Here is a 57005-nt window from a genome sequence, read left to right on the forward strand (position 1 = left end):
GGCGTCGAACACGAACCCGTCGAGCACCGCGGCCAGCCGCTCCTTGGTCGCCGTCTGGGCGAACGTGCGCCACGTCTCCGTCGGCAGCAGCGTCAGGTTGCGGGTGGTGCCGGCCGAGTCGGCCAGCCGCCCGGCCGCGCGGCGGGAGGCGTCGCTGTAGGCGTAGATCGCCGCCCGCAGGTCGGTGCAGACCCGGTCGAGCTCGGGCCAGCGGGTCAGGATCGTGCCGTGGACGCTCTGCGCGCGGCGGGCGATCTCCTCGGTGCCCCACAGCTTGGGCGCCTGCTCGCGCAGCTCCTCGATGGTGCCGGTGGTGAGCGTGATCAGCTCCAGCGCCCACAGCCGGAACGCCCGCGCCAGACCGGCCGCGCTCTGCCGGGCCTCCTCCATCGTGGTGCGCGGGTCGGCGACGTTGAGATCTTCGAGGGCGAGCAGGCGGTGCATCTCCGACTGGCCGCCGTCGTCCATCATCCGCCGGATGAACATCAGGCCGACCACGCTGGTGAACGACGCGCGGTAACGGAGCTGGTTGGGCTTGGGGAACACCTCGCGGATCGCGCCCAGCCCCTTGAGCACCCGCAGCCGGTTGTCGAACTGGTCGGCCGGATAGGCCCCGCAGGCCAGGCGCATCTGCTCGTGCGTCAGCCACTCCTCGCCCGCGTCGGCGAACGCGGCGAACAGCGTCTCGGCGATGTCGACCAGCACGGGGTCGTCGACCACCGCGCCGCTGTCGCGGGCCAGCGCCGCGAACATCCGGCGGTAGGTCGACAGCACCGCCTCATCGCTGAGCGCGGCGTCGAGGGTCAAGGGCTGCTCGGGCACGCGCACTAAGGTACGGCCTCCGGCCGACATTCTCCGCCGCGACCGGTCCGCCGCGCGCCGGGGGAGCGGGATGAGAGGGTGTGAGGTCGTGGGGGAACGGAAGAGCTGGGGCGTCGACCAGGTGCGGGCGCTGCTCGACATCGCCGAGGGCAAGGGATCCGACCGCGAGGAGGCCGAGAGCGCGGCCGCGCTGGCGGCCAAGATCCTCTACCGGATGGGGCTGGACGCGGACACGGTGCGCCGCGACGCCGCGAGCCCCGTCGGCACGTGGCGGCTGCCGATCGACACCAGCGGCGGTCACCACGTCGAGCGGGCCGAGGCCGTCTGGCTGGTGAGCAGCGCGCTCGGCTGCATGGGCTGCCACGAGGGCGGACGCCGGCGCGACCGGGTCTCACACGTGCGGCTCGTCGGCCCCGTGGAGGTGCTGAAGTCGCTGAAGATCCTGCTGCCCTCGGTGCTGATCCAGATGGAGCTGCGGTTCGGTCTCGCCTGGCGGGCCGAGCGGGCCAGGCATCCCGGCCTGCCCGCGCAGCTGCTGCGCCGCAAGCGGACGCTGTACCAGCGGGGCTTCTACCGCGGCTTCGGCACGGGCCTGGCCGACAAGATGCGGGCCCGGGTGCGGGAGGTCGCCGACGAGGTCTCCGGCGGCGCGGGTGAGCTGGTGCTGGCCGGGCGCGAGGCGGCGGTGCGCGCGGAGTTCGAGCGCTGGGACACCAAGCCAGGCGCGTCCTCCTTCTACGACGAGACCGGGTTCGAGCGCGGCCGGGAGGCGGCCATGACAGCCGACCTCGATGACAGGTCGATCAGCTGAGCAGGCCGCGCGGGATGGGCGGGTGCGCAGCGTCGGACCCGAGGGTGGCCCTGACAGGGCCAGTCCTGACGTGGTCTCCCTCCCCGTGAGCGCAGGGCCGAGACTCGGGGCATGAGCATGACGACCAACGAGATCGCCTACCTGAACGGCCAGCTGCTGGGCCGCCTCGCCACCGTGGGCCCCGGCGGGCGGCCGCACCTGGTCACCGTGGGCGTCTTCTACGACCCGGAGTCCGGCTGCGTCGTGATCGGGGGGCACGCCGGCACCGGCATGTCCGAGAGCAAGAAGTTCCGCGACGCGCGGCGGCATCCCGACGTGGCGTTCATCGTGGACGACCTGGCCTCTGTCGACCCGTGGACGCCGCGCGGCATCGAGATCCGGGGGCTGGCGGAGACGCACACCACCGGCGGCGCCGAGCTGGGGGAGCGCATCGGCGCGAACATGCCGTTCGACCCGGCCTGGATCCGTATCCGTGCGCGCCGCGTCCGCAGCTGGGGGATCGACACCGGGCCGTTCGAGCTGTCCACCCGGGACGTGGTCTGACCGGCTTACTTACGCGAGCGGGTTCATCAGGTAGGCGCCCCCGACCACGGACCCCCCCGCCACCAGCAGGAAGAAGAACACGTAGAACCCGCCGGGCAGGAGGGTCAGCCGGGCCAGCTGGTCGGCGTCGGAGTCGCGCGCCTGGCGCCTGCGCCGCTTGCGCTGCAGCTCCAGGATCGGCCGGACGCCGCCGAACAGCAGGAACCACACCACCAGGAAGGCCACGATCTGCTGCACCTCGCCGGGCGCGTACATCGACAGCGCGAACACCGCCCCGCCCGACGCCAGCAGGATGAGCGCGCCGTACAGGTTGCGGATCAGCAGGAGCATGCACACCAGGAAGAGCAGCATCCCCCAGATCAGCAGCGTGATGTGCCCCTGGTCGGTCAGCCAGGCGGCGGCCAGCCCGAGCAGCGACGGCGCCAGGTAGCCCGCCAGCGCGGTCAGCACCATGCCGGGCCCGGTGGGCCTGCCCCTGGTCAGCGTCACGCCCGAGGTGTCGGAGTGCAGCCGGATGCCCTCCAGCTTGCGCCGGGTGAGCAGCGCCATGACGGCGTGGCCGCCCTCGTGGGCGATCGTGATCAGCCCTCTGGTGAGCTGCCAGGGCACGGTGAAGGTGACGATCGCCAGCGCGACCAGCGCGGAGACGACCACGACCCAGGGGTCGGGGTCAGGTTGCGCCTCGATCAGCTGAGCCCAGAGCTTGTCCATCGATTAGGAACCCTATCCGGGTAAAGTCACGGTCGTGGCCACAGAACTTGATTCTGATGAAGGGGTGCGCGCCTGGTGGGCGGCGCTCGGACTGCCCGGCCTGGTGGACCTGCACGTGCATTTCCTGCCCGAGCGGATGGAACGCCGGGTCTGGCACCATTTCCACCACGGCGGACCCCTCATGGGCAGCGGCTGGAAGATCGAGTACGAGTGGCCGGTCGCCGAGCGCGTGACCCGGCTGCGGGAGCTGGGGGTGACGGCCTTCCCCGCGCTCGCGTACGCGCACAAGCCCGGCATGGCGGCCGACCTCAACGCCTGGACACTCGGCTTCGCCGGCCGCACGCCCGGCTGCCTGCCCTCGGCCACCTTCTATCCCGAGCCCGGCGCCCCCGCCTACGTCCGGCAGGCCCTCGACCAGGGGGCCAAGATCTTCAAGGTGCACCTCCAGGTGGGCGACTTCGACCCGCGCCTGCCCGAGCTGGACGGCATCTGGGGGCTGCTGGCCGAGGCCGGCGTCCCCGTGGTGGTGCACGCCAGCTCGGTGCCCGTGCCCGGCGGGTACGTCGGCGCCGAGCCGATCGGCGAGGTGCTGCGCGCGCATCCCCGGCTGCGCGTGATCATCGCCCATCTCGGCATGCCGGAGTACGATCCGTTCTTCGCGCTGGCCGAGCGCTACGAGCGGGTGGCACTGGACACCACGATGGCTTTCACCGACTTCGCCGAGCTCGGCATGCCCTTTCCCGCCCGGCTCCGCCCCGCCCTGCGTGAACTCGGGCTGGCGGGGAAGGTGGTCCTCGGCAGTGACTTCCCGACGATCCCCCATCCGTACGCACACCAGCTGCACGCCCTCGACCGGCTCGGCCTCGGCGACGACTGGCTCAGGGCCGTGTGCTGGGACAACGGCCTGACCATGATTCGATAGCAGAGTGAACGATCGGCACGTGGCGCTGATAAGCGCCTTCTACGAGGCACTCGGCCGTGCTGATGCGGCGGCCATGGAGAGCTGTTACCACCCCGAGGTCAGCTTCGGCGATCCCGTCTTCCAGGAGCTGGAGGGCCGCGACAGGGTGATGGCGATGTGGCGGCTCCAGCTCAGCCGGGGCGTCGGCATGAAGGCCGAGTTCCACGGGGCGACGGCCGACGACTTCTCCGGCACCGCCCGCTGGACGGCCCGCTACCGCATGCCCAGTACGGGGCGGCAGGTGGTCAACGAGATAGAGGCGATGTTCCGGTTCGAGGACGACCTGATCATCAGACATCACGAGGAGTTCGACTTCAAACGCTGGTCCAAGATGGCGCTGGGCCGCCCGCACGGGTTGCTGTTCGGGTGGACGCCGAGATGGCGGCAGATGATCCGCGAGCGCGCCATGGCACAGCTCGACGACTTCGCGACCTAGGGGCGACACAGGGAGCGACACGGGGAGCGACACACAGGAGGCGGCATGACCAGGGCGAGAGGGCGCCGGCGCGGCAGGCTGACACGCGAGCCGGCTCCCGAGAAGTCGATGGACCCCCGGCCCAGCGAGGAACAGCCCTACCGTCCGACGGTCATCAACAACACGATCTACCAGGACGGCCGCGCCATCGACAACCCCGGTTCGCTGGCCGACGCCTTCCAGTGCCTGAAGGACAAACCCGGCGCGCTCGCCTGGATCGGCCTGTACCGGCCGAAGGAGTGGGAGCTGGTCAAGCTCGCGGAGGAGTTCCAGCTGCACGAGCTGGCCGTCGAGGACGCCATCGTCGGCTCCCAGCGGCCCAAGGCCGACCGCTACGGCGAGACCCTGTTCGTGGTGCTGCGCGCGGCCACCTACCGGGACGAGGTGGAGGAGGTGGCCTTCGGCGAGCTGAACGTGTTCGTCGGCCCCGACTTCGTGCTGACCGTCCGCCACTCCGAGGCGCCCGACCTTCAGGTGGTGCGCAGGCGTATGGAGTCAGAGCCCGACCTGCTGCGCAAGGGCCCGCAGGCGGTGCTGTACGCGATCCTGGACGCGGTGGTCGACGACTACGCGCCGGTCGTGAAAGGGCTGCAGGAGGACATCGAGGAGATCGAGGTCCAGGTGTTCGGCGGCGACCCGGCCGTGTCCCGCCGCGTCTACGAGCTGTCGCGCGAGGTGATCGAGTTCCAGCGGGCCACCGCGCCGCTGGTGCGGCTGATCGACGGGTTCATCGCCGGCGCCGACAAGTACGGCGTCGACGAGGAGCTGCAGAGCTACCTGCGCGACGTGGCCGACCACGCCATCACGGTCAACGAGCGGGTGGCCTCCTTCCGCCAGCAGCTCCAGGACATCCTGGTGGTCAACTCCACCCTGGTCACCCAGGCGCAGAACGCCGAGATGGCCAGGATGACCGAGGTCAGCATCCAGCAGGGCGAGGAGGTCAAGAAGATCTCCGCCTGGGCGGCCATCCTCTTCGCGCCGACCGTGGTGGGCGGCATCTACGGGATGAACTTCGACCACATGCCCGAGTATCACTGGGCCCTGGGCTACCCGTTCGCGATCTCCCTCATGGCGGGGGTGTGCGTCATCCTGTACGTGATCTTCAAACGGCGCGGCTGGCTGTAGCGCCGGGCCAGGTCAGGAGAGCAGCTTGCGGGCGGCCTGCTCGATCTCCTCCTCCGACAGCAGCACGTGGTCGGCCGCCCCGCCCAGCGGGACGAAGCTGTCGGCCGAGGTCACCCGGGCCACCTGACCCTGGTAGCCGGCGTCGAGCAGCTCGGCCATGACGCCCTCGGACACGCCGCCCGAGTGGCGCGTCTCGTCCGCGATCAGCACCTTGCCCGTCAGCTCCGCCGCGCGCAGCAGGTCGGCCACCGGCAGCGGCGCCAGCCAGCGCAGGTCCAGCACCCGGCAGCTGAAGCCCTCCTGGGTGAGCCGCACCGCCGCCCGCAGGCTCATCCGCACCCCGTTGCCGAACGTCACGATCGTCAGGTCGCGCCCGTCGCCGTAGGAGCGGGCGCCGCCGATCGGCACGTGCGTCTCCGCCCAGCGCGACGGCGGGGCGTACGGGGACAGCCAGCCGCCGTCGCCCTCCTCGAACAGGTCTCTGGTGTGGTAGAGCGCGATCGGCTCCAGGAACACGCACACCGACCCCTGCGTGCGCGCGGCCGCCAGGCACGTGCGGAGCATGGCGGAGGCGTCGTCGGGCCGGGACGGCGAGGCGATGATCAGGCCGGGGATGTCGCGCAGCGCCGCGATCGCGTTGTCGTTGTGGAAGTGCCCGCCGAACCCCTTCTGGTAGGCGTAGCCCGCGATCCGCACCACCATCGGGTTCGGGTAGGCACCCTGCGAGAAGAACGACAGCGTGGCGGCCTCGCCCCTGATCTGGTCGATCGCGTTGTGCAGGTAGGCCAGATACTGGATCTCCGGCACCGGCAGCAGCCTGGACACCCCCGCGCCCAGGGCCAGCCCGAGGATGGCCTGCTCGTCCAGATGGGTGTCGAACACCCGGGCGGGGCCGAACCTCTTCTGCAACCCGCGGGTCACCCCGTAGACGCCGCCCTTCTTGGCGACGTCCTCGCCGAAGACCATCATCTCCGGGTAGACCGCGAGCGCGTCGGCGAGCGTGCGGTTGATCGACTGGGAGAGCGTCAGCGGCTTCTCCGACTCCGGCAGCGTCCCGGCGAACGTCCGCTCCCGCACCGCGCTCTCCGCCGCCACGGGGCTGATCTTGGCGACCAGGTCGGCGTCGTGCGGCGCGATCGGCTCCATGACCTCCTTCGCCGAGCGGAGCCGGGGCAGCCGGGTGGTCTCCAGCGCGATGCGCAGCACGTGCTCGCGGGCGAGCTCGTACCGTCTGAGCAGCTCCTCCGGCGTGGTCAGGCCCGCCTCGACGAGCAGCCGCGCGGTGCGCAGCAGCGGGTCGCGCGCCAGGTCGGCGCGGAGTTCGCGCTGGGTGCGGTACGCGGACTCGACGTCGGAGCCGGCGTGCCCCATCAGCCGCACCGTCGACAGGTGCAGGAACGCGGGGGTGCGGTGGGAGCGCACGTGCTCCACCGCCCGCACCGCCGTGTCGTACGCGGAAGCCAGGTCACAGCCGTCGGCCGCGAAGTACTCGATGCCGGGCCGCCTGGCGGACGCCTCCACCCAGCCTCTGGGGGTCCTGACGCTGATGCCGATGCCGTTGTCCTCGCACACGAACAGGATCGGCACCCGCTGCCCCTGATAGGTGGCGTAGGCGGCGGTGTTGAAGCCCGACAGGGCCGTGGCGTGGTTGACCGAGGCGTCGCCGAAACTGCACACGGCGATCGCGTCGTCGGGCCACAGGCCCGCTGTGTCGAGCGCGCGGGCCCGCTCGATGGCGAACGCCACGCCCACCGCCCTCGGCAGGTGGCTGGCGATCGTGGACGTCTGGGGGATGACGGCCAGCTCGGGATGGCCGAACACCTTGTGCCTGCCGCCCGCGATCGGCTCCTCGGCGGCCGCCGTCAGGCCCATCAGGACGTCCCTGATGCCCTGTTCGGGCAGCCGCCCGGCCTGCTCGGACCTGGTCAGGTAGAACGCGCCGGACCGGTAGTGGAGCAGCGCGGGATCGTCCGGGCGCAGCGCGGCGGCCACGGCCGCGTTGCCCTCGTGACCGGCCGAGCCGATCGTGTAGAAGCCCTCGTCCTGCTCGCGCAGCCAGCGGGCCGCGATGTCGAGCAGCCGGCTGTCGAGCTGGCGCTGGTAGAGCGTCCGGCACTGCTCTCCGGTGAGCGTGGCGCCCTCCCGCACCGGATCACCGGGACCGCGGGCCGGGCCCGTCTGGAGGGTCTCCACTGCCTGGACGAAATGAGTCTCAACCATGTCGCGCGCCACATGCCGATTATGGCCGCTGAGCACCGTGTTCGTCTGCCAGTCACGGGCGACATGTGTTGGACCGGTCCTTTTGACATAGATCTATAACAGCTTGTCAGAATGGTGAACTTCGCCATTCGCCACCACGTCTACTGGTTTGACACGTGGCGCCCTCAAAGCCGCGTTGAAACCAACTGGGTATCCAGGAAAGGAACCCGAATGTCGTTACAACGCATCCGTACGATCGCCGTCGCGATGGCGGTGGGGGCCGGTGCGCTGGTCCTTACGCCACCCGCGTCAGCGCAGGTCAGCACGGCAGCAGCGCCGGCCGTCACCAAGGTGACACTCAACCCGGCATCCCCGGTCGTGCTCTTCGAAAGCACCGCCAAGGTGACCTTCACGATCCAGGCGAAGGACGCCGAAAAAGCCACCATGGTCTTCACTCCGCCGGGTGTCAGCACCCAGCCGATCATCGAGGCCAAGAAAGTCGGGACGGACACCTTCCAGGTCGAGCACTCCGTCGGCACGGTGGGCACGTGGAACTACACCGCCACCGCCGTCAAGGGTGACGAGACGGGCCAGCTGAAGGGCACGTTCGACGTCAAGAAGGCGCTCGAGACCAAGATCGTCAGGTTCGACGCCAACCCCGACAGGGTCACGAAGGGCGACCGGGTCCGGCTCTCCGGCCAGCTCAGGGCCGGCGACCGGGGCTACGGCGGCCAGGAGGTCGCGATCAGCTTCCGCTCCCGCGGCTCCGACGACTTCCGCAAGGTCACCACGGACAAGACCAGCCGCAACGGCTGGTTCTCCGCGAGCGTGAAGCCGTGGCGCAGCGGCGAGTGGCGGGCCGAGTTCGCCGGCAACGCCGAGGCCAAGGCGTCGGTCAGCGACAGCGACGGCGTCCGCGTCCGCTCCCGGACCATCGACACCAGGATCGTCGGCTTCGACGCCTACTCGGAGCCCGTCGTCAAGGGCGACAAGCTGCGCTTCAAGGGCACCCTGCAGGCCGACGACCGGCGGGCGCTGCGCGGTGAGCGCGTGACCATCCAGTTCAGGGCCGTGACCTCCCGCCAGTGGACGGACGTCACCGGCGACCGCACCAGCCGGCACGGCCGCTTCCACGCCTCCACCACCGCCGAGCAGAGCGGCTGGTGGCGCGCGGTGTACGCGGGCGACCGCCGGGTCGACGGATCGGTCAGCGGCCCCGACTTCGTGCGGGTCACCGAGCCGGTCGAGAAGGCCGACACCCGGGTCCTCGGCTTCAACGCCTACCCCGAGCCGGTCAAGCGCGGCCGTGACCTGAAGATCTGGGCCCAGCTCCAGGTCGACGACGACGGCACCTGGAAGGGTTACAAGGGCAAGGTGGACCTGTACTTCAAGTCCAACCGGTCCGACGAGTACAGGCTCGTGAAGTCCGCCTGGTCGAGCGACAGCGGCAGGCTGTTCACCGAGGTCCGCGCCTGGACCTCCGGCCGCTGGCGGTTCGTCTACGAGGGTGACGACAGGACGAACGGCGACACCAGCCGCTCCGACTACGTCCGCGTGCGGCGCTGACATCGACGAGGCCCGGGGCGCCGCATCAGCGCCCCGGGCCTCACCATGTCCTCAGTTGACCCGTCGCTCCGGCGTGGTCGCCCCCAGGCTCGCGAGCATGGACATGATGTCGACCATGCCCAGCTTGAGCTCGCCGACGTCCTGCTTGAGCTGGCCGACGTCCTGCTTGAGCAGGTTGACGTCTTGCTGGAGGTCGTCGAGACGCCGTTCGAACCCGTCCATGCGCTGGTCGAACTTGTCCATGCGTCGCTCGAACCCGTCCATGCGCCGCTCGAACTTGTCCATGCGCTGGTCGAACTTGTCCATGCGCTTGTCCAGCTTGTCGATCTTGTCGAGAACGTTGCGCCCGACGTCGTCGACACGGTCGTGCAGGGCGGAGAAGCGCTGTTCGATGCTCAGGTTGGGCACACCGCTCACTGTAGACCGTTCGAGCGCCGAGACCCTGATTTCCAGGTGGTCGACTTTCGTCTGCAGATCCAACATGGAGAGATCCTCTCGAGGGGGGGAATGACGTCGCTCCTTGCAACGAGAAGAATACTCTCCGTGAAGCGTTCTTGTGTTCGAACCCCGGCTAGTCGGCCCGTTTGAACTGGGCGATGCCCACCGCCAGCAGCCCCAGCCCCAGCGCCGCCACCAGCCCGAGCTCCACCGGCACGGGCACCTGCCAGCCGAACCACTGCACCCCCGGGTTCAGGGTCGCGTTCACCTCCGGCGGCACGTCCAGGTGGGAGAAGACGGCCTGGCGCATCGGGTCGACCGCGTACGTCATGGGGTTGACCACCGTCAGGGCGTGCAGCCACGACGGCAGGTTGGCCAGCGGGAACATGGCGCCCGACAGGAACATCATCGGCATGATCGCCATCTGCATCAGCCCGAAGAACGACTGCATGTTCTTCATCCGCGCCGCCAGCATCACCCCGAAGGCGGTGATCGTGAAGGCCGCCAGGAACATCTCCGCCAGCAGCGTGAGCATCAGCGTGGGCGAGTACGGCACCCCGACCATCCCCGCCATGGCCAGGATGACGATGCCCTGGCCGGTGGCCACGATCGCGCCGCCGAGACACTTGCCCACCACGATGGCCGTGCGCGACACCGGCGCGACCAGCATCTCGCGCAGGAACCCGAACTCGCGGTCCCACACGATGGACCCCGCCGAGAACATGCCCGTCATGATCACCGTCATGGAGATCATGCCGGGATACATGAAGGTGCGGAAGTCCACGCCCGGGATCGACGCCTGGACCAGCGACCCCAGGCCGGTGCCCATGACGAACAGCCACAGCACCGGCTGCAGCAGCATCGAGAGCATGCGGGTGCGGTCGTTGAGGAAGCGCAGCATCTCACGGTGCAGGACCACCTTGATGGCCCGCAGGTCGTGCGCGGCGCTGCGGGCCGGCACCCGCACGCGGATCGCCTGTGTCGTCATCGTTCACCGCCTCGCCATCGCGCGCATGAAGGCCATCTGGTCGTCTCCGGACTCGGCGTCGCGGATCGTGGAGCCGGTGTAGTTCATGAACACGTCGTCCAGCGACGGCCGCGACACGCTCACCGACGTGATCGGCATGCCGAGCTCGGCGAACAGCCGCGGCACGAACTCCTCGCCCGAGGCCACGGCGAACGTCACCGCCCCCTCGTGCACCGCCGCCTCCAGCCCGAACCGCTCACGCAGCGCCTTGATCGCGGCTTCGTCGTCACGGGTGTGGATCTGCACCCGGTCCTTGCCGACGCTGGCCTTGAGCCGCTCGGGAGAGTCGATCACCACGATCTCGCCGTGGTCGATGATCGCGATCCGGTCGCAGTACTCGGCCTCGTCCATGTAGTGGGTGGTCATGAAGATCGTGATGTCCTCGCTGACCCGCAGCTCGTTGATGTAGCCCCAGATGGCCGACCGGGTCTGCGGGTCGAGCCCGACCGTCGGCTCGTCCAGGAACAGCACCCGCGGCGAGTGGAGCAGGCCGCGGGCGATCTCCAGCCGCCGCTTCATGCCGCCGGAGAACGTCATCACCTTGGCGTCCTTGCGGTCCCAGAGCGCCACCATCTCCATGACGCGCTTGATCCGCTCGTCGACCACGCTCTTGTGCACCCCGTACAGCTCGGCGTGGAAGCGCAGGTTCTGCTCGGCGGTCAGATAGCCGTCGAGGGTGGGGTCCTGGAAGACCAGGCCGATGTTCCTGCGCACCTCGTCGCGCTCCCTGACCACGTCATGGCCGGCGACGGAGGCGGTGCCGCCCGTCGGGTTCGCGAGCGTGCAGAGCATGCTGATCGTGGTGGTCTTGCCGGCGCCGTTCGGGCCGAGGAATCCGAAGACCTCGCCCGGCGACACCTCGAAGTCGACGCCCTTGACGGCCTCGACCTTCCCGTACGTCTTGGTCAGCCCTCGTACGACGACGGCCGCGTCCTCGCTCATCAATCCTCCGCCAGAATCTGGAACACGGACTTGCGCGTCTGCCTGAGCAGCTTCTTGGCCTCGGCGACCTGGCGGTCGTTGGCCGTCCTGGTCAGGTGGACGAACGCCTCGCCGAGCTGCCCCCACAGCAGGCGCAGCTCGTGCCGGTCCTCCGGCACGGTGCTCGCCACCTCGTCCCACGGCGCGGGGGCGGCGCTCAGGCGTCCCGCCTCGTCGCGGCCCTCCTCCGTCAGGCGGTAGGTGCGGCTGCCGCCGGCCTCGCCGCCGGTGACCAGGCACTCGTCCTCCAGCTGCTGGAGCGCGGGGTAGACCGAGCCGGGGCTGGGCCGCCACACGCCGCGGCTGCGCGCCTCGATGTCCTGGATCATCTGGTAGCCGTTCTTGGGCTCCTCGCCGAGCAGCAGGAGCAGCGCCGCCCGGACGTCGCCGCGCCGCACCCGCGGCCCCGCCTCCATGCCGGGGGTGCCCGGCGGGGGCGGCGGCATCGGCGGGTGCGGGAATCCGTGTCGTCCATGTGGATCAATCATTACATCTCCCAACTATCGAGATGTTCTGACGATATATCTAGATAGTTGAGGCGGCAATGCCCTTTCTGGCGACTCTCGTCTGTGTTAGCGCTCGTTAACAGCTGCCTGGAGCGCAGCCCCGGCCATGGCGTGCAGCAGCGGGCGCATCGCCCCGGGCGGGAGCTCGCCCGCGCTGTGCGGGGTCGAGTTCAGCAGGCCGAAGACGGCGTGCGTGGCGGCCCGCAGCCGGGACGCCGGGCACGACGGGTGGAGCTCGGCCAGCACCCCCACCCACTCCTCGACGTAGAGCCGCTGCAGCCGCCGGATCTGGCGCCGCTCCGGCTCCGGCACGTTGCCCAGCTCGCGGTCGTGCACGGTGATCAGCGCCGGCTGCTCGAGCGCGAACGTGATGTGCGCGTCGAGCAGCGCGTCCAGGATCTCGGCCGGGCCGGCGGAGGCCGTGACGACCGCGACCGCCGACTCGCGCAGCCGCGAGCTGATGTCGAGCAGCAGCTCCGCCAGCAGCGCCTCCTTGCCGCTGAAGTGGCGGTAGAGCGCCGGCCCCGAGACGCCCACCGCGCCGCCGATGTCCTCGATCGGCACGCCGTGGAAACCGCGCGCCGCGAACAGCCTCGCGGCGGCGTCGAGGATCTCGGCACGCCTGTTGCCGCGATTGCGGGTAGGTGTCGGGGCAGTCGTCACAGTCACATCATGCTAGACGGTTGAGTTAATGGCCACTAACATCACGACCATGACGAGAGGGCAGAGATGAGCGACTGGCCGATACTCAAGTCGGCCGCCGACCCCGGGAGCGAGGCGTACAGGAGCAACGCCGAGCTCAACGAGCGGCTCGCCGCCGAGCTCCGCGACCGCCTGGCCACCGCCGCGCTCGGCGGGCCAGAACGGTCGCGCAGCCGCCACGTCGAGCGCGGCAAGCTGCTGCCCCGCGAGCGCGTCGACGGCCTGCTCGACCCGGGCTCGCGGTTCCTGGAGCTGTCGCCGCTGGCCGCGAACGGCCTCTACGACGACCAGGCGCCCGCCGCCGGCATCATCACCGGCGTCGGCCGGGTCTCCGGCCGCGAATGCGTGGTCGTGGCCAACGACGCCACCGTCAAGGGCGGCACCTACTACCCCATGACCGTCAAGAAGCACCTGCGCGCGCAGGAGGTGGCGCTCCACAACCATCTGCCGTGCGTCTACCTCGTCGACTCCGGCGGCGCGTTCCTGCCGAAACAGGACGAGGTGTTCCCGGACCGCGAGCACTTCGGCCGCATCTTCTACAACCAGGCCACGATGTCCGCGCGGGGCATCCCGCAGATCGCCGCCGTGCTCGGCTCCTGCACCGCGGGCGGCGCGTACGTGCCCGCCATGAGCGACGAGGCCGTCATCGTACGGAACCAGGGCACGATCTTCCTGGGCGGCCCGCCTCTGGTGAAGGCGGCCACCGGCGAGGAGGTCACGGCCGAGGAGCTCGGCGGCGGCGACCTGCACGCGCGCGTCAGCGGCGTCACCGACCACCTCGCCGAGGACGACGCGCACGCGCTGGCGATCGTCCGCGACATCGTCTCCACGCTCGCGCCGCGCGCCCCGCGCCCGTGGCCGGTGGCCGCGCCGGAGCCGCCCGCCCACGATCCGCGCGACCTCTACGGGATCGTCCCCGCCGACACGCGCCGGCCGTACGAGGTGCGCGAGGTGATCGCGCGGCTGGTGGACGGGTCCCGGTTCCTGGAGTTCAAGGCCGAGTACGGGCCCACGCTGGTCACCGGGTTCGCCCATGTCCACGGCCACCCGGTGGGCATCCTGGCCAACAACGGCATCCTGTTCGCCGAGTCCGCCCTCAAGGGCGCGCACTTCATCGAGCTGTGCGACCAGCGGCGGATCCCGCTGCTGTTCCTGCAGAACATCAGCGGGTTCATGGTCGGCAAGGCGTACGAGGCGGGCGGCATCGCCAAGCACGGCGCCAAGATGGTCACGGCCGTGTCGTGCGCCCGGGTGCCCAAGTTCACGGTGGTCATCGGCGGCTCGTTCGGGGCCGGCAACTACGCGATGGCCGGGCGGGCGTACGCGCCGCGCTTCCTGTGGATGTGGCCGAACGCCCGCATCTCGGTCATGGGCGGTGAGCAGGCGGCGAACGTGCTCACCACGGTGGGCTCCTCTGCGGGCGGGGCCGACCCCGAGGCGATCCGGGCCCAGTACGAACACCAGGGCAACCCGTACTACTCCACCGCCAGGCTGTGGGACGACGGCGTGATCGACCCCGTCGACACCCGCACCGTGCTCGGCCTGGCCCTGTCCGCGGCGGCCAACGCCCCGCTCGAACCCGCCGGCTACGGCGTCTTCCGGATGTGATCATGACTGATTCCCTGTTCGGCCGGGTGCTGGTCGCCAACCGGGGCGAGATCGCCGTCCGGGTCATCCGCACCCTGCGCGCGCTCGGCATCGGCGCGGTCACCGTGCACACGGCCGCCGACGCGGGCGCGCGCCACGTGATCGAGGCTGACGAGGCCCACCAGATCCCGAAATATCTGGATATCGAGGCGATCGTGGAGGTGGCCCGGCGCTCCGGCGCGGCGGCCGTCCACCCCGGCTACGGCTTCCTGGCCGAGAACGCCGCCTTCGCCCGCCGCTGCGCGGAGGCCGGGCTAATGTTCGTCGGGCCGCCGGCGGACGCCATCGAGGCGATGGGCGACAAGATCCGCGCCAAGCGCACCGTGTCGGACGCCGGAGTGCCCGTGGTGCCGGGCGCGGCCGAACCCGGCGACGAGCTCTCGACCTGGTCCGCCTTCCCCGCCCTGATCAAGCCGTCGGCGGGCGGCGGCGGCAAGGGCATGGTGCTGGTCAGGTCGGCGGCGGAGCTGCCTGACGCCCTGGAGTCCGCCCGGCGCACGGCCACGGCCGCCTTCGGCGACGGCACCCTGCTGATCGAGCGCTACGTGGAGCGGCCCCGGCACATCGAGATCCAGGTCCTCGCCGACGGCCACGGCACCGTCGTTCACCTGGGCGAACGCGAGTGCAGCCTGCAGCGCAGGCACCAGAAGATCGTCGAGGAGGCCCCGTCGCCCTTCGTCGACGCGGAGACCAGGGCCCGCATGGGCGCCGCCGCCGTGGAGGCCGCCCGCGCGGTCGGCTACGTCGGCGCGGGCACCGTCGAGTTCATCGTCGACGGCGCCACGGGCGCCTACCACTTCATGGAGATGAACACCCGTCTCCAGGTCGAGCACCCCGTCACCGAGCTGGTCACCGGCCTCGACCTGGTGGAGCTGCAGCTCCGGGTGGCGGCCGGCGAGCCTCTCCCGTTCACCCAGGACGAGGTGCGGCTCGACGGCCACGCGGTCGAGGCGCGCGTCTACGCCGAGGATCCGGCGCGCGGCTTCCTGCCCACCGGCGGCCGCGTCCTCGCCCTGCGCGAGCCCGCCGGTCCGGGGGTACGGGTCGACTCCGGGCTGCTGGAGGGCGGAGTGGTCGGCAGCGAGTTCGACCCGATGCTGTCCAAGGTCATCGCCTGGGCGCCGGACCGGGCGGGAGCGCTCCGTGCCCTCGACCGCGCCCTGAGCGAGACCGTGGTGCTCGGGGTCACCACCAACGTGCCGTTCCTGCGAGCCCTGCTCGCCCACGAAACCGTCCGCGCCGGCGACCTGGACACCGGCCTGGTCGAACGAGCCCTCCCAGACCTCCTCACCACCGACCCAACCCGCGCAGAAGCGGCCCGCACGGACCAGACCCGCGAGGACGGGGGTCGTGCGGATGCGGCTCGCACGAACGCGGGTGGTGCGGATCAGGCCCGCGAGGACGGGGACCGTACAGATGCGGCCCGCGCGGACGTGGCTGGGGTCGCCTTGGCCCGTATGGGGCGCGGGGTGCCCTTGGATGCGCTGGCGGCCGCCGCGCTCGTGTTTCACGATCAGCCGGAGGGGCGTGACCCGTGGGAGGTCATGGACGGCTGGCGGGTCGGGGAGCGGGCCTGGACGACGTGGCGGCTGGAGACGCGTGACGGCGTGCACGCCGTCCACGTGCGCGGCCTGCCCCGGGAAGGCGCCGAGGTCAGGGTGGCGGACGGCCCGCCCGTTCCGGCCGTCCTCCGCACGTACGCGGACGGTCCCGGATCGCCGGGTGGACCTGCCGTCCGGCCGTACGGAGACAGGCCGGCGGGTGGAGCGGTCGGGCCGTACGGGGGTGGGGTCGTCGTCACTGTGGACGGTCGTACGACGCGCTACGTGTGCGCCCGGGACGGCGAGACGGTCTGGCTCGGCCGGGACGGGCACGCCTGGCCCGTCACCCGCCATCTGATCGGCGACCCGGGCGACCGCGCAGGCGCCGCGGGGAGCGGCGACGGCGTGGTCAGGAGCCCGATGCCCGGCACCGTCCTGGTGGTCAAGGCCCAGGTCGGCGACCAGGTCAAGGAAGGCCAGCCGCTGGTGATCGTGGAGGCGATGAAGATGGAGCACACCGTCACCGCCCCACGGGACGGGCGCGTCGCCGAGCTGCCGGTGCAGGCCGGCCGGCCCGTCGACATGGACGCCGTGCTGGCCGTGGTGGAGGAGGGATGATGGCGCGCGCGTACCCGATGGAGGGCCTGCCGCAGCAGGTCACCGTCTACGAGGTCGGCCCCCGCGACGGCCTGCAGAACGAAGCCGCGATCGTGCCCGTCGAGGTCAAGGCCGAGTTCATCGACCGGCTCGCCGACGCCGGGCACAAGGTGATCGAGGCGACCAGCTTCGTGCACCCGAAGTGGGTGCCCCAGCTCGCGGACGCGGAGCAGCTGCTCGACCGGCTGCACCGCAGGCCCGGCGTCCGCTACCCGGTGCTGGTGCCGAACGAGCGCGGCCTGGACCGGGCGCTGGAGCGGGGCGTCGACGAGATCGCCGTCTTCGCCAGCGCCACCGAGACGTTCGCCGCCAAGAACCTCAACCGGAGCCTGGAGAGCCAGTTCGAGATGTTCGAGCCGGTGGTCGCCCGGGCGCTGGAGAACGGCGTGCGGGTGCGCGCGTACGTGTCGATGTGCTTCGGCGACCCGTGGGAGGGCCCCACGCCCGTCTCCCAGGTGGTCGCGGTCGGGGAGCGGCTGCTCGGGCTGGGCTGCTACGAGCTGTCGCTGGGCGACACGATCGGCGTCGGCACGCCCGGCCACGTCACCGCGCTCATCGAGGCGTTCACCTCGCCGGACAAACTCGCCGTCCACTTCCACGACACCTACGGGCAGGCGCTCGGCAACACCCTGGCCGCGCTCAGGGCGGGCGTCACCACCGTGGACGCCTCCACCGGCGGCATCGGCGGCTGCCCGTACGCCGAGTCCGCCACCGGCAACCTGGCCACCGAGGACCTCGTCTGGATGCTGCGCGGGCTCGGCATCGAGACCGGCCTCGACCTGGACAAGCTCGTGGCCACCAGCACCTGGCTGGCCGCCCGGCTGGGCCGGCCCAGCCCCTCCCGCGTCGTCCAGGCCCTCGCGAAAGGCTGACCCATGCTGACACCCGAACACGAAGAGCTGCGCAAGACCGTCGAGGCCTTCGCCCGCGAGGTGGTCGCCCCCGTCATCGGCGGCTACTACGAGCGCGAGGAGTTCCCGTACGACATCGTCCGCCAGATGGGCGCGATGGGCCTGTTCGGCCTGCCCATCCCCGAGCAGTACGGCGGCATGGGCGGCGACTACTTCGCCCTCTGCCTGACGCTGGAGGAGCTGGCCAGGGTGGACTCCAGCGTGTCGATCACCCTGGAGGCGGCGGTGTCGCTCGGCGCGATGCCCATCCTCCGGTTCGGCACCGGGGAGCAGCGCGACCACTGGCTGCCGAAGCTGGCCGCGGGGGAGATGCTGGGCGCGTTCGGCCTGACCGAGCCGGGCGGCGGCTCGGACGTGCCGGGCGGCATGCGCACCACCGCCGTGCTCGACGGCGACGAGTGGGTGATCAACGGGACGAAGGCGTTCATCACCAACTCCGGCACCGACATCACCGGCGTCGTCGGCGTCGCCGCGCTGACCGGCGAGCGGGAGATCTCGACCATCCTCGTCCCCTCGGGCACGCCGGGCTTCACCGTGTCGAAGAAGTACTCCAAGGTCGGCTGGAACGCCTCGGACACGCGCGAGCTGTCGTTCTCCGACTGCCGGGTGCCCGCCGCCAACCTGCTCGGCGAGCGCGGCCGCGGCTACGCCCAGTTCCTGCAGACGCTGGACGAGGGCCGCATCGCGATCGCCGCACTCAGCGTCGGCCTGTCGCAGGGCTGCGTGGACGAGTGCCTGAAGTACGTGCGCGAGCGCCGCGCCTTCGGCCACCCGATCGGCCATTACCAGGCCATCCAGTTCAAGATCGCCGACATGGAGGCCCGCGCCCACACCGCCCGCCTGGCCTATTACCACGCGGCCGAGAAGATGCTCGCGGGCGTCCCGTTCAAGAAGGAAGCGGCGATCGCCAAGCTCGTCTCGTCCAACGCGGCCATGGACAACTCCCGCGACGCGACGCAGATCTTCGGCGGGTACGGATTCATGAACGAGTTTCCGGTGGGCCGTTTCTACCGCGACGCGAAGATCCTGGAGATCGGCGAAGGAACGTCCGAGGTGCAGCGCATGCTGATCGCCCGCCAGCTGGGATTGGGTGATCTGTGAATTGGCGGATGTCTGTCGCCGCAGGGCGCTAGGATTCGGCGCATCGCACTCGATCGGCGGAGGGCGGACTCTGGGGTGAGCCCACAAGGAGCACACTGGTCCATCTCCGGCGCGGTGATGACGGACTGCCTCGTTTCCCCTTAACCATGAGGATGAAATGCTGGATCCGTCACAGGATCACCTGCGATGGTGGTTCCTGAAAATCTATATGATCATTCTGTCCGATTTGATCATGGTCACGGTGCTCGCCGGGGCTTTCCTGGACGAGAAGGCATGGGCCCAGGTCAAGCCGGAGCTCCCGGATATCAGGCTCTGGACCTTCCAGCTAGGCATGATCATCGTCGGGAGCTATCTGTTCTCCGACGGTAGAAGGAGTTGAGCGCGCCCCGGTCGCCCGCAATCGGCGGGTGGCCGGGGCGTTCTCGTCGTGCCGGCGGGTTCGACCTGTCACTCTGCTGCTTGTCATAGGGGACATATCGCTCGAATGTCGTCAGAGTGGCGACATATGCGAATTTACGGGTAAGTAGGAACAATGCCCGTAGTGTGATTTTATGTACCCGAGTTGTACCTTTTTCTAGCTGGCCCCGAAAGTCGCCACTTGTGGTGGCTGGGGCTTTTCTTCTACGCTGGGTTTGACGAAGACGGTCGCCAGGCGCGACTAATGTCGTTCTTGTGAAACCGCCGTCAGCGTCAGGGTATGAGTCCGTACAGCCGTATCCATCGAGTGCAACTGTCTCGGGGTGATCCTCCGAGCCGTACGGTTGTGTGTCTGTTTCAACCCATCCCTCTCGTAGCGAGGGAGGAGGGGCCTCCTGTCGGCCGACGTCGCATTGTGCAGACAGGAGGCCCTTTCTCGTGAAAGCTTAGGCGAGGCAGAGGGAATATGAAAGAGTCTAGCTTTTCTTATGTTCTACCTCGGAGGGGCTATGCGTACCGGAGTGGTAAATCCTTGCCACCCCGGCCCGCCCGCGTTCCGTCGAAGGTGTCGCGGCACTTCTTCGTGTATGGTATGAATGTCGTTTTTGTGCCGCGCACCCTGTCGCCACCCTCGGCAGGCCGGGTCCGGGCGATCCGCGACTCATGAGTGTTGGACTCGGGAACGGGGCGCGATCTAGTGTCATACGTCATGACGGCTGACGATCTTCTTATCCGGAGGGTGGAGAAGTCCGACGCGGACGACGTGTTCGCGCTGGCGCGCGAGTTCGGTCTCACCTTCCGGCCCGAGCGCGAGGCCTTCGACGCCGCGCTGCCGCTGCTGCTGAAGGACGAAGACACCCTGCTGCTCGCCGCCGTCGTCGACGGGCGCGTCCACGGCTATCTGCTCGGCTACGTCCATCTGACGCTCTTCGCCAACGGGCCCGTCGCCTGGGTGGAGGAGGCGATGGTGCAGTCGGGGTCGCGCCGGCAGGGCATCGGGCGCGGCCTGCTCGTGGAGTTCGAGAAGTGGGCGCGCGACCGCGGCGCCCGCTACGTGGCGATGGCGACCCGGCGCGCGCCGGAGTTCTATCACGCGCTCGGTTACGAGGCTTCTGCCACTTTCTACCGTAAGGTGCTGCGCTGACCTTGTCGTAGGGGGATGGCATGCTTGGTGCGTGACCATCCACCAGGTGAGCCCCCTGTTCGTCGGCCGTGCCGGCGAGCTCGACCTGCTCCTGGGTGTGCTGGGTGAGACGCGCGGCGGCGCCGCGGCCACCGTGCTGGTCGGCGGCGAGGCCGGGGTGGGCAAGACCCGGCTCATGGGGGAGTTCACCGACCGGGCCGGCGACGCGCTGGTGCTCGTCGGCGGCTGCCTGGAGCTCGGCACCGAGGGCCTGCCGTTCGCCCCGTTCACCGCCGTGCTGCGCTCCCTGGTGCGCACGCTCGGCCGCGACCGGGTCGCGGAGCTGGTGCCCGGCGGCACGACCCGAGGACTGGCGCGGCTGCTGCCCGAGTTCGGCGAGCCCGACCGCGACGGCGCCGAGGCCAGGGCGCGGCTGTTCGAGCAGCTGCTCGGCCTGCTGGAGCGGCTGGCCGAGGACCGGCCGGTCATCCTGGTCGTGGAGGACGCCCACTGGGCCGACCGCTCCACCCGCGACCTGCTCTCCTTCCTGGTGCGCTACCAGCGCGGCACCGGCCGCCTGATGATCGTCGTCACCTACCGTTCCGACGAGCTCCACCGCGCCCACCCGCTGCGCCCGCTCCTCGCCGAGCTGTCCAGGGTCGCGTGGGTGACCCGGGTGGAGCTGAGCCGGCTCAGCCGCCGCGAGGTCGCCGCCCAGGCGGCGGGCATCCTCGCCCGCGAGCCGTCGCCCGCCGACATCGAGCGGGTCTACTCGCGCAGCGAGGGCAACCCGCTGTTCGTCGAGGCGCTGCTGAGCGAGGACGGCTCCGGCGGCCTGCTCCCGGAGTCACTGCGCGACCTGCTGCTCGCGAGCGTGGAGCGGCTGCCCGACGAGACGCAGGAGCTGCTGCGCATGGCCAGCGCCGGCGGCCAGCGCATCGAGCACGACCTGCTGGCCGCCGTCACCGGGTTCGACGAGGCGGCGCTCGCCGCCCGGCTGCGCCCCGCCGTGGCGGGCAACGTGCTCGCCGTCGACGGCGAGGGCTACGCCTTCCGCCACGCGCTGATCCGCGAGGCGCTCCACGACGACCTGCTGCCCGGCGAGCACACCCGGCTCCACACCCGCTTCGCCGAGGCGCTGGAGCGCGACCTGTCGGTCCTGCCCGCGCCGCGCGGCGCGATCGAGCTGGCCCACCACTGGCACGCCGCCCGCGACACCACCTGGGCGCTCACCAGCGCCTGGCACGCCGCCGCCGCGGCCCGTCGCTCCACCGCCTACGACGAGCAGCTGCGCATGCTCTCGCGGGTGCTGGAGCTGTGGGACCACGTGCCCGACGCGGCGGAGCGCACCGGCCGCGGCCACGCCGACGTGCTGCGCCAGACGGCCGTCGTGGCCCACCTCGCGGGCGAGTACGACCGTGCCGCCGCGCTCGCCTCGGCCGCGCTCGGTGAGATCGACCGCGCCGCCGACCCGGTGGCGGCCGCCCGCGTGCTGCGGCTGCGCGGCCTCATCCGCTACGACCTGAGCCGCCCCGGCCACATCGACGACCTGTACGAGGCGGCCGCCCTGGTCCCCGCCGAGCCGCCGAGCAGGTTGCGCGGCCAGGTGCTGGAGTCGCTGGCCCGCATGCTCCACCGGCCGGACCGGCGCGCGGAGCGGATCGCCACCGCCGAGCAGGCCATCGAGATCGGCCGCCGGGCCGGCGACGACACCGTCCAGGCGCAGGCCCTGATCAGCCTCACCTGGACCAGATGCCTGCGCTTCGCCGAGATCGACGAGCACCGCGGCGGCTACGCCGAGGCACGCCGGCTGGCGGTCCGCGCCGACGCCTACAACGCGCTCATGCGCGTGGCCATCTCCGAGTCCGACAGCCTGGAGGGCGCCGGACGCCACGAGGAGGCGGCCCAGGTCGCCCGCGACGGCATCGCGCTGGCCGAGCGCTACGGGCTGGCCCGCACGTCCGGCACGTTCCTGTCGATCAACCTGGCCGAGCCGCTGATGTCGCTCGGCCGCTGGGACGAGGCGCTGGAGGTGATCGAGCACGCCCTGGAGCTGGTGCCGCCCCCGCCCCACCAGACCGGGCTGCGCGGCTTCGCCACCGACATCGCGCTGGCCCGCGGCCGGCTCGACCAGGCCGCGGAGCTGCTGGCGGCCATCGAGCGCATCGTGGTGCGCGGCTCGTTCCGCGAGCAGACCGTGCTGCCCCACGGCCGCCGCGAGGCGGAGCTCCTGCTGGCCCGCGGCCGGGTCGACGAGGCGCGGGAGGCGGGCCTGCGCCTGCTGCGGTCCCACGACCTGAGGGCCGAGCCGCGCTACTCGTGGGGGCTGCTGGCGTCGCTGGCAGAGCTGGGCGGCCCGGTGGTGGCCGAGGTCCGCGCCCTCGCCGAGCGGCTGCCCGCCGACGGCGATCTGCAGCAGGCCCAGCGGCTCACCGTCACCGCCATGACCGTGACGGAGGACGACCCCGAGGCCCGGCTCAAGGCCTGGGACGCGGCCGTGGCGGCCTGGGAGGCGCTGCGCAACCCGTACGCGCGAGCCCGGGTGTGCGAGGGGGCCGCGCACGCCGCGCTGGCGTGCGGCGACCGCGAGCACGCGGCGGCGCGGCTGGCCACGGCGGACGAGCTGGCGCGGCGGCTCGGCGCGCGGCCGCTGCTGGCGCGGGTCGACGCGCTGGCCAGGCGGGCCGGGATCGCCCTGGCGGACCAGTCCGCGCCCGGCGGGCCGCCGCTCGGCCTGACCGCCCGCGAGCTGGAGGTGCTGCGCCACGTCGCCAGGGGCCGGAGCAACCGCGAGATCGCCGCCGAGCTGTTCATCGCCGTCAAGACGGTCAGCGTGCACGTGTCCAACATCCTCGCCAAGCTCGGCGTCGCCTCCCGGGGCGAGGCCGCCGCCAAGGCTCACGCGCTGCGCCTGTTCGGCGAGTGAGCGGCCTCAGCCCGTGAGCTGGGCCTCCAGGCGGTAGCCGTCGACCGTCACGTACACCTGGTCGCCGGGGCGGGCGTTGAGCCGCATCAGCACCGGCTGGAGAGAGTCGAACACCGGCTGCTGACCCTGCCACACCAGCACGATCGCGTTGTCGCCCGGGCCGGTGACCGACAGCAGCGTGCCGGGGCGCATGCCGAGCTGGGCCGCGTAGTTCTGCGGCACCGGCACCGGGCCGCCGCGCAGGTGCTCGGGCTTGACCTCGATGCGCTGCCAGCGGCGCGGATCCGACGACGGGCTCGGAGGCGGCGGCGGGGGAGTGGCCGGGGTGCCGGCCAGGTGGCCCTGGAGCATCGGCGAGCGGCCGTTGGAGAGGGCCGACAGCGTCGCGAGCGCGGCCGACGGGTCGATGGAGTTGGCCGCGGCGGCGGGGATCGGCTGGCCGCCCCTGTGGTGGTGCCCGTTGGCGCCGGGGGTGCGGCGCGGCAGCGGCTGCGGCGGGCCATCGGACGCGGCGACCGGGTCGTGGACCTGCTCGGGCGGCAGCGCGTCCAGCCACGCCTTGGCCGAGTGGGCGCGGATGCCCAGCTCCGCCATCAGCTCCACCATGTCCGCGTCCGGCTGGGCCGAGGCCAGCAGCCTGCGGGTACGGGCCTGCAGTCCCTGGATGTCGCCGACGACCAGCCAGCCGTCCTGGAGGCGGCGGTCCGGCATCAGCGTGACCAGCACCCGCCACAGCGGGGTGCGCAGGGACGGCACGGTCGCGGGATGGGCGGGGTCCGCGCCGATCAGCTGATCCTCGGTCGCGGCGGCGCCCAGCCACTCGGTGAGCCGGAACATGTGCCCGGTGATCGGGGCCGACTCCGACGAGCGCAGCCAGGTGAGCACCCGCTCCTCGGCGGTGCGCTGCGCCTGGGAGAGGATCTCGCGCTCGACGAGCATCTTGTGCGCGAGCGTGCGCAGGCTGACCGGGTCCTCGGCGAACAGGCGGTGCTCGGCCACGGCCAGCTCCAGCTTGTTCAGGCCGCGGAACAGGCTGTCGACCACTCTGACCATCGCGTGGTCGGTGTCGGACGGCACAGGGGCGGGCTGGGAGCCGTACGAGGCGGACCCGCCGGGGAGGCTCGGCAGGGAGCCGGTGTGCGGGCCGGAGGAGTCGGCCGCGGCGGGGCGCTGCGGCAGCGGGCTCTGGCCCCCGCCCACGGCGGGGAAGGAACCGGTGGACCGCTGGTCCCGGCCGACGGCGGGAAAGGAGCCCGTGGAGCGCTGGTCGCGGCCGACGGCGGGGAAGGATCCGGTGGAGCGCCGGCCCTCGTCCGGGGACGAGCTCTGCGACCGCTGGGGGTCGCCGGGGAACGAGCCGGGAGCGCGCCGGCTGTCGCCGGGGAAGGACCCGGGGGACCGCTGTTCCTCGGCCGGAAAGGAGGCCGCCGGACGCCGGGGTTCGCCGCCCGGCCGCGCGTCGTCGCCCACCCTGGGGAAGGAGCCGGTGTTCCGGCGCTCGTCGGCGGGGGCGGGGAAGGCTCCGGTGTTGCGGCGCTCGTCGGCGCGCTGCGGCAGCGGCTCGCCCTTGGCGGGGCCGCCGTTCGGGCCGGCGAAGGCGCCGGTGCCCTCGAACGCGGCCGCCGGACGCTCGCCCGCGGCGGGGAAGGAACCGGTGCCGGACGCGCCGCGCTGGACCGGCCTGGTGACCTCGGGATGCCCGGCCACGGCTTCCGGCCGGGCCGCCAGCCTGCCGAGCACCTCACGGAAGACCGTACCCATCACCGTCTCGGGAGTGGACCCCGGCGCCTTCAGGTCGGCCGGCGTCAGGCGGCGCAGGCGGTGCCAGCCGCCCAGGCCCACGATCGCCGTCCGGGCGGGCTCGGGATAGCCCGGCAGCGTCGGATCGATCGGATGCAGCGCCATGGCCGGCAGCACGTCGCCCAGCGGCAGATGATCCCAGCGCGAGGAGGCGAGGAGCGCGAGCCGCTCGCACACCCAGTCGAGACCGGTCGCGGCGAAGGCCCTCTGCAGCGGCATCGACGACCACCACGCGGACGGCAAGCGCGGATCGGACAGCGCCTCCGCGACCTGTTGCGGCCGACTCCAGCGCAGGGCAGGGACCAGGTCGCTCAGGCAGATCGATGACTCGACGTCCATCGGCGGGACCTTATCCTCCCCAGTGTGCCGCGATACGCATGTGACTGATGGTGCAGCCTACGCGGCAAGCTATCAATCGGTGTGAATAGGGTAAAGACGCTTCATGTCCAAACCGTACCGTGGACGACCCCCTACGAGGGCCACACACTCGGCACCCGCACGGCAACCTGACTCCAGAGCCTCCCTCTCGCCCGCCCCCGACAGGGTGGCGGCGAGGTAGCCGGCGGCGAACGCGTCACCGGCTCCCGTGGAGTCCACGGCCTCCGCGGGCACCGCGTCCGCCTTCGCCACGACCTGCCCGCCCACCGCCACGAGACCGCCCTGGGGCCCCAGCTTTACGACCGCTGTCCCGTAATGCTCGCTGAGGGTCTCGGCCGCCCGCTCGGGCGTGGCGGTGCCGCTGAGAAGGAGAGCTTCGTCACGATTGGGAAAGATCAATCCGGCGAGCGCCGTCTCGCCGAGGAACCGTGTCACGCCGAACTCGGCGAGCGGGCCCGTCGAGGCCGGGTCGACGCTGATCGAGGCCCCGGCGCCGGTCGCCTTCGCCATGGCCAGCCTGCTCAGGGCCAGGCCGGGCTCGCTGAACAGGGTGTAACCGGAGACGTGCAGGTGCGTCACGCCGTCGAGGAGCGCGTCGTCCCAGTCGAGGGGGGAGATCAGCTCGCCGGCGCCCCGGTTCGTCAGCATGGAGCGCTCGCCGGTGCTGTCGACCATCGAGATGACCACGGCGGTCGGGTTGGCGGTGTCGATCCGGATGTGCGGGCGGACCCCGGTCTTGGTCAGCTCGGTGATGTGCCACTCGCTGCTGTCGTATCCGCAGCGGGCCAGCAGGCTCGCGTCGGCGCCCAGGAAGGCCGCCCACGCGGCGGTGTTCGCGCCGGAGCCGCCGGGGCGCAGCGCGATGTCGGCGGCGATGTCGGAAGGGATGTCGGGGCCCGACATGACCGGAGCGCCGTGCATGGCCACCACGTCGGTGACCACGTCGCCGATGACCAGCAGGCCCTGGCCGTTCACGATCGTGACCAGGCCAGCGCGATACGGGCCGCGAGCGCGACGTTGCCGCGGACCGCGGCCAGGTTGGCCTCCAGGGAGGCCCCGCCGGTGCCGCGCACCAGGTAGCCCAGCAGGAACGGGGTGATCGCCTGGCCGGTGACGCCCTCGCGCTCGGCGGTGGCCAGGGCCTCGGCGAGCACGCGGTCGTGCAGCGCCGGGTCGAGCTGCTGGTCCTCCGGGATCGGGTTGGCCACGATCAGCGCCGTCTCCTGGCCGCCGAACGCGTCCTGGCCGCGCATGACCGCGGCCGCCTCCTCGGGCGTCTCGATCCGCCACTCCACGGGACGGCCGGAGGAACGCAGGTAGAAGCCGGGGAACTCGTCGGTCCGGTAGCCGGCCACGGTCACGCCGCGCGTCTCCAGGCGCTGCAGCGTGGCGGGCACGTCCAGGATGGACTTGACGCCCGCGCACACCACGGTGACGCGGGTCCTGGACAGGGTGTCCAGGTCGGCGGACTCGTCCTGATCGTCCGTCCAGCCGCGGTGCACGCCGCCCAGGCCGCCGGTGGCGAACAGGCGGATGCCCGCCCGGGCCGCCAGGAACGACGTCGCCGCCACCGTGGTCGCGCCGCTCACCTTCAGCGCGGCGGCGAGCGGGAGGTCGCGCTGGCTCAGCTTGCGCAGCCCCGGCTCCATCGCGACGCGCTCCAGCGAGGCCTCGTCCAGGCCGATCCTGGCCACTCCGTCCAGCACCGCGATCGTGGCGGGGACCGCGCCCTCGCGCCGTACGATCTCCTCCAGCTTGCGCGCGACCTCGAGGTTGCGGGGCCGGGGCAGGCCGTGCGAGATGATCGTGGACTCCAGCGCGACGACCGGTGCGCCCGAGTCGAGAGCCTCGGCGACCTCGTCGGACGGCTGGAGAAGGGAGTCGGTGGTGCGGCGCATGTGTGTTTCGTACTCCTTGAGTGGTCTTGTGGCGCATTGTCGGAACGGAGTGTTTCGAGGAATTTGTTCCGAACCGAGCAGCGTACGGGGGGACCGCGTCCGCGTCCACCCGTGCTCACCCGGACGGCGGCACCCCCGCGCCGCCGTCCGCCCGGGGGATCACACGAGCAGCAGCACACCCGCGAGCGACACCCCGCCGACGAGCCCGGTGGCGATCCCGCCGAGCAGCACGGTCCGCCCCCCGCGCAGCAGTCTCCGCACGTCGATCCCGGTGCCGAGGCCGAACATCGCGGCAGCCAACAGGATATTCGCCGCCTGCCCCGCCACCGCGACGGCCCCGTCCGGCACCATCCCCGTGCCGCGCACGCATGCCATGACGACGAACCCGGCCACGAACAGCGGCACCCCGGCCACCCGCCCCGCCTTCCCGCGCGGTGCCCGTGCGGGACGAACCGGTGGACCCGCGGGCAGGCCCACCCGTCCGGCATGCGCGACCTGGAGCCGCCTCCCGGGCGTGGCGTGAGACCCCGTGTACGAGACGAGGGCGACCAGGGGAGCCAGGAGGAGGACCCGGCCGAGCTTGACCGTCACGGCCGTCGTCAGGACGCCCGTGGCGGCCCCGATGGCCGCCACCTGGGCCACCTCGTGAACCGCCGCGCCCGTCCAGACGGCGAGCTGCGAGGGGGAGAGACCGAGCCAGGAGGCGGCGAGGGGGATCGCGAGCAGGGCGCCCGTGCCGTACAGGACCACCACCGCCAGGGCGGCGGCCGCCTCGTCGTCCTCGGTGCCCGCGCTGTCGTGCATGGCCGCGATCGCCGCCGCCCCGCAGACGGCCACCCCCGTCGCCACCAGCAGCGAGGCGCCCGGCGGGACGCCGAGCCTGCGGCCGGCCACCGGCGTCACCGCGAACGTCACCCCGGTGGCCACCACCACGACCACCACCGTCTGCCAGCCCAGCCCCAGGATCTGCGGCACCGAGACCTGCAGCCCGAGCAGCACCACCGCCGCCCGCAGCACCGGTCTCGACACGAACCGCAGCCCCGGCAGCAGCCGCCGGCCGGCACCCCCGAAGCCCGCCAGCGCCGCCCCCAGCACCACCGCGACCACCGCCGCGCTCACCGCGGGCACCGCCGCGTTCACCGCCAGCGCGACCCCCAGCGCGGCAGCCGACACGAGCACCCCGGGCAGCAGGGCGGGCAGGGACCGGAGAGCAGGCAGGGGCACGGCATCCAGTCTTCGGCGGGACCGGGAACGCCGGTAGCCGCTCGCCGGATGGCAGGTCATAGCCTGGGGCTATGAGTGAATTGCCCGATCTCGTCTCGCTCAAGCTGCTGGTCGACGTCGGCGAGCTGGGCAGCCTCGGGCAGGCGGCCAGGGCGGCCGGGATCGCGCAGCCGTCGGCCAGCAAGCGCATCGCCCGGCTCGAACGCCGCCTCGGCCTGCCCCTGCTGGAGCGCACCCCGCGCGGGTCGGCGCTCACCGGCGAAGGGAAGATCGTGGCCGGCTGGGCCGCGCAGGTCGTCGGCGCCGCCCAGGAGCTCGTGCGCGCCGCCGAGGCCGTCCGGCGCGGCGGGGCCGGGCACCTCAGGGTCGCGGCGAGCATGACCGTGGCCGAGTACCTGCTGCCGCGCTGGCTGGGCGAGCTGCAGAGCCGGGAGCCGGACGTCGAGGCCGGGCTGGACGTGATGAACTCCGCCGACGTGGCGGCCCGGGTGCTGGCCGGGGAGGTGGAGCTCGGGTTCGTGGAAGGGCCGGCCGTGCCGGACGGGCTGGCCGAGCGGGTGGTGGGCGGCGACCGGCTGGTGGTCGTGGTCGCGCCCGGCCATCCGTGGGCGCGCCGCCGCACCCTCCTGCGAGGTCCCGAGCTGGCCGCCACCCCGCTGGTGGTACGGGAGCGCGGGTCGGGCACCAGGGAGACGCTGGACGTGGTGTTCAGCGCGCTGCACCGGGCCAGGCCGAGGCTGGAGCTGGGGTCCAACGCGGCGGTCAAGGGCGCCGCCCAGGCGGGGGTGGCCCCCGCGGTGCTCAGCGCCTACGCGGTGGAGGCGGAGCTGACCACCGGGCGGCTGGTCGAGGTGCCGCTCTACGGGCTGGACCTGGCACGCACCCTGCGGGCCGTCTGGCGCAGGGGCCGCCCCCTCACCGGCTCCGCCGCCACTCTCCTCTCCATCGCCGCCCGCCCGGCCTGAGAGGCCCGGGTCCGATGGCGGGGCCGGGATCGGAGGTCCTAGAGTGCGGAGAATGGGGACTTTCGACGTGGTCATCGCCGGAGGCGGGCACAACGGGCTGGTCGCCGCCGCCTATCTCGCCCGGGCCGGGCGGCGGGTGCTGGTGCTGGAGCGGCAGGACCACACGGGCGGCCTGGCGATCTCGGCGCGGCCGTTCCCGGGCGTGGACGTGCGGCTGTCGCGCTACTCCTATCTGGTCAGCCTGCTGCCGACGAAGATCGTCAAGGATCTGGGCCTGAAGCTGGAGCTGCGCCGCCGCCGCTACTCCTCGTACACGCCCGTCGGCGACACCGGGCTGCTCGTCGACGGCGAGGACGCGGACCGCACCAGGGCCTCGTTCCGGGCCGTGACCGGCGGCGAGGCCGACCACGCCGCCTGGGAGGCGTTCTACGGCATGACCGCGACGGCCGCGCGGGCGCTGGCGCCGACGCTGCTGGAGCCGCTGCGGCCGGCGGCGGAGGTGGAGAAGCTGGTCGGCGCCGAGGCCTGGCGCGACCTGTTCGCCCGCCCCATCGGCGAGGCGGTGGACGAGCGGTTCGCCGACGACGTCGTGCGCGGCGTGGTGCTCACCGACGCGCTGATCGGCACGTTCGCCGACCCGGCCACCGACCTGCGGGCCAACCGCTGCTTCCTCTACCACGTGATCGGCGACGGCACCGGCGAGTGGAACGTCCCGGTGGGCGGCATGGGCGCCGTCTCCGGCGCGCTGGAGACCGCCGCCCGCGCGGCCGGCGCGGAGATCAGGACCGGCGCCGAGATCGTCGGCATCGCGCCGTCCGGCGAGGTGACGTTCCGTACGGACGACGGCGAGCACTCGGTCACCGGCGGGCACGTGCTGGTCAACCTGCCCCCCACAGTGCTGGACCGGGTGCTCGGCCGTACGCCGGGCCTGCCGGAGGGGGCGCAGCTCAAGGTCAACATGGTGCTCTCCCGGCTGCCCAGGCTCAAGGACGCCGGCGTGGACCCGAAGGCGGCCTTCAGCGGGACGTTCCACATCAACGAGAGCGGCGGCCAGCTCGCCCGCGCCCACGCCCAGGCGGCCGGGGGCGACATCCCGGACCTGCCGCCCGCCGAGGTCTACTGCCACTCGCTCACCGACCCGTCCATCCTCGGCCCCGGCCTGCGCGGCAAGGCCGAGACGATGACGCTGTTCGGCCTGCACATGCCCGCCCGCCTGTTCCGCCAGGACCCGGACGGGGCCAGGGAGCGCGCGCTGCGCGCCACCCTCGCCTCGATCGACTCGGTGCTGGCCGAGCCGATCGGGGACTGCCTGCTGCGCGCCCCCGACGGCACCCCGTGCATCGAGGCCAAGTCCCCCGTCGACCTGGAGAACGAGGCCGGCCTGCCGGGCGGTCACATCTTCCACCGGGACCTGAGCTGGCCGTACGGGGAGGAAGGCGGCTGGGGCGTCGAGACCGAGCACGAGCGCATCCTGCTGTGCGGGGCCGGCGCCCGGCGCGGCGGCGGGGTGAGCGGCATCCCCGGCCACAACGCGGCCATGGCGGTCCTGGGGCGCTGACCTGCCTTCATCGGGTTCTCAGAATGTTCCTCTAGCGTGGTGCGCATGAACGAGGCTGCCCGGTTGCTGGTGGTGGACGACGAGCCCGCCTTGCGCGAGGCGTTGCAGTCGAGCCTGGAGTTCGAGGGCTACAAGGTCACCACCGCCGACGACGGGCAGGAGGCCCTGGACGAGCTGGCCGGCAGCCCGTACGACGCCGTGCTGCTCGACGTCATGATGCCCCGGCTCGACGGGCTGACCGCCTGCCGCCGGCTGCGGGCCGGCGGCAACCACATCCCCGTGCTCATGCTCACCGCCCGCGACGCCGTCGGCGACCGCGTGTCCGGACTGGACGCGGGCGCCGACGACTACCTGGTCAAGCCGTTCGAGCTGGACGAGCTGCTGGCCCGGGTGCGCGCGCTGCTCCGGCGCGGCGCGCTCAGCGGCCCGAACGCGCCCGGGGACGCGCTGTCCTTCGCCGACCTGCGGATGGACCCGGTGACCCGCGAGGTCACCAGGGGCGCGCGGCGGCTCGACCTGACCAGGACCGAGTACCTGCTGATGGAGCTGTTCCTGACGCACCCGCGCCAGGTGCTGACCCGCGACCAGATCCTGGCCGAGGTGTGGGGGTTCGACTTCGAGCCCACCTCCAACTCGCTCGACGTGTACGTGATGTACCTGCGGCGCAAGACCGAGGCCGGCGGCGAGCCGCGCGTCATCCAGACCGTGCGCGGCGTCGGCTACGTGCTCAGAGGCTCGCCATGAGGAAACGCAGTCTTCGCTCGCGGCTGACGCTCCTGGTCGCCGCGGCGGTGGCGATAGCCGTCGCGGTCTCCGCCGTGGGCTGCTGGTACTTCGTCCGGCGGGAGCTGTCCTGGCAGCTCAACCAGTCGCTGCGGGACATCGCCGTGCCGGTCAAGGCCATGCAGGGGGCGGTGCGCAACTGCTCTCCCGAGCCGGCGGCCGCGCTCGACGGGCACCCGGCGTTCACCGAGCCGATGCAGATCGTCTTCCCCGGCGGCGAGCGCTGCGTCATGGGCAACACCGCGATCAAGGTCACCCCCCACGAGAGGCGGATCGCGGCCGGCTACTACGGCCAGTGGGAGTTCTACGACGGCCGCGCCGACGACGGCACCCCGCTGCGCGTCTACGTCAGGAACGTGGACGAGAACGCCGCGTTCGTCGTCGGCAGGCCGGTGGAGGAGATCAACGACACCCTGCGCAGGGTGACGGTCCTGCTGGCCGGCGTCGCCGCGCTCGGCGTGCTGGTCGCCGCCTCGGTCGGGCTGCTCGTCTCCCGCGCCGCGCTGCGCCCGGTCGGCCGCCTGACCAGGGCCGTCGAGCACATCGCGCAGACCGAGGACCTCGACACCCGGATCCCGGTCGAGGGCGGCGACGAGATCGCCCGCCTGAGCGCCTCCTTCAACGCGATGACGGCCGCGCTGGCCGGCTCCCGCGACCGGCAGCGGCAGCTCGTCGCCGACGCCGGGCACGAGCTACGCACCCCGCTCACCACTCTGCGCACCAACATCGACCTGCTGCTGCGCAGCGAGCAGACCGGCCGCAGCCTCGACCCCGGCGCCAAGGAGCGGCTGCTGGTCAACGTCAAGGCGCAGTTCGCCGAGCTGACCACGCTGGTCGGCGACCTGCTGCAGCTGGCCCGCGGCGACACCGACCACGAGCCGCACGCCGAGCTCGCCTTCCAGCAGGTGGTCACCGCCGCGGTGGAGCGGGCGCGGCTGCGCGGCGCCGAGGTCGCCGCCGACCTGGAGCCGTGGTACGTGGTCGGCGGAGCCGCCTCGCTGGAGCGGGCGGTGCTCAACCTCCTCGACAACGCCGCCAAGTTCAGCCCTGACAGCGAGGTGGAGGTCACCCTCCGGGACGGCGAGCTGACCGTACGGGACCACGGGCCGGGCATTCCTGAGGAGGAGCTGCCGCACGTGTTCGACCGGTTCTGGCGCTCGCCCTCGGCCCGGTCGCTGCCGGGCTCCGGGCTGGGCCTGGCCATCGTCCACCAGGCCGTCAAGGAGGTGGGAGGAGAGATCAGGCTCCGCAACGCGGCCGACGGCGGCGTGGTCGCGACGATGACCCTGCCGGGCACGCCTGCCCCCGGCGCGCGGGCGTGAGCTCAGGCGGGCAGCGCGGCCAGGAGGAAGGCGAGGCGGGCGGCGGCGGCCTCCACGTCGTCGGCGGTGCCGAGACGGTAACCCCACGAGGTGATGAAACTTCCATCCTCGGAACAGGTGACGCTCTCGGCGAGCGTGGCCGAGAAGCGGTTGCGCACCGAGACGTAGGCGGGGTCGCTGGCCAGCGACACATGCTGAACCGACAGGTCAGCGTGACGACCCGCATGCCAAGCGAATTGCTCGAGGCAGAGCGCGGAATCCAGCATCATGCATCACCTCCGCAACGTCTCGGGCAAAGAATTGCACGATCTTGATAGGAGGGCAAGCAATTGCGCCGGTTAATGTGATGAATGTTTTCGATACTGGTCAAGAACCTTGATGATGATGTCACGGCCAGGTTCGTCGAATTGTGCCGCCTCGGCGAAGTCCTCGAAGGCGTTGGTGTAGAAGGCGACGTCGTCCGGATCGCGGAAGAGCAGGTCCTTCGTCAGGGTGCCGACGGTGACCAGGGCCTCGTTGAAGATCCAGAAACCGTGCACCGGATTGGCCGGCAGCTCCCGGGTGAACGGGACGACGCCGAACTCGACGTTGGGCAGCGTGCTGACGGCGAGCAGCCGGTCGAGCTGGCCGCGCATGACGTCGGCCGGGGCGAGCCGGGTGTGCAGGGCGGCCTCCAGCACCACGAAGCGGAACGTGCGCGAGCGGTCGTAGAGGATCTCCTGACGCTGCATGCGCACCCGCACCGCCGCGTCGATCTGGTCGGGCGCGCTGTAGAGGCGCTTGACCTTGCTGAACACGTGGCGCGCGTACTCGGCCGTCTGCAGCAGGCCGACCAGGATGCCCGGCTCGAAGGCGCGGAACAGTTTGGTGCGCGCCTCCAGGTCGCGCAGGTCCTCCTGGATGGCGGCCAGGCCGCTGCGGTGGCGCTGCTTCCAGCCGTCGTGCCGCTCCAGCAGCGCGATGGCCTGGGTGATGAGCTCGTCGGTGGTCTCCGGAGAGGCGGACACCGCCTGGGCCCACACCACCACGTCGTCCTCCGTCGCCGTCTGGCGGGCGTTCTCCAGGCGGGAGACCTTGGACGGCTGCCAGCGCAGCCGCTCGGCCAGCTCCTTGCCGGACAGGTGCGCCGACTCGCGCAACTGGCGGAGCTGGCTGCCGAGGTCGATGCGCGCCTGCTGAAACGAGCTCACGTCGCTAGAGGCTAGACCTGTGATCCCGGATCATGCCAGGCCTGTTCGCGCAATTGTGATCAGCCGGTCGCTGGTCGTGCGGGGGCACTGCCCTGGAAAGCGGTTGCCGTCATTTCGGGCAGTACCCGGGCCGCGATTTCGGTGAGCAGCTCGCGCGGCACCTCGACCGCCGTCTCGCCGTCGAGCACGTCACGCAGGTCCGCGAGCGCCTCGGGGTCCGAGACCTGAAGTCCCTGGACGACGATCGTGCCGCGATCCGTCTCGTAGAGGGTGGGGCAGGCGCCCGCCTCCGACGTGGACCCAAGGAACCGCATCCGCATGACGACCCTTCCCCGAACTACGCGGCAATTGCGCGCAATTGTACGGTCCGTGGGCTGCCCTGTGATCGTTTTTCGGGAAAATCAGGATATTGGATGTTATGTGGGTGATTCGAGAGAGTTGCGCATGATGTGCCCTGCACGGGCGAAGAGGTCGAGTGTGGCGGCATGCAGCAGGTCACCGATGTCCTTGGGGGCTTTCCCGGCGAATGCCCTCGCATGGGTGCCTTCGAGCACGATGCCCAGCTTGAAGCACGCCATGACCGCGTACCAGTCGATGGCGGACAGATCGCGGTCGGACAGCGCCGCGTAGCAGTCGACGATCTCGCGCGGCGAGGCCAGGCCGGGGACGTAACCGTCGGCCATCGGCCACATCGCCACCAGCCACCCGAGGTCGAGCAGCGGATCGCCGATCGTGCACATCTCCCAGTCGACGATGGCCGCCACGCGCGGGCCGTCGGGCGCGAACATCAGGTTCGCGAAGTGGAAGTCGCCGTGCATGATCCCCGGCCGGAACGAGGCGGGCCTGTTGCTCTCCAGCCAGCGCGCCGTCTCCTCCAGGCCGGGGATGTCCGGCCCCGGATAGCCGGCGAGCTCGCCGTAGGAGTCGAGCTCGCGCATCCAGCGCGGCACCTGGCGCTCCAGGAACCCTTCAGGCCGGCCGAAGCCCGGCAGCAGGCCCGGGTCAACCCGGCCCAGCTCGGCCAGCGCCGAGGCCGCCTCCAGCGCCATCCGGTGGCGGATGGCGGCGTCGCTCGCGTGCGGCTCCGGCAGCCCGGTCGAGGGGTTGAACCCGTCGACCGGCTCCATCAGGTAGAAAACCGGCTCCCGCACGGCCTGCGCGGCCACCAGCCGGGGCGCCGCGACCGGCGTGTCGCGCAGCGCGGCCAGCACGCGGGCCTCGCGCCGCAGCACCTCGTTGCTCTTGGCCCGCGCGTGCTGCGGCGGCCTGCGCAGGATGTACGGGACCCCGCCGCGCTCGAAGCGGACCATCACGTTCTGGGTGCCGCCGGAGACCGGCGCGACCGCCGTGATCGGGCCTCCGGGCAGGCCCTGCTCGTCCATCCAGGCGCCGAGCTCATCGAGGTCGACGGCGCTGACGTCGATATGGGTGGAGGACATGGCCGCCTTTCGACCCGAATCACATTCTGGAACGCCTCATCCTAACGCTGCGGAGTCAGCCGAGCGCTTGCATGAACGGCAGGAACTGCCGCGACCGGTCGCCGGGCAGGTCGCCGCCCCGCACCATCAGCGACACCTCCCACGGAGCGCCGACGCCGTGCTCGCCGGCCCACCGCGTCAGGCCGTCCTGTGCCAGGTCGAGGTCCATCCGCACCTCGCCGCCCGCGTCCAGGGCCAGGTCGCCGATCAGAGCGCGGGCGGTCTCCTCGTCGCGGGCCACGACCGGGCCGATCACCACGTTGTCGTCGTTGCGCCAGCAGTGGCCGAACCCGCCCTCGGCCACCCGCACCCGCTCCCCGAACCCGGCCATGCGGCGCAGCAGCGCCGACCGGTCCGTGCCGAACACCTCCGCGTCCAGCGCCAGGATCGCGCCGAGATCCGCCTCCGTGGCGACGCGGGTGCGGCCCGAGGGCGCGCCGCGGAAGACGCCGGTGCGCTTGGCCACCCGGCCGGCCGTGCGGAACCCGAGGCTCTCGTACAGCGGCCTGCCGTACTCGGTGGCGTGCAGCGACACGACGCGGTCGCCCGCCCGCGCGAGCACGTGCTCCATCAGCCCGCGGGCCATCCCCTTGCGGGCGTACCTGGCGGCGGTGAGCACCATGCTGACGACCGCGTGACCGTCGCCGTAACGGGTCAGGACGGTCGTGGAGGCCAGGCCGTCGCCGTCGGGCGCGTCGGTCCCGTACACCTCGCCGACCTCGAACAGCAGCGTCCACTTGTGCCGCTCAGGCAGCCAGCCGCGGTCCTCGGCCAACCGGCCGCAGTCGTCCAGGTCGTCGAGGGTCAATCGGCGCATCGGCATGCCGGTCATCCTCGTGTACGGGGACATACCGGCTCAAATGGTTTACACGAGGCGCGCGGGCACCTCCACCGGGCAGGCGCGCAGCTCCTCGCCGAGCGCCTTGGCCTGGGGGTCCATGCGCGGGCTGGCGGCCACGCCGCGGCCGAGCAGCCCGTGGATCACGAAGTTCAGCGCGTTGAGGTTGGGCAGCGCGTAGCGGTCGACTCGGTACGGGGCCAGCTCGGGCAGCAGGGACTTCAGGCGCTCGGTGGTGAGCTGGGCGGCCAGCCAGGCGTAGCGCTCGGGAGTGGTGGTCCACACGCCCAGGTTGGCGTTGCCGCCCTTGTCCCCCGACCGCGCCCCGGCGATCCGCCCCAGCGGCATCCGCACCGCCGCCTCGCTTCCAGGGACGTCTCCTGACGTCACGTCGGCTGTGGCCGCGAGGTCGTCGGCCGCGCCGTCCGGCAGCGGCGGCGGGCCGGGCGGGAGGACGTCCCCGCGAGGGTCCGCCGCGTCCAGAGGGACGCGCTCGCCGTCCACGTACACCTCCGGGCGGACCTCCGACGCCGGTACGAGGACCGGCCAGTACACCCCGTACGGGGAGGCCGGGCCTGGAGAGGTGAGACCGTAGAAGCCGGGGTAGCCGGCGAGGCCCGTCTCCACCACGGCGGAGGAGAACGCCCGGCCCGCCTTGCGCTGGTCGGCGTCCATGACCGTGATCCTGAGCAGGCCGTGGCCGGTGAGCGTGACGTCCACGTGGTCGAAGGAGTCCTTCGGGATCCGCGCCCAGATCGTCTCCTCCGCCACCCGGGCCTTGTCCTGGATGTCGAGCCCGGTGAGCACGAGGGTCATCGTGTTGCGGTAACCGGCCAGGTAGTTGACCGCGACCTTGAGCGTGTCAGGCGGCGGCTCGCCGCGGGCGCCCGTGACGCGGACCCGGTCGGGGCCGTCGGACGACAGGGCGACGGTGTCGAACCGGGCCACCACGTCGGGGCCGGGGTAGCGCGGGCCCGCGATCTCGTACAGCAGCTGCGCCGTGACCGTGCCCACCGAGACCAGCCCGCCCGTGCCGGGGTGCTTGGTGATCACGCACGAGCCGTCGGCGTGCAGCTCGGCGATCGGGAAGCCGCAGCGGGCCAGGTCAGGGACGTCCTGGAAGAACGCGTAGTTGCCGCCCGTCGCCTGGCAGCCGCACTCGATGATGTGGCCGGCGACCACCGATCCCGCCAGCGGGTCGAGATCGGCGGGCCCCCACCCGTACCGCCAGATGCCCGGACCCGTCACCAGGGCCGCGTCCGTGACGCGGCCGGTGACCACGACGTCGGCGCCCGCCGACAGGGCGGCGGCGATCGGCCGGCCGCCCAGGTAGGCGTTGGCCGTGAGCGGGGTGGCCGTCAGCCGCTCGCCGGTGTCGGCGTTGACCAGGTCCAGGTCGCGGCCGGTGAGATCGTCGCCGGTGACGTGCGCGACCCTGGGGGAGAGGCCGAGCCTGGCGGCGAGCTCGCGCACGGCGTCGGCGCAGCCCGCCGGGTCGAGGCCGCCCGCGTTGGACACGATCTTGATGCCGCGCTCCAGGCAGGCGCCGAGGACGTCCTCCAGCTGACGCAGGAACGTCGGCGCGTAGCCGGGCCGGCCCTTGAGCCGGTTTCCGGCCAGGATGAGCATGGTCAGCTCGGCCAGCCAGTCGCCGGTGAGCACGTCGATCGGGCCGCCCTCGACCATCTCGCGGGCCGCCGACAGCCGGTCGCCGTAGAAGCCGCTGCAGTTGGCCACCCGGAGCACGGCGCGGTCCACCGGATGACTCACGGAACCCAGCGGGGCGGGCGCTTGTCCATGAAGGCGGCGATGCCCTCCTGCCCCTCCTCGGAGGTGAACCGCTCGGCCGACAGGGCGGCCATCCGGCGCACGCCCTCCTCGAACGACACCCCCGGCAGCTCGCAGAGCAGCATCTTGGTGATCGCCAGAGACTCGGGACCGCCCTTGACCAGCATGCCGGTGTAGTGGCGCACGGTCGCGTCCAGCTCCGCCTCGGGCACCGCCCGGTTGAGCAGGCCGATCTCCACCGCCCTGGCCGCGTCGAACACCTCGCCTGTCAAGAGGTACTCCGACGCCGCCCGCGGGTTCACCTTGCGCAGCACCGGCACCGCGATCATGGCGGGCACCACGCCGAGCCGCACCTCCGAGAACGCGAACGACGCCGTGTCGGGCGCGATCGCGACGTCGCACGCCGTCACCAGGCCGATGCCGCCCGCGCGGGCGGTGCCGTTGAGGCGGCAGACCACCGGCTTCGGGCTGTGCCAGATCATGGTCAGGATGTCCGGCAGCGACGTGGTCACCGGCGCGGCGTCCGGGTCGCGCTGCTCCTTCAGGTCCGCGCCCGAGCAGAACACCGGACCGGTGCCCGTCAGCACGATCACCCGCGCCGCGTCGTCGGCGATCGCCTGCTTCAGGTGGGACTCCAGGTCGCCCAGCAGCCTGGTGGACAACGCGTTGCGGTTCTTCGGCGAGTCCAGGGTCACGGTCGCGACCCCGTGCTCAAGGTCGCTGTGCACCAGCTCCGTCATCGTCACTCTCCCTGATCACCGCCAGCACGGCGCCCGCGTCGACCTGCCGGCCCTTCTCCACGTGCACGGTCGCGACCACGCCCGCCGCGGGGGCGGTGACCGCGTGTTCCATTTTCATCGCTTCGAGCACCAGGATCGGGGTGCCCTTCGCCACCCGGTCACCCGGCTCCACCTCCACCCGCAGCACGCTGCCCGGCATCGGGGCCAGCAGCGAGCCCGGGGCGACGTGCTCCACCGGCTCCGGCAGACGTGGCACGGGCGTCAGCACGGCGGCGCCCTCCGGCCCGTCGGCGTACACCTTCCCGTCCCCGTACCAGCACACCTCGAACGCCCGCCGCACCCCGTCCGTCTCCAGGACCACTCGATACGCCCCGCCGTCGGAGCCGGTCCGGACAGCGGGCAGAGGGCTCACCGCGACCACGGCGGTGCCGGGCGGGAGGGGGTCGTAGGTGGCCTCGGTCTCCTCGAAGCGGGCCGTACGAGGCTGCGAGCGGACGTTGCGCCAGCCGGAGGGAAGGCTGCGCAGGACCGGGGCGCGGTCGCGGCCGGCGCGGGCCATGGCCAGGGCGGCGGCCAGCGCCTCCCGGGCGCCGGGAGGCGAGGGAGGCGCGGGCGGATGCTCGTCGAGGAAGCCGGTGTGGGTGTCGCCTCGCTCGAAAGCAGGATTTTTCAGGACCTGGAGGAGCATGTCCCGATTGGTGGTGACCCCGTGGAGGCGGGCGCCCCGCAGGGCGGAGGCCAGCTTCCGCACCGCCTCGCCGCGCGTCGCACCGTACCCGACGATCTTGGCCAGCATGGGGTCGTAGTGCGGGGACACCACCGACCCGCTCTCCACCCCCGCGTCCACCCGCACCGCGCCGGTCACCTCGAACCGGTGCAGCACCCCCGACTGCGGCAGGTACGCGAGGTCCTCGGCGTACAGCCGGGCCTCCACCGCGTGCCCGCGCGGCTCGGGCGGCGCCTCCGGCAGGCGGGCGCCCTCGGCCACCTCCAGTTGCAGGCGGACCAGGTCGACCCCGTAGACCAGCTCGGTCACCGGATGCTCGACCTGCAGCCGGGTGTTCACCTCCAGGAACGCCACCCGCTCGCCCGCGACCAGGAACTCGACCGTCCCCGCCCCGGTGTACCCGATGGCGCGGGCGGCGCGCACGGCCGCGTCCGCCAGCCGGGCCCGCACCTCCGGCGTTACCGCCGGCGACGGGCACTCCTCGACGACCTTCTGGTGCCTGCGCTGGACGCTGCACTCCCGTTCGCCCAGCGCCCACACGGTGCCGTGGCCGTCGGCCAGCACCTGCACCTCGACATGCCTGGCCCGCTCCAGCAGCGGTTCGACGAAGACGCCGCCGTCGCCGAACGCCGCCTCCGCCTCCCGCCGCGCCGACTCCACCTGCCGAGCCAGGTCCGCGGGGTCGCGCACCACCCGCATGCCGCGCCCGCCGCCGCCCGCCGACGCCTTCACCAGCACCGGGAACTCCCCGGGCGCGGCCGGGTCGAGCGTCGGCAGCACCGGCACCCCGGCCTCCGCCATCAGCCGCTTGGCCCCGGTCTTCGAGCCCATCGCCGCGATGGCGTCCGGCGGCGGCCCGACCCAGGTCAGGCCCGCGTCCAGCACGGCACGGGCGAAGGCCGCGTTCTCCGACAGGAATCCGTAGCCGGGATGGACCGCGTCCGCCCCCGACGCCCGGCACGCCTCGATCACCCGGTCGATCGCCAGATACGTCCCGGCGGGCTTCACCCCGCTCAGCCGCACCGCGAGATCGGCCTCCGCCACGTGCGGCGCGTCCGCGTCCGCGTCGGAGTAGAGAGCCACGGTCTCGACGCCCAGCTCACGGCAGGTACGGAAGACGCGGCGGGCGATCTCGCCCCGGTTCGCCACCAGCAGACGCCTGATCATGGCCGGAACACCCCGAACCCGGCCGGCTCCGGCACCGGCGCGCTGTTGACCGCCGACAGGCACAGGCCGAGGACCGTCCGGGTGTCGCGCGGGTCGATCACCCCGTCGTCGTAGAGCCTGCCCGACAGGAAGAACGGCAGCGACTCCGCCTCCACCTGCGCCTCCACCATCGCCCGCATCGCCGCGTCGGCCTCCTCGTCGTACACCTGGCCGCGCGCCCCGGCCGCGGCGCGGCCGACGATCGACAGCACCCCGGCGAGCTGCGCCGGCCCCATCACCGCCGACTTCGCGCTCGGCCAGCTGAACAGGAACCTGGGCCCGTACGCGCGACCGCACATGCCGTAGTTGCCCGCCCCGTACGAGGCGCCCATGACCACGGTCAGGTGCGGCACGGTCGAGTTGGACACCGCGTTGATCATCATCGCGCCGTGCTTGATGATGCCGCCCTGCTCGTACTCCTTGCCGACCATGTAGCCGGTGGTGTTCTGCAGGAAGACCAGCGGGGTGCGGGTCTGGTTGGCGAGCTGGATGAACTGGGTGGCCTTCTGCGCCTCCTCGCTGAACAGCACCCCGCGGGCGTTGGCCAGAATGCCCACCGGATAGCCGTGCAGCCGGGCCCAGCCCGTCACCAGCGACGCCCCGTACAGCGGCTTGAACTCTTCGAACGCGCTGCCGTCGACCACCCGGGCGATCACCTCGCGCGGGTCGAACGGCACCTTCAGGTCCTCCGGCACGATCCCCAGCAGCTCCTCCGCCGGGTACGCGGGCTCCCGCACCGGGTACGGTTCGGCGCCCTGCTTGCGCCAGTGGAGCGAGCCGACGACGCGGCGGCCGATGCGCAGCGCGTCGTGCTCGTCGGCGGCGAGGTAGTCGGCCAGGCCGCTCACCCGGGCGTGCATCTCGGCCCCGCCCAGCGACTCGTCGTCGGACTCCTCGCCGGTCGCCATCTTCACCAGCGGCGGCCCGCCCAGGAACACCTTGGCCCGCTCGCGCACCATCACCGTGTAGTCGCTCATCCCCGGGACGTACGCGCCGCCGGCCGTGGAGTTGCCGAACACCAGCGCGATCGTCGGGATCCCGGCGGCCGACAGCCGCGTCAGGTCGCGGAAGATCCGGCCGCCCGGGATGAAGATCTCCTTCTGGGTCGGCAGGTCGGCGCCGCCGCTCTCCACGAGGTTCACGTACGGCAGGCGGTTCTCGAAGGCGATGTCGGCGGCCCGCAGCGTCTTGCGCAGCGTCCACGGGTTGGACGCACCGCCCCTGACCGTCGGGTCGTTCGCGCTGATCAGGCACTCGACGCCCTCGATCACCCCGATGCCGGTCACCACGCTCGCCCCCACCGGGAAGTCGCTGCCCCAGGCGGCCAGCGGTGACAGCTCAAGGAACGGCGAGTCGGGGTCGACGAGCAGCTCGATCCGCTCGCGGGCGAGCAGCTTGCCGCGCCGGCGGTGGCGCTCGACGTACTTGGCGCCGCCGCCCGCGACCGCCTTGGCGTGCTCGGCGTCCAGCTCCGCCAGCTTGGCGAGCATCGCCTCGCGGCGGCGCGCGTAGTCGTCCGCGCCGGGGTCGAGCCTGCTGATGATCACGCTTCCTCCCCGGAACCTGATGGCGGCGTCAGCCCGATGGCCCGCGCCCACAGCCGCGTGAGATGGTCCACGGCGGCCTCCTCGCTCGCCCGCTCGCCGAGGTCCAGCCACACGTGCGCGAACTGCTCCACCATGCCGCCCAGCATGATCGCCGTCAGCCTGGGGTCGAGCGACGCGTCGGCCAGGCCCTGCCGCTGCAGCCGCCGCAGCCCCTCCTCACCGCGCCGCACGAACACCTCGCGCAGCTCCAGCAGCAGGCCGCCGAACCGGTCGTCGACGGTGGCCGCGTGCTCCAGCATCCGCACCAGGCGCGAGTTCGCCGACCAGGCCCGCAGGTAGAGCCGGTTGGCGGCGGCTATCCGCGCGTACGGGTCGGCGGGCGCGGACGGGCCGACCACGTTCGCCGCGAACATCTCGCCCACCACCGCCTCCGCGACCTCGGCGAACAGCGCCTCCTTGGAGTCGAAGTACGTGTAGAACGTGCCATGGGAGACCCCGGCCCGCGCGCACACGTCGTCGACCCGTACCCCGTCGTACCCGCACTCCTCGAACGCGTCCCGCCCCGCCGTCAGGAGAGCGGCGCGGGTCCGCTTCCCCCGCTGGGTCAGAGACTTGACGATCACGTCAGGAACGGTAGCGCCATCCTGCCCGCATGAGAAGGGCCGCACTCCCGGAGGGAGCGCGGCCCGTGAGGCTCGCGGCTCAGCCGCAGTGGCTCCAGCCGGACTTCCAGCTCACGCCCTCGAAGGTGCCGCCCCAGATGACGCACTTCTTCTTGGCGGCCAGCCGGATCGGGCCGGCGTGCCGGGTGAAGCGGCCCGGGTCGTCGGCCTGCGCGCCGCCCTTGACCTGGAGGTGGGCGCTCATCGCGACCTTGTCGGTGTGCACGTAGAGCGACTTGGTCACCACGCAGTTCTTGCCCTGGCCGGTGTGGTAGAGCAGGTAGATCATGGCGGTGTCCCGGCCGGACTTGTCGGCGAGCTTGCGCTGGTTGATCACCTTGTAGCCGGTGCCGCAGAGGGCGACCACGTTCGTGGTGTTCTTGACCAGCGGCTTGGGTCGCGGCTTGGTCGGCAGGTCCGTCTGCTCGCCGCCGCTCGTGGGCTGCGTCGTCGGCTCCAGGTCCGGCTCGACGAGGGTGTTCCGCTTCTTCTTCTTTTTCGTCGGCGACGGCGACGATGACGGCTTGGTGGTCGTCGGGCGGGTGGTGGGGACCGTGATCGTGTCGGGCCTGGCGGTGGCCTCGTCGGTCTTCTTCTTCCGGGTCTTGGTCGGCTTCGGCTCCTCCAGGTCCGGGGTGGGGACCGGGGAGTACGTGTCCGGGGTCGGCGGGGGCTGGGACGCGGGGGCCGTGGAGGCGGTGGCGTTGTCCACGTTCATCACGGGCGTGGACTTGGCGTTGGCCTGCACCACGACGGCGCCGACCACCACGAGCAGCGCCGCGGCCGCGGCTCCGGAGAGCGCGAACGTGAGCGACCGCCGCTGCTTGGACATCGGCTCACGCGGCGCCCGCCCAGGACCCTGCTGCCCGGGACCTTGCTGACCGGGGCCTTGCTGACCGGGGCCGAAAGGCCCGCCCTGCCCCGGTCCACCTTGGCCCGCGGATCCCGGGTGCCCCGGTCCGCCCTGGCCCGCGGATCCCGGTCCGCCTTGCGCGACGGGACCGGCGTGTCCGGGGCCGCCCTGGCCGTGGGCGGTGGGTCCCGCCTGGCCGGGATGCTGCGCGCCCGGGAAGGGAGGCTGCGCGCCCATGCCGGGCGACCCGTGCATCGCCGGGTGCCCTCCGGGAGCGCCGCCGCCGGTGGTCTCGGGCGCGCCTCCGGGCGGGCCGTACGCGCCCGTGTGCGGCATGGCGTCGGCCGCGGCCCCAGGCATCCACGGATTCTGCGGACCGCCAGGTCCGGGCTGCACGCCCGGCTGGCCCGTCCCAGGCTGGGCGCCCGGCTGGCCCGCTCCGGGCTGGGCGGCCAGGTGGCCCGACCCAGGTTGGCCCGGTCCGGGTTGGTTCGTGCCGGGATGGGCGGCCAGGTGGGCTGCTGCCGCGTGGCCTGGGTGTGCGGGGGGCTGCCGCGTTCCAAGGCCCTCGGAGGGGCCCGCGCCGAAGGGGGTGGCTCCTTCGGGGGAGGGGTACGGGGCGGGCTCGTAGGGGCGCTGGGCCTGAGGGCCCGAGACCGGTTCGATGGCCGCGTTGGGCGCCGGCTGGCCCGTCAGCTCGACGATCAGCCGGTCGGCCGACGGCCGCTGGCCGGGGTCCTTCGACAGGCAGAGCGCCACCAGTTCGGCCAGCCGCCCCTCCATGCCGCCGAGCTGCGGCTCCTGGTGGAGGATGCGGTTCATCACCACCGGGATCGAGTCGGCGCCGAAGGCCGGCTTGCCGGTGGCGGCGTACACCATGGTGACGCCCCACGCGAACACGTCCGCCGCCTCCGACACCGGCGCGGTGCCGGTGAGCTGCTCGGGCGCGAGATAGGACGGGGTGCCCATGGCCATGCCGGTCGCGGTCGCGCCGGGCGCGTCGAGGGCGCGGGCGATGCCGAAGTCGATCACCACGGGCCCTTCGGGGCCCATGAGCACGTTGGCGGGCTTGAAGTCGCGGTGCAGGATGCCCGCCCGGTGGATGGCCGCCAGGGCGGTCGCGGTGCTGATCGCGAGCCGTTCGAGCGCCGCCCCCCGGCGCGGGCCCTCGTTGATCACCAGCTCACGCAGCGACGGCCCCTGCACGAACTCGCTGACGATGTACGGCCGGCTGCCCTCCAGGTCGGCGTGGAGCACCGGCGCGGTGCAGAACCGGGCGACCCGCTGGGCCACCGCCACCTCGCGCAGGAAGCGGCTCCTGGCTTCCGGGTCGGCCGCCAGGGCATTGTGCAGAAGCTTGACGGCGACCTGCTCGCCGGACGCCGTCCGGCCAAGGTAGACCACCCCCTGGCCGCCCTCGCCTAGCCGGGCGACGATCTCGAACGCGCCCAGCCGTTGCGGGTCGTCCGCCATCAACGGCTGGAACTGACTCACCCCGGACCCCCATACAGAACGATCGCTGGGGCAAAACGCTACCAGCGTGACTATTGGTATGAGTCGCTACCTGGAATATCTTCTCTGTCTGACGCTCGCGTGTCAGCGTTTTCACGCAGGTCGTTACGGGATTCGCGGCCGAGGTCACGTCTTGGTGAACAACCGGCCACCGGTCAGATCGCCTTGCCCGGGTTGAGGATGTTCAGCGGGTCGAAGACGGCCTTGATGCCGTGCTGCACCTCCCGCGCCACCGGCCCCGTCTCCAGCGCCAGCCAGCGCCGCTTGAGCACGCCGACTCCATGCTCGCCGGTGAGCGTCCCGCCCAGCTCCAGGGCCCGCGTGAACACCTCGTCCGCCGCGGCCCACACCTCGGGCGGCGGCTCGCTCGTACCGTGCTCGAAGACGAACACCGGGTGCAGGTTGCCGTCGCCGGCGTGCGCGACGGTGCAGATACGCACGCCGTGCCGGGCGGCGGCGGCCTCGATCGCGCCGATCATGTCGGGCAGCACCGAGCGGGGCACGCACACGTCCTCGACCAGGCACGCGCCGAGCCGCTCCTTGGCCTGGTAGGCCATCCGGCGCAGCCCGATCAGCTCCTCGGTCTCCTGCGGGCTGGAGGAGACGGCCACGAACGTGGCGCCGTTGTCGAGGCAGAGCCGCTCCATGCGGGCGGCGGCGGCCTGGCCGTCGGAGGCGTCGGACTGGCCGATGAGCATGGCCATCGTGCCCGCCTCCAGGCCGATGTTGCGCCAGTCGTCGATGGCCTCCAGCGTGGCCCGGTCGAGCAGCTCCATCAGCGACGGCTGGCACCCCGCCGCCATGATCGCCGACACCGCCGCGCCCGCGTCGCGCAGCGAGCCGAACTCGGCCGCGAACGTCGCCGGCGCCGCCGCCGGGACCGGCCGCAGCCGCACGGTGGCGGCGGTGATCACGCCCAGCGTGCCCTCGGAGCCGACGAACAGGCCGGTCAGGTCGTAGCCGGTGACGCCCTTCATGGTGCGCCGCCCGGTGTTCAGGATCCGCCCGTCGGCCAGCACCACCTCCAGCCCGAGCGCCGAGTCGCGGGTGACGCCGTACTTGACGCAGCGCAGCCCGCCCGCGTTCGTCGCCAGGTTGCCGCCGATCGTGGAGATCTCGTACGAGGAAGGGTCCGGCGCGTACATCAGCCCGTGCTCCCTGGCGGCCCGGTCGAGGTCGGCGGTGATCACGCCGGGCTCGGCCACGGCGATCTCGTCGGCGGGGGTGAGCTCTCTGATCCGGTCCATCCTGGCCAGGGAGAGGATGACCGCGCCGTCGCCCGCGGTCGCCCCGCCGGCGAGCCCGGTGCCCGCGCCGCGCGGCACGACCGGCACCCGATGCTCGCTCGCCCAGCGCAGCGTGGCCACCACGTCGTCGCGCGAGCCGGCCAGCACCGCGGCGAGCGGTTTGCCGGGCTCCACGAACGTGCGGTCGCGGGCGTAGGAGTCGATCACGTCGGGGTCGGTCACGACCCGGCCGTCGGGCAGGGAACTCACCAGGGCGTCAATGGGTCTCACATGAAGAACCTTACGGTTTGCATGGAGTGTCGTTTTACGGAGAGACTGCGGCGGGTGGAAGTGAAGTGTCCGGCATGCGGGCTGGTAGATCAGGTCATCGCGGTGCCGGGGGTCGTGGCGGCGGGCACGACGTATCGGATCGGGCGGGTCAGGCTGCCCGGCGATCGTGAGGTCGCCGACCTGCCCTCGCGAGCCGCGCTGGGCGCGTCCAAACACCAGATGAGCCGTACGCAGCTCGCGGTCTGGTTGTCGTTCCCCAGCCGCCACTACACGCCCTGGACCAGGAACCAGGGGTACGTCCTGCTCGGCGTGGCGGCCCTGCTGCACCTGGTCGTGTCGCTGGTGATCGCGATGGGCAAGTTCTCCGGCTGGGCGGAGGTGCTGCTCGCGCCGTTCTGCCTGACCGGCGTGTTCTGGGGGGTCGGGCTGCTGCTCGTGCTCGGCGCGTACGGGGCGCGCAAGCGCGACGAGGCCGAGGGGCCCGCCCGGGAGAAGGCGTACGCCGTCTGGGAGAGCCTCTGCTACTGCTCCCGCGACAACGTCGCCTTCGAGCCCGGGGTCGACGTCACCTTCCACCCGCACGAGACGCGTCAGTACATCTTCGGCTTCCGGCCCCCCGCCGGGAAGCTCTGATCAGGCGCGCTCTTCCGCAACCAGCCGCACGCACACGGTCAGGCCGAGGATGGCCTGCTCCAGCTCGTCCAGCTCGGGGTAGGTGGGGGCGATCCGGATCACGCGGTCGTCCGGGTCCTCGCCGTACGGGTGGGTGGCCCCGGCGGGCGTGAGCGCGATGCCGGCCGCCTTGGCCCTGGCCACCACCTCGGCGGCGTGCGGCACCTCCAGGCTGATGAAGTAGCCGCCCCGCGGGCTGGTCCAGGTGGCAAGGCCGCCGAGCTCCTTGGTCAGCACCCGGTCGACCAGCTCGAACTTGGGCGCGATCAGCTCGGCGTGGCGGCGCATGTGGGCGGCCACCCCGTCGGCGTCGCGCAGGAACTCGACGTGGCGCAGCTGGTTGAGCTTGTCGGGCCCGATGGACTGCTTGCGGGTGTTGGCCAGGAACCACTCCACGTTCGCCGGGGACGAGCCGAAGAACGACACGCCCGCGCCCGCCAGCGTCACCTTGGAGGTGGAGCCGTACACGAGAGCCCGGTCGGGGTTGCCGTGGGCGGCGCAGAGCGCGAGCAGGTCGGCCAGCTCGGCCGGGGTGTCGGTGAGGTGGTGGACGGCGTAGGCGTTGTCCCAGAAGATCCGGAAGTCGGGGGCGGCCGCCGGCATGGCGGCGAGCCGGCGCACGGTCTCGTCGCTGTAGACGACGCCGGACGGGTTGCTGTACTTGGGCACGCACCACATGCCCTTGACCTTCGGGTCGCTCGCCACGAGCCGCTCGACGACGTCCATGTCGGGGCCGTCAGGGCCCATCGGGACGGCCACCATCGTGATGCCGAGCCGCTCACAGATCGTGAAATGGCGGTCGTAGCCGGGCACCGGGCACAGGAAGGTGATCTCCGGCTCCTCCACCCACCGCCGCTCGGCGCCCGGCACCTTGCCGAGCAGCGCGTGCACGACCGTGTCGTGCATGAGCGCGAGGCTGGCGTTGCCGCCCACCACGACCTGCGCCGGCGGCACCTGCAGCAGCGGGCCGAACAGCTCGCGCAGCTCGGGCAGGCCCTGCAGGTCGCCGTAGTTGCGGGCGTCGGTGCCGTCGGCCGCGTGATAGGACTCCGGCAGCCTCAGCATGTCGTTGGAGAGGTCGAGCTGACGCGGCGACGGCTTCCCCCTGGTGAGGTCGAGCGAGAGCCCACGCTGGGCGAGGGCGGCGTAGTCACGCGAAGCGGTCACGAAATCTCTCCTCCGATCGGGTTGACACGAAGGATAGAAGATCCTGGGGCCGGTCCTGGCCCGCGTCCGCCATCCGAGAAGGGGACATATCGGCAATCTTCGAAAAACTCCTTCACGCACGTCGATCGTTGGCGTGGAATGGGTAGGCACGCCACCTCTACTGGAGGGAGCAGCCGTGACCACCGTTCGCGAGACCTCGATCGAACAGGTCAGGCGACGGCGCACCGGGACGGTCATCGCGTCCTGGCTGTCGACCACCGATCACAAGGTGATCGGCTACCTGTATCTGATCTCCTCGTTCGGGTTCTTCCTGATCGGCGGGGTCATGGCGATGATCATCCGGGCCGAGCTGGCGGCGCCGGGACTGCAGGTCGTCGACGCCGAGACCTACAACCAGATGTTCACCATGCACGGCACGATCATGCTGCTGCTGTTCGCCACCCCGCTGTTCGCCGGGTTCGCCAACGCGGTCATGCCGTTGCAGATCGGCGCGCCCGACGTGGCCTTCCCGCGGCTCAACGCGGTCAGCTTCTGGCTGTTCCTGTTCGGCGGCCTGATCGCGGTGGCCGGCTTCTTCACCCCGGGCGGGGCGGCGAGCTTCGGCTGGTTCGCCTACACGCCGCTGTCGTCGGCCACCTACTCGCCCGGCGTCGGCGGCGACCTGTGGATCATGGGGCTGGCCCTCGCCGGACTCGGCACGATCCTCGGCGCGGTCAACTTCATCACCACGATCATCGGCATGCGGGCGCCCGGCATGACCATGTTCCGGATGCCGATCTTCACCTGGAACGTGCTGCTGACCAGCATGCTCGTGCTGATGGCTTTCCCCGTGCTGGCCGCCGCGCTGCTGGTGCTGGAGTCGGACCGGCGGCTGGGCACCCAGGTGTTCGACCCGTCCAACGGGGGGCCGATCCTCTACCAGCACCTGTTCTGGTTCTTCGGGCATCCCGAGGTCTACATCATCGCGCTGCCGTTCTTCGGCATCATCACCGAGGTCATCCCGGTCTTCAGCCGCAAGCCGATCTTCGGCTACATCGGGCTGGTCGGCGCGACCATCGCCATCGCCGGGCTGTCCATGACCGTCTGGGCGCACCACATGTTCCCCACCGGGCAGGTGCTGCTGCCGTTCTTCTCGTTCATGACCTTCCTGATCGCGGTGCCGACCGGGGTGAAGTTCTTCAACTGGATCGGCACCATGTGGCGGGGACACCTGTCCTTCGAGGCGCCGATGATGTTCGCCATCGGGTTCCTCGTCACCTTCCTGCTCGGCGGGCTCACCGGCGTCATCCTGGGCTCGCCGGCGCTCGACTTCCAGGTCACCGACTCCTACTTCGTGGTGGCCCACTTCCACTACGTCGTGTTCGGCACGGTCGTGTTCGCCATGTTCGCCGGGTTCTACTTCTGGTGGCCCAAGATGACCGGGCGGATGCTCGACGACCGGCTCGGCCAGCTCCACTTCTGGACGCTGTTCATCGGCTTCCACACCACCTTCCTGGTGCAGCACTGGCTGGGCATGCTCGGGTTCCCGCGCCGCTACGCCGACTACTCGCCCGGCGACGGGTTCACCCTGCTCAACGAGATCTCCTCGGCGGGGGCGTTCCTGCTCGGCGCCTCGACGCTGCCGTTCCTCTACAACGTCTGGAGGACGGCCAGACGGGCGCCCAAGGTCACCGTCGACGACCCGTGGGGGTTCGCCGGCTCGCTGGAGTGGGCCACGAGCTGCCCGCCGCCCCGGCACAACTTCACCTTCATGCCGCCGATCCGCTCCGAACGGCCCGCCTTCGACCTGCACTACCCGCCCGACGACAAGCCGGAGCTGAAGGAGGCCCAGCAGGCCGCGCTCAAGCGCCGCGAAACAAAGTGAGACCTTTCCCCCGAGAGGTCGCGGTGCTTCTGTTGATGTGACGATCCGCCCATTCAGTCGCCTGTCTAAGGAGATCGGCGATGACCGGCACCAAGATCCCCTTCACCCCCGAGACGGCCCCCTGCGGGAAGAAGTCGGGAGGCGAACGCCTCGTCGACGACGACGGCTACGGCCTCGTCATCCGCGACCAGTTCTTCGACTGCGGCTGCCGCCGGATCCGGCACGAGTACCACGACGGCAGCATCCACCTGTCCGCCGTCCGCCACGACGGCAGGCGGGTGAAGGACCCGATCCAGCCCGACCGCGGGAGCTGATCGCATGATCGACGTGCTCATCGTCGGGGGCGGCGGGGCCGGCCTGCGCGCCGCGCTGGCGGTCGCCGAGACCGACCCGTCCCTGACCGTGGCCGTGCTGTCCAAGGTGTATCCGATGCGCAGCCACACGGTCTCCGCCGAGGGCGGCGCCGCCGCGGTGATCGGCGCCGGCGACAGCCTGGACGAGCACTGCTACGACACGATCTCCGGCGGCGACTGGCTGTGCGACCAGGACGCGGTGGAGGCGTTCGTGGCCGAGGCGCCCCGCGAGCTCATCCAGCTGGAACACTGGGGCTGCCCGTGGAGCCGGGAGCCAGACGGGCGGGTCGCGGTGCGCCCGTTCGGCGGCATGAAACGGCAGCGCACCTGGTACGCGGCCGACAAGACGGGCTTCCACCTGCTGCACACGCTCTTCCAGACCACCCTGAAATATCCCGACATCGTGCGATACGACGAGTGGTACGTCACCCAGCTCATCGTCGACGACGGCCGGGTGCACGGCGTGGTCGCCGTCGAGATGAGGACCGGCCGCGTCGAGGCGATCCCCGCCAGGACCGTGATCCTGGCCACCGGCGGCTGCGGCCGGGCCTTCCCGTTCACCACCAACGCGACCATCAAGACCGGCGACGGCATGGCGCTGGCCTACCGGGCGGGCGCGCCGCTGAAGGACATGGAGTTCGTCCAGTACCACCCCACCGGGCTGCCGTTCACCGGCATCCTCATCACCGAGGCGGCCAGGGCCGAGGGCGGCTGGCTGATCAACAAGGACGGCTACCGCTACCTCCAGGACTACGACCTGGGCCGGCCCACCCCCGCCCCGAAGCTGCGCAGCATGGAGCTGGGCCCGCGCGACCGGCTCTCCCAGGCGTTCGTCCACGAGCAGCGCAAAGGGCGCACGGCCGACACCCCGTACGGGCCCGTCGTCTACCTCGACCTGCGCCACCTCGGCGAGGACAAGATCGACGCCCGCATCCCGTTCGTGCGCGAGTTGTGCCGCAGCTACCAGAACCTCGACCCGGCCACCGACCTCATCCCGGTCCGTCCCGTCGTGCACTACATGATGGGCGGCGTGCACACCGACCTCGACGGGGCCACCCCGGTCGCGGGGCTGTACGCGGCGGGGGAGACCGCCTGCGTGAGCATCAACGGCGCCAACCGGCTCGGCTCCAACTCGCTGCCGGAGATCCTCGTCTTCGGCAGGCGGGCCGGGATCGCCGCCGCCGAGTTCGCCCGTACCCACCGCGAGGGCGAGCCGCCCGCGGTGCGCAGCCAGGGCGACGACGAGCGGCGGCGGCTGACCCGCGCCCGCGAGGGCCGCGCGAACGGCGAGCGCGTCGCCGTCCTGCGCGAGGAGATGCAGCACACGCTGGAGGGCGCGGCCGGCATCTACCGCGGCGGCGACGTGCTGGCCAAGGCCGCCGACACCCTCGCCGAGCTGTGCGAGCGCGCCCTGGAGGCGCGGGTCGACGACACCAGCGCCGTCTTCAACACCGAGATGATCAACCTGCTGGAGCTGCGCGCCATGCTCGACGTCGCGCGGACCATCGTCGCCTGCGCGCTGAACCGGCAGGAGTCGCGCGGGGCCCACCAGCGCACCGACTTCCCCGCCAGGGACGACGGCGCCTACCTGGCGCACTCGCTGGTCCACCGCGCCCCCGACGGCACCCCCTCGGTGGGGCTGCTGCCCGTCACCATCACCCGCTGGCCCCCAGGGGAAAGGGTCTATGGCCGTGACTGAGTCGATCCGGCTGGAGGTCGCCCGGTACCGCCCCGGGCAGGACGCCGAGCCCGTCTTCGCGTCGTACGAGGTGCCGCTCATGCCCGACTGGGCGGTGCTCGACGGGCTCACCTACGTCAAGGACCGGCTGGACGGCACGCTGTCGTTCCGCTGGTCGTGCCGGATGGGCATCTGCGGGTCGTGCGGCATGACCGTCAACGGTGAACCCCGGCTGACCTGCGGGACCTTCCTCACCGAGTACGGGGACGGACCGGTCAGGATCGAGCCGCTCAAGGGGTTCCCGGTCATCAGGGACCTGGTGGTGGACATCGAGGACTTCCTGGCCAAGCTGTCGTCGGTGCGGCCGTGGCTGGTCAGGGAGGGCGAGGAACTGCCGCTGACCGCCGAGTACGCGCAGACCCCGGCGCAGCTCGACGCCTACAAGCAGTACAGCATGTGCATCAACTGCATGCTCTGCTACTCGGCCTGCCCGGTGTACGTGCTCGACCCGGACTTCCTGGGGCCCGCGGCGATCGCGCTGGCGCAGCGCTACAACCTGGACTCGCGCGACATGGACGACCGGTTCGACGTGCTCAGCCAGGAGGACGCCGTCTGGGGGTGCACGTTCGTCGGCGAGTGCACGAACGCCTGCCCCAAGCACGTCGACCCGGCCGAGGCCATCCAGCGCTACAAGCTGACCGCCGCGCTCCGCTCGGTGCTGCCGTGGAGCCGTCGATGACCGCGCCCTACGTACGCGGCCGCGACCGGCTCTGGTTCGCCCGCTCGCGGCGCTACACGATCTTCGTGCTCCGGGAGCTGACCAGCGTGTTCGTGGCCTGGACGGTCGCGTTCCTGCTGCTGATGATCGCCGCCCTGACCGGCGGCGGGTACGCGGGCTTCGTCGCGCTCGCCGGGCAACCGTGGATGATCGCGGTCAACGTGGTGGCGCTGGCCGCGACCTGCTTCCATGCGATCACCTTCCTCAACCTCGCGCCCAAGGCCACGGTGGTCCGGCTGGACGGCTGGCGGGTGCCCGCCTGGATGATCCAGGGCGGCAACCACTCGGCCTGGCTGCTGGTCTCCGCGGTCGTCGCGTACGTCGTGCTGAGGTCGCCATGAGACGCGTGCTGGAACCGTACCTGTGGCTGCTCTTCAGCGGCGGCGGCGTGGTCGCCGCGCTGCTGCTGCCGGTGCTCGTGCTGCTGTTCGGCGTGCTCATGCCGCTGGGCGTGCTCGACTGGCCGTCCGCCGCGCACCTCGCGGGCGCGCTCGAACCCCTGCCGGTGCGGGTGGCGCTGGTGGCGGTCGTGGCGCTCTGCCTCTTCCACGCGGCGCACCGGATCCGCCACACCAGCGAGGAACTGCTGGGCCTGGCCCGGTTCGATCTGCCGATCGCCGTGGTGTGTTACGGCGGGGCACTGGGTGGTGCCGCCGTCGCGGCATGGCTGCTGTGGTGAATGTCCTGGTTTCGTGATATTTCGACTCGCGGCTTTACGTCGAGTTTATCCGGGGTCTACCGTCCGGCTTGCGAAACCCTCCGGCCATCGCCCGGCGACCCCGGGCAGAAGGGGTACTCGGTGTCCCGAAAGACGCGCCTCTTAGCCACGATCTCGGCAGTAGCCCTGCTGGGCGCCACCCTCACGGCGCCCACCGCGCAAGCGTCCTCCGTGGCGCGCTACGAGCCCGGTCCGTCCGACTTCTACATCAACTACGCCCCGCCCAGGGACGAGGCCACGCCCGAGGAACCGGGCGCGCCGGGCGGTGACAAGCGCTCACGGTCGCGGGCACGGGAGATCGACCAGAAGCACAGCCTGGGCAACCCGGCGGCCGCCCGGGTGCTCGCCGCCCGCGAGCAGGAGGCCCTGAGGACCGGCCGCAACCCCGCCGACTTCATCTTCAAGAAGACCAAGCAGACCAGGACCGCCAAGCTGCTGACGCTGCTGGTCGAGTTCAACGAGAACGCCGACGACGACTTCTCCGGTTACAACCGGCTGCGAACCGTCGACAGCGCCCCCGACGACTGCCTCGTCGAGCCGGCCGGCACGCTCAAGAACGGCCCCCTGCACAACAACATCCCGGACCCGGCCACGCTGCCGAACAAGGACAACAACTCCTTCTGGGTCAAGGACTTCAGCCCCGAGCACTTCAACAAGATGCTCTACACCGACAAGGGCATCACCGAGCGCGTACGGAAGGACCTGAAGGACCCCCGCGACGGCAGGCCGGGCATCGACATCTCCGGCTTCACGCTGAAGAAGATGTACGAGGAGATGTCCAAGGGCGCCTACTCCGTCACCGGCTCCGCCGTCGGCTGGATCAAGGCCCCGCACTCCGAGGCCTGGTACGGCGCAGCGGCCTGCGGCGGCAACCCGCAGGACATGTCCGGCCACCCGGACAACCCGCTCGGCGCCGGCCAGCTCGCCATCGACGCCGTCAACGTGCTGGCCCAGACCCAGCCGGACTTCCCGTGGGCCGACTACGACCTCGAGGACGTCTCCGACGCCGACGGCGACGGCAACTTCGCCGAGCCCGACGGCGTGATCGACCACCTCGTGCTGGTCCACGCCGGCAAGGACAAGTCCTCCGACGGCGGCGCCGAGGGCACCTACGCCATCTGGGCCCACTCCAGCGCGGTCGCCGGCGGCTACCAGGTGCCCGGCACCGACATGAAGATCTCCAACTACATCGTCCAGCCCGAGGACTCCGGCGTCGGCGTCTTCGCCCACGAGTACGGCCACGACCTCGGCCTGCCCGACCTGTACGACACCTCCGGCGCGGGCAGCTCCGCGGTGGACTTCTGGGACCTGATGTCCAGCGGCTCCCACTCCGGCCCGATCTTCCAGTCCATGCCCACGCACATGGGCCTGTGGGACAAGTGGGTGCTCGGCTGGGCCAACCCCAAGGTGTTCGACCCGGGTGACCGCAAGAGCCTGGTCACCGTCGGCCAGTCCTCCCGCACGCCGAAGCTCACCCAGGACGGCGTCCGGGTGAACCTGGCCTCCGAGCCGCTCAAGATGGTCGACCCGCACAGCGGCGGCAACGCCTGGTGGTCCGGCATGGACCAGGAGTGGGCGAACGTCTCGGTGGGCCGCGACATCGACGTGCCCGCCGGGTCCGACGTGCGGTTCTGGATGTGGAACAACTACGAGATCGAGTCCGACTGGGACTTCGGCTTCGTCGAGGTGTCCACCGACGGCGGCTCGACCTGGGCCCAGCAGAAGGTCTTCGACGAGGCCGGCGACGAGATCACCACGCCCGACGACTACCCGGACCCGAACAAGAACCTCGCCACCTTCGGCGACAAGAAGTACGGCATCACCGGTGACACGAACGGCTGGCGGCACGACTACGTCGACCTGACCCCGTTCGCCGGCCAATCGATCAAGCTGCGGCTGACGTACAACACCGACGCGGCCTTCACCCCGCGCGGCTGGCACGCCGACGACTTCGAGCTCACCAGCGACGGCGCCACCGTGTGGAGCGACGACGTCGAGGGCGGCGAGAACGGCTGGCGGGCCACCGGCGGCACCTTCACCAACACCAGCGGCCAGGGCTGGACGATCAACAACGGCGAGCGCGAGATCCAGCGGTTCTACCTCGCCGAGTGGCGCAACTTCGACGGGTTCGACAAGGGCCTGCAGTACGCCTACGACACCACGTACTCGCGTGACGGGGCGTGGAAGGTGGAGAAGGTCAAGTACAACGCGCCCGGCCTGCTGGTCTGGTACCGCGACTCGACCTACACCAACAACGTGCTGGTGAACAACCTGGAGGCGGCGCCGAGCATCGGCTCCAAGGGCACCCTGCTGCTCGTCGACTCCCACTTCGACCCGCTGCGCCGCACCGGCGAGGCGGCCGCGAAGGACCCGACCAGGCACAAGAACATGGAAGGCCGCACCCAGACGTCCAACGCGGCGTTCTCGTTCAGGAACACCTACCCGCTCAAGGAGTGCCTGGAGGCGCCGGACGAGCCGTTCAGCGAGTACTGCACGCGGATCGGCGGGCTCAAGGGCGTCAAGGAGTTCACCGACGCCAAGACCTGGTACCCCGGCCTGGAGGTCCAGGACGGCGGCCTGTTCTACCGGGACTTCGACG

At 71.6% G+C, this 57005-nt stretch carries 50 protein-coding genes (2 of these 50 only partly in view); 25 read left to right on the plus strand and 25 right to left on the minus strand.

Going from position 1 to position 57005, the window contains the following annotated elements; translation table 11 throughout:
- Positions 1-822, minus strand: partial view of a hypothetical protein gene (locus ACZ6YG_RS03555; protein ID WP_308248960.1) — the 5' portion only. The gene continues 378 nt to the left of window position 1, outside the view; only the first 822 of its 1200 coding nucleotides appear in the window; the start codon lies at positions 820-822; its stop codon lies off the left edge, out of view.
- An 88-nt stretch (positions 823-910) separates the two neighbouring features.
- Between ACZ6YG_RS03555 and ACZ6YG_RS03560 the strand changes: the two genes are divergently transcribed.
- A complete protein-coding gene (locus ACZ6YG_RS03560) occupies positions 911-1633 on the plus strand; it encodes a hypothetical protein (RefSeq protein WP_148030545.1) in 723 nt (240 codons plus the stop codon).
- A gap of 111 nt (positions 1634-1744) precedes the next feature.
- Complete coding sequence (locus ACZ6YG_RS03565) at positions 1745-2176, plus strand: PPOX class F420-dependent oxidoreductase (protein WP_148030546.1); 432 nt, start codon at positions 1745-1747, stop codon at positions 2174-2176.
- A 9-nt stretch (positions 2177-2185) separates the two neighbouring features.
- On the opposite strand, the gene ACZ6YG_RS03570 is transcribed toward ACZ6YG_RS03565, so the two are convergent.
- A complete protein-coding gene (locus ACZ6YG_RS03570; RefSeq protein WP_466017110.1) occupies positions 2186-2887 on the minus strand; it encodes a M50 family metallopeptidase in 702 nt (233 codons plus the stop codon).
- A 34-nt stretch (positions 2888-2921) separates the two neighbouring features.
- On the opposite strand from ACZ6YG_RS03570, the gene ACZ6YG_RS03575 reads away from it, so the two are divergent.
- Genes ACZ6YG_RS03575 through ACZ6YG_RS03585 form a run of 3 tightly spaced genes read left to right on the plus strand, consistent with a single transcriptional unit; the run spans position 2922 to position 5448 of the window.
- Positions 2922-3809: an amidohydrolase family protein gene (locus ACZ6YG_RS03575; protein WP_261808436.1), complete on the plus strand. Its 888-nt coding sequence runs from the start codon at positions 2922-2924 to the stop codon at positions 3807-3809.
- A 19-nt stretch (positions 3810-3828) separates the two neighbouring features.
- Positions 3829-4284, plus strand: a complete 456-nt coding sequence (locus ACZ6YG_RS03580) for a nuclear transport factor 2 family protein (protein WP_261808437.1) — start codon at positions 3829-3831, stop codon at positions 4282-4284.
- 45 nt (positions 4285-4329) lie between these two features.
- Complete coding sequence (locus ACZ6YG_RS03585; RefSeq protein WP_148030549.1) at positions 4330-5448, plus strand: magnesium and cobalt transport protein CorA; 1119 nt, start codon at positions 4330-4332, stop codon at positions 5446-5448.
- 12 nt (positions 5449-5460) lie between these two features.
- Here the strand turns inward: ACZ6YG_RS03585 and ACZ6YG_RS03590 are convergent, their stop codons facing one another.
- Positions 5461-7668: a dehydrogenase E1 component subunit alpha/beta gene (locus tag ACZ6YG_RS03590; protein ID WP_397197489.1), complete on the minus strand. Its 2208-nt coding sequence runs from the start codon at positions 7666-7668 to the stop codon at positions 5461-5463.
- Between the two features lie 210 nt (positions 7669-7878).
- On the opposite strand from ACZ6YG_RS03590, the gene ACZ6YG_RS03595 reads away from it, so the two are divergent.
- Positions 7879-9213 (plus strand): hypothetical protein, encoded by a 1335-nt coding sequence (locus ACZ6YG_RS03595; protein WP_466017111.1) that lies wholly within the window; start codon positions 7879-7881, stop codon positions 9211-9213.
- Between the two features lie 51 nt (positions 9214-9264).
- On the opposite strand, the gene ACZ6YG_RS03600 is transcribed toward ACZ6YG_RS03595, so the two are convergent.
- The 5 genes from ACZ6YG_RS03600 to ACZ6YG_RS03620 all read right to left on the minus strand — a co-directional run bounded on the left by ACZ6YG_RS03600 (position 9265) and on the right by ACZ6YG_RS03620 (position 12828).
- Positions 9265-9696, minus strand: coding sequence for a hypothetical protein (locus ACZ6YG_RS03600; RefSeq protein WP_466017112.1), 432 nt, complete (start codon positions 9694-9696; stop codon positions 9265-9267).
- 88 nt (positions 9697-9784) lie between these two features.
- Positions 9785-10639 (minus strand): ABC transporter permease, encoded by an 855-nt coding sequence (locus ACZ6YG_RS03605; protein ID WP_148030553.1) that lies wholly within the window; start codon positions 10637-10639, stop codon positions 9785-9787.
- Between the two features lie 3 nt (positions 10640-10642).
- Complete coding sequence (locus ACZ6YG_RS03610; protein WP_148030554.1) at positions 10643-11620, minus strand: ATP-binding cassette domain-containing protein; 978 nt, start codon at positions 11618-11620, stop codon at positions 10643-10645.
- On the minus strand, positions 11620-12147 hold the full coding sequence (locus ACZ6YG_RS03615) for a PadR family transcriptional regulator (RefSeq protein ID WP_148030555.1): 528 nt from the start codon (positions 12145-12147) through the stop codon (positions 11620-11622). Before ACZ6YG_RS03615 ends, ACZ6YG_RS03610 begins: the two co-directional genes overlap by 1 nt.
- 84 nt (positions 12148-12231) lie before the next feature.
- Positions 12232-12828 (minus strand): SACE_7040 family transcriptional regulator, encoded by a 597-nt coding sequence (locus tag ACZ6YG_RS03620; protein WP_466017113.1) that lies wholly within the window; start codon positions 12826-12828, stop codon positions 12232-12234.
- Between the two features lie 66 nt (positions 12829-12894).
- Between ACZ6YG_RS03620 and ACZ6YG_RS03625 the strand changes: the two genes are divergently transcribed.
- The 7 genes from ACZ6YG_RS03625 (at position 12895) to ACZ6YG_RS03655 (ending at position 23190) form a co-directional block, all read left to right on the plus strand.
- Positions 12895-14475, plus strand: a complete 1581-nt coding sequence (locus tag ACZ6YG_RS03625; protein ID WP_148030557.1) for a carboxyl transferase domain-containing protein — start codon at positions 12895-12897, stop codon at positions 14473-14475.
- 2 nt (positions 14476-14477) lie between these two features.
- Positions 14478-16673 (plus strand): acetyl/propionyl/methylcrotonyl-CoA carboxylase subunit alpha, encoded by a 2196-nt coding sequence (locus ACZ6YG_RS03630; protein WP_466017114.1) that lies wholly within the window; start codon positions 14478-14480, stop codon positions 16671-16673.
- Complete coding sequence (locus ACZ6YG_RS03635; protein WP_246640012.1) at positions 16670-17584, plus strand: hydroxymethylglutaryl-CoA lyase; 915 nt, start codon at positions 16670-16672, stop codon at positions 17582-17584. Before ACZ6YG_RS03630 ends, ACZ6YG_RS03635 begins: the two co-directional genes overlap by 4 nt.
- 3 nt (positions 17585-17587) lie before the next feature.
- Positions 17588-18724 (plus strand): acyl-CoA dehydrogenase family protein, encoded by a 1137-nt coding sequence (locus ACZ6YG_RS03640; RefSeq protein ID WP_466017115.1) that lies wholly within the window; start codon positions 17588-17590, stop codon positions 18722-18724.
- 157 nt (positions 18725-18881) lie between these two features.
- A complete protein-coding gene (locus tag ACZ6YG_RS03645) occupies positions 18882-19103 on the plus strand; it encodes a hypothetical protein (RefSeq protein ID WP_466017116.1) in 222 nt (73 codons plus the stop codon).
- Positions 19104-19880: 777 nt separating this feature from the next.
- Positions 19881-20285, plus strand: coding sequence for a GNAT family N-acetyltransferase (locus tag ACZ6YG_RS03650; RefSeq protein ID WP_261808438.1), 405 nt, complete (start codon positions 19881-19883; stop codon positions 20283-20285).
- A gap of 31 nt (positions 20286-20316) precedes the next feature.
- The gene (locus ACZ6YG_RS03655; RefSeq protein WP_466017117.1) at positions 20317-23190 is read left to right on the plus strand and encodes a helix-turn-helix transcriptional regulator; all 2874 of its coding nucleotides are present in this window, start codon (positions 20317-20319) and stop codon (positions 23188-23190) included.
- A 6-nt stretch (positions 23191-23196) separates the two neighbouring features.
- Here ACZ6YG_RS03655 and ACZ6YG_RS03660 read toward each other — a convergent pair whose 3' ends face one another.
- The 4 genes from ACZ6YG_RS03660 to ACZ6YG_RS03675 form a co-directional block, all read right to left on the minus strand.
- Complete coding sequence (locus tag ACZ6YG_RS03660) at positions 23197-25329, minus strand: hypothetical protein (protein ID WP_148030563.1); 2133 nt, start codon at positions 25327-25329, stop codon at positions 23197-23199.
- A gap of 72 nt (positions 25330-25401) precedes the next feature.
- On the minus strand, positions 25402-26343 hold the full coding sequence (locus ACZ6YG_RS03665) for a carbohydrate kinase family protein (protein ID WP_466017118.1): 942 nt from the start codon (positions 26341-26343) through the stop codon (positions 25402-25404).
- Positions 26340-27266, minus strand: coding sequence for a pseudouridine-5'-phosphate glycosidase (locus ACZ6YG_RS03670; protein WP_466017119.1), 927 nt, complete (start codon positions 27264-27266; stop codon positions 26340-26342). Before ACZ6YG_RS03670 ends, ACZ6YG_RS03665 begins: the two co-directional genes overlap by 4 nt.
- 159 nt (positions 27267-27425) lie before the next feature.
- Complete coding sequence (locus ACZ6YG_RS03675; RefSeq protein ID WP_466017120.1) at positions 27426-28490, minus strand: YeiH family protein; 1065 nt, start codon at positions 28488-28490, stop codon at positions 27426-27428.
- 71 nt (positions 28491-28561) lie between these two features.
- On the opposite strand from ACZ6YG_RS03675, the gene ACZ6YG_RS03680 reads away from it, so the two are divergent.
- The 4 genes from ACZ6YG_RS03680 to ACZ6YG_RS03695 are packed head-to-tail and all read left to right on the plus strand — an operon-like array spanning position 28562 to position 33118.
- The gene (locus ACZ6YG_RS03680) at positions 28562-29455 is read left to right on the plus strand and encodes a LysR family transcriptional regulator (protein WP_219545403.1); all 894 of its coding nucleotides are present in this window, start codon (positions 28562-28564) and stop codon (positions 29453-29455) included.
- Between the two features lie 52 nt (positions 29456-29507).
- Positions 29508-31013: a phytoene desaturase family protein gene (locus ACZ6YG_RS03685; protein ID WP_466017121.1), complete on the plus strand. Its 1506-nt coding sequence runs from the start codon at positions 29508-29510 to the stop codon at positions 31011-31013.
- A gap of 45 nt (positions 31014-31058) precedes the next feature.
- A complete protein-coding gene (locus ACZ6YG_RS03690; RefSeq protein WP_345482535.1) occupies positions 31059-31757 on the plus strand; it encodes a response regulator transcription factor in 699 nt (232 codons plus the stop codon).
- Positions 31754-33118, plus strand: coding sequence for a sensor histidine kinase (locus ACZ6YG_RS03695; protein WP_466017122.1), 1365 nt, complete (start codon positions 31754-31756; stop codon positions 33116-33118). The genes ACZ6YG_RS03690 and ACZ6YG_RS03695 overlap by 4 nt, the downstream gene beginning before the upstream one ends.
- 2 nt (positions 33119-33120) lie before the next feature.
- Here the strand turns inward: ACZ6YG_RS03695 and ACZ6YG_RS03700 are convergent, their stop codons facing one another.
- From ACZ6YG_RS03700 to ACZ6YG_RS03755, 12 genes are all read right to left on the minus strand, one after another.
- Positions 33121-33387: a hypothetical protein gene (locus ACZ6YG_RS03700; protein WP_148030571.1), complete on the minus strand. Its 267-nt coding sequence runs from the start codon at positions 33385-33387 to the stop codon at positions 33121-33123.
- Between the two features lie 69 nt (positions 33388-33456).
- Positions 33457-34308, minus strand: coding sequence for a helix-turn-helix domain-containing protein (locus ACZ6YG_RS03705; RefSeq protein ID WP_148030572.1), 852 nt, complete (start codon positions 34306-34308; stop codon positions 33457-33459).
- A 59-nt stretch (positions 34309-34367) separates the two neighbouring features.
- Positions 34368-34628, minus strand: a complete 261-nt coding sequence (locus tag ACZ6YG_RS03710) for a hypothetical protein (RefSeq protein ID WP_466017123.1) — start codon at positions 34626-34628, stop codon at positions 34368-34370.
- Between the two features lie 96 nt (positions 34629-34724).
- Complete coding sequence (locus ACZ6YG_RS03715) at positions 34725-35747, minus strand: phosphotransferase family protein (RefSeq protein WP_148030574.1); 1023 nt, start codon at positions 35745-35747, stop codon at positions 34725-34727.
- 55 nt (positions 35748-35802) lie between these two features.
- Positions 35803-36609: a GNAT family N-acetyltransferase gene (locus tag ACZ6YG_RS03720; RefSeq protein ID WP_466017124.1), complete on the minus strand. Its 807-nt coding sequence runs from the start codon at positions 36607-36609 to the stop codon at positions 35803-35805.
- 42 nt (positions 36610-36651) lie between these two features.
- Positions 36652-38310 (minus strand): acyclic terpene utilization AtuA family protein, encoded by a 1659-nt coding sequence (locus ACZ6YG_RS03725; RefSeq protein WP_466017174.1) that lies wholly within the window; start codon positions 38308-38310, stop codon positions 36652-36654.
- An 80-nt stretch (positions 38311-38390) separates the two neighbouring features.
- Positions 38391-39152 carry an enoyl-CoA hydratase/isomerase family protein gene (locus ACZ6YG_RS03730; protein WP_466017125.1) on the minus strand — a complete coding sequence of 254 codons (762 nt, stop codon included), beginning with the start codon at positions 39150-39152 and terminating at the stop codon, positions 38391-38393.
- Positions 39124-41046, minus strand: coding sequence for an acetyl/propionyl/methylcrotonyl-CoA carboxylase subunit alpha (locus tag ACZ6YG_RS03735; protein WP_466017126.1), 1923 nt, complete (start codon positions 41044-41046; stop codon positions 39124-39126). The genes ACZ6YG_RS03730 and ACZ6YG_RS03735 overlap by 29 nt, the downstream gene beginning before the upstream one ends.
- The gene (locus ACZ6YG_RS03740) at positions 41043-42575 is read right to left on the minus strand and encodes an acyl-CoA carboxylase subunit beta (RefSeq protein WP_364232647.1); all 1533 of its coding nucleotides are present in this window, start codon (positions 42573-42575) and stop codon (positions 41043-41045) included. The genes ACZ6YG_RS03735 and ACZ6YG_RS03740 overlap by 4 nt, the downstream gene beginning before the upstream one ends.
- Before the next feature lie 53 nt (positions 42576-42628).
- Positions 42629-43255 carry a TetR/AcrR family transcriptional regulator gene (locus ACZ6YG_RS03745; protein WP_466017127.1) on the minus strand — a complete coding sequence of 209 codons (627 nt, stop codon included), beginning with the start codon at positions 43253-43255 and terminating at the stop codon, positions 42629-42631.
- Between the two features lie 79 nt (positions 43256-43334).
- Positions 43335-45641 (minus strand): serine/threonine protein kinase, encoded by a 2307-nt coding sequence (locus ACZ6YG_RS03750; protein WP_466017128.1) that lies wholly within the window; start codon positions 45639-45641, stop codon positions 43335-43337.
- Positions 45642-45814: 173 nt separating this feature from the next.
- Positions 45815-47176, minus strand: a complete 1362-nt coding sequence (locus ACZ6YG_RS03755) for an FAD-binding oxidoreductase (protein ID WP_466017129.1) — start codon at positions 47174-47176, stop codon at positions 45815-45817.
- A 54-nt stretch (positions 47177-47230) separates the two neighbouring features.
- Here ACZ6YG_RS03755 and ACZ6YG_RS03760 point away from each other — a divergent pair, with 54 nt between their 5' ends.
- Positions 47231-47809 (plus strand): hypothetical protein, encoded by a 579-nt coding sequence (locus ACZ6YG_RS03760; protein ID WP_148030579.1) that lies wholly within the window; start codon positions 47231-47233, stop codon positions 47807-47809.
- Here ACZ6YG_RS03760 and ACZ6YG_RS03765 read toward each other — a convergent pair whose 3' ends face one another.
- A complete protein-coding gene (locus ACZ6YG_RS03765; protein ID WP_271278305.1) occupies positions 47810-49015 on the minus strand; it encodes an aspartate aminotransferase type Ic in 1206 nt (401 codons plus the stop codon). It abuts the gene before it with no gap.
- Between the two features lie 175 nt (positions 49016-49190).
- Here ACZ6YG_RS03765 and ctaD point away from each other — a divergent pair, with 175 nt between their 5' ends.
- From ctaD to ACZ6YG_RS03800, 7 genes are all read left to right on the plus strand, one after another.
- Positions 49191-50879 carry an aa3-type cytochrome oxidase subunit I gene (gene ctaD, locus ACZ6YG_RS03770; protein ID WP_466017130.1) on the plus strand — a complete coding sequence of 563 codons (1689 nt, stop codon included), beginning with the start codon at positions 49191-49193 and terminating at the stop codon, positions 50877-50879.
- A gap of 80 nt (positions 50880-50959) precedes the next feature.
- A complete protein-coding gene (locus tag ACZ6YG_RS03775) occupies positions 50960-51193 on the plus strand; it encodes a hypothetical protein (RefSeq protein ID WP_148030582.1) in 234 nt (77 codons plus the stop codon).
- Positions 51194-51197: 4 nt separating this feature from the next.
- Entirely contained in the window at positions 51198-52931 is a 1734-nt protein-coding gene (frdA, locus tag ACZ6YG_RS03780) for a fumarate reductase (quinol) flavoprotein subunit (protein WP_466017131.1), read from the plus strand.
- Positions 52924-53649, plus strand: a complete 726-nt coding sequence (sdhB, locus tag ACZ6YG_RS03785) for a succinate dehydrogenase iron-sulfur subunit (RefSeq protein WP_148030584.1) — start codon at positions 52924-52926, stop codon at positions 53647-53649. The genes frdA and sdhB overlap by 8 nt, the downstream gene beginning before the upstream one ends.
- Positions 53646-54029, plus strand: coding sequence for a fumarate reductase subunit C (locus tag ACZ6YG_RS03790; RefSeq protein ID WP_148030585.1), 384 nt, complete (start codon positions 53646-53648; stop codon positions 54027-54029). The genes sdhB and ACZ6YG_RS03790 overlap by 4 nt, the downstream gene beginning before the upstream one ends.
- Positions 54026-54367 (plus strand): hypothetical protein, encoded by a 342-nt coding sequence (locus ACZ6YG_RS03795; protein WP_219545417.1) that lies wholly within the window; start codon positions 54026-54028, stop codon positions 54365-54367. The genes ACZ6YG_RS03790 and ACZ6YG_RS03795 overlap by 4 nt, the downstream gene beginning before the upstream one ends.
- A 120-nt stretch (positions 54368-54487) precedes the next feature.
- Positions 54488-57005, plus strand: partial view of an immune inhibitor A domain-containing protein gene (locus ACZ6YG_RS03800; RefSeq protein WP_466017132.1) — the 5' portion only. The gene runs 230 nt beyond the window's last position; 2518 of the gene's 2748 nt are visible here — the first part of the coding sequence; the start codon lies at positions 54488-54490; the stop codon falls past the right edge of the window.

The sequence above is a fragment of the Nonomuraea sp. NPDC054003 genome (assembly GCF_055585125.1).

What these genes read in the sequence shown, in the direction of transcription:
- ACZ6YG_RS03635 (WP_246640012.1), top strand. Translation starts at nt 16,670, where the DNA reads ATGATGGCGCGCGCGTACCCGATGGAGGGCCTGCCGCAGCAGGTCACC.
- ACZ6YG_RS03700 (WP_148030571.1), bottom strand. Translation starts at nt 33,387, where the DNA reads ATGATGCTGGATTCCGCGCTCTGCCTCGAGCAATTCGCTTGGCATGCG.
- ACZ6YG_RS03645 (WP_466017116.1), top strand. Translation starts at nt 18,882, where the DNA reads ATGCTGGATCCGTCACAGGATCACCTGCGATGGTGGTTCCTGAAAATC.
- ACZ6YG_RS03670 (WP_466017119.1), bottom strand. Translation starts at nt 27,266, where the DNA reads ATGCGCCGCACCACCGACTCCCTTCTCCAGCCGTCCGACGAGGTCGCC.
- ACZ6YG_RS03735 (WP_466017126.1), bottom strand. Translation starts at nt 41,046, where the DNA reads ATGATCAGGCGTCTGCTGGTGGCGAACCGGGGCGAGATCGCCCGCCGC.
- ACZ6YG_RS03680 (WP_219545403.1), top strand. Translation starts at nt 28,562, where the DNA reads ATGAGTGAATTGCCCGATCTCGTCTCGCTCAAGCTGCTGGTCGACGTC.
- ACZ6YG_RS03695 (WP_466017122.1), top strand. Translation starts at nt 31,754, where the DNA reads ATGAGGAAACGCAGTCTTCGCTCGCGGCTGACGCTCCTGGTCGCCGCG.
- ACZ6YG_RS03790 (WP_148030585.1), top strand. Translation starts at nt 53,646, where the DNA reads ATGACCGCGCCCTACGTACGCGGCCGCGACCGGCTCTGGTTCGCCCGC.
- ACZ6YG_RS03600 (WP_466017112.1), bottom strand. Translation starts at nt 9,696, where the DNA reads ATGTTGGATCTGCAGACGAAAGTCGACCACCTGGAAATCAGGGTCTCG.
- ACZ6YG_RS03630 (WP_466017114.1), top strand. Translation starts at nt 14,478, where the DNA reads ATGACTGATTCCCTGTTCGGCCGGGTGCTGGTCGCCAACCGGGGCGAG.
- ACZ6YG_RS03590 (WP_397197489.1), bottom strand. Translation starts at nt 7,668, where the DNA reads ATGGTTGAGACTCATTTCGTCCAGGCAGTGGAGACCCTCCAGACGGGC.
- ACZ6YG_RS03720 (WP_466017124.1), bottom strand. Translation starts at nt 36,609, where the DNA reads ATGCCGATGCGCCGATTGACCCTCGACGACCTGGACGACTGCGGCCGG.
- ACZ6YG_RS03690 (WP_345482535.1), top strand. Translation starts at nt 31,059, where the DNA reads ATGAACGAGGCTGCCCGGTTGCTGGTGGTGGACGACGAGCCCGCCTTG.
- ACZ6YG_RS03585 (WP_148030549.1), top strand. Translation starts at nt 4,330, where the DNA reads ATGACCAGGGCGAGAGGGCGCCGGCGCGGCAGGCTGACACGCGAGCCG.
- ACZ6YG_RS03565 (WP_148030546.1), top strand. Translation starts at nt 1,745, where the DNA reads ATGAGCATGACGACCAACGAGATCGCCTACCTGAACGGCCAGCTGCTG.
- ACZ6YG_RS03570 (WP_466017110.1), bottom strand. Translation starts at nt 2,887, where the DNA reads ATGGACAAGCTCTGGGCTCAGCTGATCGAGGCGCAACCTGACCCCGAC.
- frdA (WP_466017131.1), top strand. Translation starts at nt 51,198, where the DNA reads ATGATCGACGTGCTCATCGTCGGGGGCGGCGGGGCCGGCCTGCGCGCC.
- ACZ6YG_RS03715 (WP_148030574.1), bottom strand. Translation starts at nt 35,747, where the DNA reads ATGTCCTCCACCCATATCGACGTCAGCGCCGTCGACCTCGATGAGCTC.
- ACZ6YG_RS03595 (WP_466017111.1), top strand. Translation starts at nt 7,879, where the DNA reads ATGTCGTTACAACGCATCCGTACGATCGCCGTCGCGATGGCGGTGGGG.
- ACZ6YG_RS03710 (WP_466017123.1), bottom strand. Translation starts at nt 34,628, where the DNA reads ATGCGGATGCGGTTCCTTGGGTCCACGTCGGAGGCGGGCGCCTGCCCC.
- ACZ6YG_RS03610 (WP_148030554.1), bottom strand. Translation starts at nt 11,620, where the DNA reads ATGAGCGAGGACGCGGCCGTCGTCGTACGAGGGCTGACCAAGACGTAC.
- ACZ6YG_RS03640 (WP_466017115.1), top strand. Translation starts at nt 17,588, where the DNA reads ATGCTGACACCCGAACACGAAGAGCTGCGCAAGACCGTCGAGGCCTTC.
- ACZ6YG_RS03740 (WP_364232647.1), bottom strand. Translation starts at nt 42,575, where the DNA reads ATGCTCGCCAAGCTGGCGGAGCTGGACGCCGAGCACGCCAAGGCGGTC.
- ACZ6YG_RS03725 (WP_466017174.1), bottom strand. Translation starts at nt 38,310, where the DNA reads ATGGTCGAGGGCGGCCCGATCGACGTGCTCACCGGCGACTGGCTGGCC.
- ACZ6YG_RS03615 (WP_148030555.1), bottom strand. Translation starts at nt 12,147, where the DNA reads ATGATTGATCCACATGGACGACACGGATTCCCGCACCCGCCGATGCCG.
- ACZ6YG_RS03775 (WP_148030582.1), top strand. Translation starts at nt 50,960, where the DNA reads ATGACCGGCACCAAGATCCCCTTCACCCCCGAGACGGCCCCCTGCGGG.
- ACZ6YG_RS03685 (WP_466017121.1), top strand. Translation starts at nt 29,508, where the DNA reads ATGGGGACTTTCGACGTGGTCATCGCCGGAGGCGGGCACAACGGGCTG.
- ACZ6YG_RS03605 (WP_148030553.1), bottom strand. Translation starts at nt 10,639, where the DNA reads ATGACGACACAGGCGATCCGCGTGCGGGTGCCGGCCCGCAGCGCCGCG.
- ACZ6YG_RS03660 (WP_148030563.1), bottom strand. Translation starts at nt 25,329, where the DNA reads ATGGACGTCGAGTCATCGATCTGCCTGAGCGACCTGGTCCCTGCCCTG.
- ACZ6YG_RS03730 (WP_466017125.1), bottom strand. Translation starts at nt 39,152, where the DNA reads ATGACGGAGCTGGTGCACAGCGACCTTGAGCACGGGGTCGCGACCGTG.
- ACZ6YG_RS03795 (WP_219545417.1), top strand. Translation starts at nt 54,026, where the DNA reads ATGAGACGCGTGCTGGAACCGTACCTGTGGCTGCTCTTCAGCGGCGGC.
- ACZ6YG_RS03625 (WP_148030557.1), top strand. Translation starts at nt 12,895, where the DNA reads ATGAGCGACTGGCCGATACTCAAGTCGGCCGCCGACCCCGGGAGCGAG.